Source organism: Mesorhizobium sp. LSHC412B00 (assembly GCF_000503035.1).
GTDB lineage: Bacteria > Pseudomonadota > Alphaproteobacteria > Rhizobiales > Rhizobiaceae > Mesorhizobium.
Genome location: NZ_AYWB01000015.1, coordinates 1 through 56,018, shown reverse-complemented (window position 1 = coordinate 56,018; position 56,018 = coordinate 1). Strand labels below are relative to the sequence as shown.

The following is a 56,018-nucleotide window of genomic DNA, read 5'->3' as shown; positions in this document are numbered from 1 at the left end:
GCTGGCCGCCGGCGGTCTGGGCGATCGCTTCGCGCAATGCCGGCTCGATCAGGTCGAAGGCGGCGGCGCTGACGCCAACCATGGCGACAGGCGCCGGGTCGATCAGCGCAAACAGGCTGCCGAGGCCGAAGCCGAGCGCCTCACCGGCCTTGCGATAGGCTTCGCGCTCCGGGCCATCGGTTTCGCGGGCGCGCGCGGCGAGTGCGCGCATATCAGCGTCGCCGATATCGACCGGCTCGGCATCTTCGCTCATCATTTTGGCGCTGCGCCAGATGGCGTAGTTTCCGGCATAGGCCTCGACGCAGCCGCGCCGCCCGCAGCGGCAGAGCGCGCCGCCCGGACGGTGGATCATGTGGCCGAACTCGCCGCCCGAGGAATGGGTGCCGGTGAACAGTTCGCCTTTCAGCACCAGCCCCATGCCGATGCCGTGCGACAAGAGGATCGCGATGAAATTGTCGCGGTAGCGCTCGGGCTGGCGCCATTGCAGGGCCACCGCCATCATATTGCAGTCGTTCTCCATGGTGGCAGGAATGCCGAATTCCGCTTCCAACATGTCGGCGAAGGCAATGTCGGTCAGTGGCGTGATTGGCGACCACAGCATGGCCCGCGCCTGCGAATCGGTGATGCCCTGGATGCCCATGGCAATGCGGGCGATGCTCTGGACATCGAGGTCCGGGTCCGCGAGACGCCGCCCGACGATTGCTACGCATTCGCCGATCAGCTCGTCGCGCGGCATGGTCAGCGTGTCGAGCCGGCGCTGTTCTTCCGCGACCACCTGGCCGGCATAGTCGATGACGGTGACGGAGAGGAAGTTCAGCGACAGCACCACGGTCATGACCGCCGCCGCTTCCGGGTTGAGGCCAAGGCCGACCTGCGGCCGGCCGCGTTTCAGCGAGCCGGTCTCGCCAGGCTTGCCTTCAATCAGGATGCCTTCTTGAATTAGATCAGACGAGATTGCCGATATCGTCGAATGGCTGAGGCCGGTGGTCGCCGCAATCTCGGTCCGCGACGGCTGGCCGGCCCGGCGCACGGCCGAAATCACCATCGCACGGTTGCGACGGCGCAGATCGTCGTGGCGGATCCCAACCGACATTTGTTTTCCTCCCGGCCTCCTCGCGCCTCATGATAGTGAAGGCGTTCGACGGCACCAGCCAAATATTGGCAGACGCCGGCAGCCCTGTCATTGTTTATTGCGGAGCTCGAAAAAATTCGGCAACGCTATCAGAATCCATCATAATCGATGTTGACAGTGCCTTATCATTGAACCAGTATTTTTTCGAGGCTCGAAAAAATGGAGCCTCTTTGTGCAGGCCTTCGGGCCGGTTTTGTCGCGCCGTGGGCGGCGCAGGGAGGGTTATAATGAACAGATTTGCAGCCGCCATGCTGGCGGGTGTCGCCATGTCGCTGGCGCTGATGTCGGTCGCGCAGGCGAAGGACAAGGTCATCGGCGTGTCGTGGTCGAACTTCCAGGAAGAGCGCTGGAAGACCGACGAGGCGGCGATGAAAACGGCGATCGAAGCCGCCGGCGACAAGTACATTTCGGCCGACGCGCAGTCCAATCCCGGCAAGCAGCTGACCGACGTCGAAAGCCTGATCTCGCAGGGCGCCAACTCGCTGATCATCCTGGCGCAGGACGCCTCGGCCATCGGCCCGGCGGTGCAGAAGGCGCTGGACGAAGGCATTCCGGTCGTCGGCTATGACCGCCTGATCGAGAACAAGGACGTTTTTTACCTGACCTTCGACAACAAGGAAGTCGGCCGCATGCAGGCCCGCGAAGTGTTCAAGGCGAAGCCCGAAGGCAACTATGTCTTCATAAAGGGCTCTGGCTCGGATCCGAATGCCGATTTCCTGTTCTCGGGCTCGATGGAAGTGCTCAAGGAAGCCATCGACTCGGGCAAGATCAAGAATGTCGGCGAGGCCTATACCGATGGCTGGCTGCCGGCCAACGCCCAGAAGAACATGGAACAGTTCCTGACCGCCAACGACAACAAAGTCGATGCCGTGGTTGCGGCCAATGACGGCACCGCCGGCGGCGTTGTCGCCGCGCTGACGGCGCAGGGCCTTGCCGGAACGGTTCCGGTCTCGGGCCAGGACGGCGACCATGCCGCCCTGAACCGCATCGCGCTCGGCACGCAGACGGTGTCGGTGTGGAAAGACGCGCGCGAACTCGGCAAGAACGCCGCCGAGATCGCCTCGCAGCTTGCCGATGGCAAGAAGACGGGCGACATTGCCGGCGCCAAGGACTTCACCACGCCTGACGGCAACACCGTCAAGTCGCTGTTCCTGACCCCCGTCGCGATCACCAAGGACAACCTCAACGTCGTCATCGACGCCGGCTGGATCAAGAAGGACGAAGTCTGCACAGGCGTCGCCGCAGGCAGCGTCGCGGCTTGCAACTGATCTCGACGACTTGAAGAAATGAGGCGCCGCGGCTGTCAAGCCGCGGCGTTTTCTCTACGAGAATTGTGTGTTTCCGCCATCGGCGGCAAACTTCTAGGCTGTGGTCCGGCATCCGCGCCAGACGGCAAGCCGCTGGAGGACATCATGACCGACACGACCTCAAATCCGCAGGCCGATACGGCACGAGCGTCTGAACTCGGCGCGGTCGCCCGGTTCCTGAAGGCGACCGAGCTCGACACGCGCATGCTCGGCATGGTCGGCGCGCTGCTGGTCATCTGGGTCGGCATACATATCCTGTCGGGCGGGCTTTTCCTGACGCCGCGCAATCTTTGGAACCTGTCGGTGCAGACGTCCTCGGTCGCGATCATGGCGACCGGCATGGTACTGGTCATCGTCATGCGCAACATCGACCTTTCGGTGGGCTCCGTCGAAGGCGTGATCGGCATGATCATGGGCGTGGCACAGGCCGAATTCCTGATTCGCGTCATCGGCTTCCAGCTTGGAAACCCCTGGCTCTGGGTCGTCGCGCTTGCCGCCGGCGTGGTGCTTGGTCTGCTGATCGGCGCGTTCCAGGGCTTCATCATCGCCTATATGCAGGTTCCGGCCTTCATCGTGACGCTTGGTGGCCTGCTGGTCTGGCGTGGCATGGCATGGCTCATCACCAGCGGGCGCACGGTCGCGCCACTCGACGCCACCTTCCAGCTGATGGGCGGCGGACCACGCGGCTCGATTGGCGCCGCTGCCAGCTGGATCGTCGGCATCGTCGCCTGCGCGGCGGTCGCCTTCGCGCTGCTCAACGGTCGCTCACAGCGCAAGCGCTTCAGCTTTCCACTGCGCCCCGTCTGGGCCGAGACCTTGCTTGGCGTGGTCACTTGCGCGGCCATCCTCGGCGCCGTGTGGATCGCCAATTCCTATCCATGGCCGATCGGCATCGTGCGCCAGTACGCACAGCAGAACGGCATCACCGTTCCCGAAGGCGGGCTGTTCATCGCGCATGGCATCGCCATACCGGTGCTAATGGCGGTGATTGTCGGCATCATCATGACGTTCATCACCAAGCGCACGCGTTTCGGCCGCTATGTCTTCGCCATCGGGGGCAATCCGGAGGCAGCGGAACTCGCCGGCATCAACACGCGCTGGGTGACCATGAAGGTGTTCATGATCATGGGTGTGCTGGCTGCAATCAGCGCGGCGATCTCGTCGGCCCGTCTCAATGCGTCAACCAATGCGCTGGGCACACTGGACGAGCTTTTGGTGATCGCGGCCGCTGTCATCGGCGGCACGTCGCTCGCGGGCGGCGCCGGAACGGTGATGGGCGCCATGCTCGGCGCGCTACTGATGCAGTCGCTGCAATCCGGCATGGTGCTGCTCGGCATCGACTCGCCGCTGCAGAGCATTGTCGTTGGCGCTGTCCTGGTCATCGCCGTCTGGCTCGACACCGTCTACCGCAAGCGCGTCTAGGGAGGAACGATTATGGAAAAAACTGCTCCCACCGGTACGCCACTGATCGACATGCGCAACATCTCGATCGCGTTCGGTGGCATTCGCGCCGTCGACGATGCGTCCATCGATCTTTTCCCGGGCGAAGTGGTGGCGCTGCTTGGCCACAACGGCGCCGGTAAGTCGACGCTGATCAAGATCCTGTCGGGCGCCTACAAGCGCGATGCCGGCCAGATCTTGGTCAACGGCCAGGAGGCCTCGATCTCCAATCCGCGCGACGCCAAGAAATACGGCATCGAAACGATCTACCAGACGCTTGCGCTGGCCGACAATGTCGACGCTGCCGCCAACCTCTTCCTCGGCCGCGAACTGATGACCGCGTGGGGGACACTCGACGATGTCGCCATGGAGGCCGAGGCGCGCAAGGTGATGGGCCGGCTCAATCCGCGCTTCCAGCGCTTCAAGGAGCCCGTGATCAAGCTATCGGGCGGCCAGCGCCAGTCGGTGGCGATCGCACGCGCCATCCTGTTCAACGCCCGCATCCTGATCATGGACGAACCGACGGCCGCGCTTGGGCCGCAGGAGACGGCGCAGGTCGGCGAACTGGTAAAGCAGCTCAAGGCCGACGGCATCGGCATTTTCCTGATCAGCCACGACATTCACGACGTGTTCGAGCTTGCCGACCGGGTCTGCGTAATGAAGAACGGCCAGGTCGTCGGCACCGCGCTCACCACCGATGTGACGCAGGACGAAGTGCTCGGCATGATCATCCTGGGAAAGTGCCCGCCCGGCGCCATTCCCGGTCCGGGTGCGCTGAAGATCGCGGCCTGAGACCACGCTATCGTCAGCTGTCATGTTCACTGATGCTCGAGATCGATAAGCCGGCTAAATATGCATGATATGCCAGCTGTCATTATGGCTTGGCCGCGCCATTGTCTTGCCGCGGCGACTTGCCCATAAAGGTCCCGAACCGTCCATGGGCCTGCGTTGAAGAAGTTTTTCCCGATCCTTGCCTTCATTGCCGTTGCACTGATCAGCCTGACGATGGCGGGCTTCGCCTATTTCGCGACCCAGGAAGCGGCGCGCATCAAGTTCGAGGCGACGGCCGACGACGCGCTCAACCGCATCGAAAGCCGTATCGATCTGCATCTGTCACTGCTGCGCTCGACGCAGGCGCTGTTCGACGCCCGCAATGGCGAGATTTCAGGTAGCGAATTCAAGGCCTTCTTCAGCGCCCTCGATGTCGATAACAATTTCGCCGGCCTGCGCGGCATCGGCTATCTCAGGCTGGCCAAGACCGGTGACGAAGCGGCGGTCGAGCGCGACATGTTGCGCGACCGCGGCGCCGCCCACACGGTCTATCCGGACACGACACAGCCATGGCGCACGCCCGTCGTGCTGTTCGAGCCGCTCGACCCTGCCAACGAATCCACCATCGGCTACGACATGTTCACCGAGCCGGTGCGGCGCGAGGCGATCGAAAAAGCGATGGCCGATGACGCACAGCACGCAAGCGGTCTGGTCCAGCTCGGCCAGGACACTGGCGCGGCGCAGACCTTTACCGGTTTCCTGGTCTTCGTCAGGCTCAATGTCGAAACCGCGCCGGATGGTATCAATGCGTCCAGATCATCGACATCAGGCCTTCTCTACGCGGCCTTCCGCGCCCGCGACCTGTTCCAGACCGCGCTCAGCCGCACGCCTTTGCTGCCGGTCAACACCGCGGTCTATGACGGCACGGCCGACGCCGACAATCTTCTGTTCCAGTCGGAAACGCCGCCGGTTGCGAGCTTTGGCGACAGGCTGTTGGTGACGCGCAAGATCATCGTCGCCGGTCGGCCGTGGACGGTGCTGTTCCGGCCGACAAGTGCATTTTCGCAACCGTCCTCGCGCGCCATTCCGGTCATGCTCGGGCTGTTCGGCCTGCTTCTGGCCGGGGCCATCGCGTTGGTGGCGCGCTACCAGGAGCGCGCCTACGACGCCAAGTCGCTGCTGCATGAAACGACGGAAAAAAGCCTGCTCGAAAAGGATTTGATGCTGCAGGAGATGAAGCATCGGATCAAGAATTCGATCACGCGGGTGCTGGCGATTGCGCGCCAGACGGCAGCGCAAGCAACCGACGTGAAGGAGTTCTCAACTTCCTTCTCAGCCCGCCTGCAGGCAATGGCGGCTTCCCAGGATATGCTGACGCGTTCGCGCTGGCAGAAGGCCGATCTTGGCGACCTGCTGCGCATCGAGCTCGGCCAGGTGTTCGGCAAGGAGCTTCCGGAAGGGATATTGTCAGGGCCTCAGGTGCTGCTCGACGAGAGGACGACGCAGGCGCTTGGCCTGACCTTTCACGAACTGGCGACGAATGCGCTGAAATATGGCGAGGCCGGCAATTCCGTGGGTGCGCTCAAGGTCGACTGGTCGTTCGAGGGGCGCGGGTCCGAGCGGATGCTGGTTCTGAACTGGCGCGAGGCCGGGCAGAAGGAACTCGAAGCGCCGGCGAAGACCGGCTTCGGCACCAAGCTGATCGACCTCAATGTCACGCGCGAATTGCGCGGCACGATTGCCCGAGATTTTCGCATCGATGGGCTTACGGTGGAAATCAGGATCCCGCAGCCTGATGCAGTCAAACAAACGGAGACCGGCTGACCGGTCTCCGTCGCGATTGTCTGACGCTTTTGAAGCGGATCAGCAGCGAGCGGTGTAGAGCCGGCCGCGATTGTCGCGATACTGGCAATAGCCGTTGCGCAGGTTGCGCACCAGCAGGCCGGAACCGGCGCCAACGGCTGCGCCGATCAGCGCACCCTTGCCGCCGCCGATCAGTCCGCCGGCCAAAGCACCGACACCGGCGCCGACACCGACATCCTGCTCGGTCGTGCTGCAGCCGCTGACGGCGACCACCGCAACCATGGCAATAATCAATTTCCGCATAGAATCTCTCCTCACTTTGTCCTCACTTTAGTAAGCTCCAGCCGCTATTTAGCACGAAACAGCAGCCTTTGCCCGCTCGATCTTATTGTTGGCTAAGAGAGTCTTTTTCGCGGCGCGTGGCGTTCGACGCGACCACGACACTGGAAATCTGCAAAGACGCGTCGAGGGTGCCGTCCGGGCGCACGTTCCAGACGATCTGGTCGTAATCATCCTCCAGCGCGGGGTCGACCGTAAGACATTTGGCAACGACGTGCTCGGCCTGACCCTGCACGTCGCCGGCAGCGAATGGACGTTCTGCCGTGCATGCTTCGGCGGTTTCGAAAACACTGACCGGCACCGGCAGTTCACGACATTCGGTCATGTTGTTCGAACAGCCAATTACCAAAAGCAAAGCGGCGATGTGTTCCACGGCGATACGTCCTCTCGCCATAAGAACGGTCCACAGCCGTCAAAGTTCCTGTGCCGAAAGGGGCGTTAATAATTGGTCGGCTACGAGCTGGACAGCTTCTGAGCCAGGCTGCTTGGGAGCAGCGTGAACCTGAGCATCTGGCTCAGGCCAATTGCGACGCCACGATCAGCACAACAGCGGCGACGAGCGCGACAGCGGCGACGCGAAGCAAGGGATGCCAGGCGTGCTGCAAAGGCGAGGCTGAAGCGTCAGGATCCTGAAAGCCGCTCATGGACACCCGGGCGGCCTGCTCCAGCCTGTTCATATCGGCAACCGTCATGATCATTCCTCCCATACTCGCGTTGCAGGCTGCGGCCGAAACATCGGTTGAATCGGTCAAGATCCAGCAATCTCTGGGAACCACAGCATCGGATTTTATGGTGAACAGCCGGTTAAGGAATCCCGCCGCTCATTCGGTTTCGAAATTGCCGTGCGGAACGACGAGGCGATATTCGAGGCGGTCACTGGTGATCTCCAGCGTCGCCGTGCCGTTCAGCGATGCCGGCACGACACGTTCGAGGGCAACGCTGCCGAAGCGTTTCTCGGTGCGCCTGTTATCATTGGCGACAATGGCCTCGACCCAGGTCAGCGACAAAGCCGGCTTGTCTGCGGCCTCTGCGACGTTCGACAGATCGGCGGTTACCTCGACAAAGCCGTCCGGCCGCGCCAGGGCGCCGTAGCTGAATGAATTGACGGCGAGTTCGTGCATTGCCAGTCCAATATGAATGGCCGCGTTGGGATTGAGGTAGGGGTTGACGCCATTGAAGCGCAGGCTCTGCGCGGGATCGGCGCCGTAGCGAACGACCTGGCCGCGGATAAGCTCGCGAAGTGCTGCACCCCGCCAGTTCGACGACGTTACCAGATCCTGGGAGGAAGCCAGTGACTGCAGGCGGCCGCGAAAGCGCTTCAGGAAATCGTCGGGTGTCTCGGAATAGCGGCCGGTCTGGGTGGCAATACTCTGGATGATGGCCAACAGGTTCTTGGAGCGGTGGCTGACTTCGCGCAACAGCGTCTTCAGCGTCTGTTCGCGGCGTTTCTGCTCGGTGGTTTCCACCATCGTGGTGACGACGCCCTGCACGTCGCCGCGATGGCCCCGATCGGCATCGACCCATACCTGGAACCAGCGCATGCCATCACCGGTGGGAACACTCAGTTCAAGGCGTTCCGGATTGCCGGAAGCGATCACATTGCTTTTGGCGGCGGCGATTTGCTCAGCTTGCGCCGGTGGCAACGCGCCGTTGCTGTCGGCTGTGTCGGAAACCCACGGCGCACGCATGTTGCGGGCCCATACAGTCTTCAATTCACGATCCTGATAGAGGACGGAAATGCCGGCATTGTGCAGAGCGTGAAGCAAGGCCCGGCCAAGCTGCATTCCGCTTTCAGCCGGGTGCAGTGCGATCACCTCGTCGCCCTGTCCGCTCTCGCCTCCGCCAATGGAACGCATCAATCACCTGTCCACCTGATCAGGACCGAACGATTCACTTGGACTCAGTTCCTGAGTAGGTCCCCAGAAAAGGTCCGCCGGACGATGTCCCGTTGGAGGACATCGCCCGGCGGTGGCTGGAAACCGTTTGAGGGGTGCGGCTTCCAGTGTTCTTCGCCCGCTCCTACGATGCCCGTCTGAACAGGCCGGCCAGAAGCGAGATGACGAGGAAGGCGAGAAAGATGAAGAACAATATTTGCGCGATACCGGCCGAGGTACCGGCGATGCCGCCGAAACCAAGCGCGCCGGCGATGATCGCCACGACGAGAAATACGAGCGCCCAGTAGAGCATGATCTGTCTCCTTCCGATACTGGATCAAGAACGTGAGTGATTGCTGTTTGTTCCACCATTTGCCGAAAAAGAAGGTCTTTGGAAGAGGCCCGGACGCGAATTGATTCGCGCGCGTGAGCGCGATACGGCGCGACGGGCAGCCGCCGATCGCCGGGTTAGGCGATCGCCAGTGCCGCCAACGCTGCGAGGCGGCGAAAAGTTGGAGATTGAAGGCCCTACTTCACGCGGCGGCCTTGGCCTGCCGGTCGAAGAACAGCGCTTGGCTGATCAGCGCCTTGACCATGTCGGGATTGAACGGCTTGGTGACGAGGAAGGCCGGTTCAGGCCGCTCGCCGGTCAGCAGACGTTCGGGGAAGGCGGTGATGAAGATTACCGGCACCGAAGTCGACGACAGGATTTCGTTGACCGCATCGATACCCGAGCTGCCATCGGCAAGCTGAATGTCGGCCAGCACCATCTTCGGCCTTGTCTTGCCGAACATCGCCACCGCCTCGGTATGGGTGCGCGCGGTTCCGACCACGTGGTGGCCGAGGCTCTCGACCATTTCCTCGATGTCCATGGCGATCAGCGGCTCGTCCTCGATGATCAGCACATCGGTCGCCACCTGGCGAGAGATCTCGTTGCTCGCCTGGGCAAGCAGTTCGGAGAATTCCTTGGCGTCGACATCGAGAATTTCAGCTGCCTCGTCTTCACCGAAGCCTTCGACCGCGACCAGCAGGAAAGCCTGGCGTGGCCGTGGCGCAATGGCGTTCAGATTGGCGGCGGCGCGCTGCTCCCATGCCGATTGCGCCTGCTCCTGCGGAACGCGGATGGCAATGGAGGTGAACAGTTTGGCGAATACCTTGTAGAGCGCGATGCGGTCGCTTGACGCTTGCGGGAAGATGTCGACGTCGGCGATGATGGCTTCGAGCATCGCGGCGACCAGCGCATCGCCACTCTCCTGCGATCCGGATACGGCGCGTGAAAAGCGGCGCAGGAACGGCAGGTGCGGAGCGATGGTTGCGGAAAGGCTCATGGTAGACGTCTCCCTCAGATGACGTGATTGCATAGATTGCAGGTCAAGCTGATTGCAAGCCCCAACACCCAAACGCGGGTTTTGCGAAAAAGTTCCGACACTTGTGGAACGAAACTGCACGGGCGACGTTTGTGGTGCGATGGGCAACCAGACGAGGGGGCCGCTTTGCGTTGTGTAATGGGGCGGCTCGGGGCGCTGGATTTAAGGGCGAAATGAAGGACATGAATAAAGAAACGCTGGCTGGCGCCGCTGACAGGCGCCGGGCCAATTCCGGCGACCCGCTCGGGGCGAATTCGGAAATTGGCCGTAAACTCAAACAGTATTATGACGAGCTGGTCTCGGACAATGTGCCGGATCGCTTTGCCCAGTTGCTCAGCCAACTGGAAAAGGCCGAACCCGCACAGAAGAAGGACTGAGGCATGGCAGCTGTCTCACAAGGGTTCAAGACCGACCTGCTCGGCTCGATCCCGAGCCTGCGGGCTTTTGCCGTGTCGCTGACGCAGAATGCCGACAAGGCCGACGATCTGGTGCAGGAGACGCTGGTCAAGGCTTGGGACAAGCATGAGAGCTTTCAGCCCGGCACCAATCTCAAGGCATGGCTGTTCACCATCCTGCGCAACGAGTTCTATTCCCAGATGCGCAAGCGCGGCCGCGAGGTGCAGGACAGCGACGGCATCATGACGGCCAGGCTTGCCGTTCATCCGGCTCAGCACGGCCAGCTTGACCTCAAGGATTTCCGCGGCGCGCTCGAGCAACTCCCCGAGGACCAGCGCGAAGCCATCATCCTCATCGGCGCTTCAGGCTTTTCCTATGAAGAGGCCGCCGAAATCTGCGGCTGTGCGGTCGGAACGATCAAGAGCCGGGTCAGCCGGGCCCGCACGCGGTTGCAGGAGATCCTCAAAATCTCCGGCGAAGACGAATACGGGCCGGACGCGATCTCGTCCCAGGTGACGGGTTCAAACGCTGCCTGACGGCGGAGGCCCCGTTTGCGGGCCTGGGCTCTCTACACATACGCATCGAAGATATCTCAGACTGGCGCGCGGCCGCAGGCCGCCGCCAGAGCCTCGACGAGATCGGTCCCCGAATAGGGCTTGGTGACCAGGCGGATGCCGGGAAAAGACCCTTTGATCTCATCGGGGTCCGAATAGCCGGAGGCAAAGACAAACGGCAGGCCCGATTGGCGCAGCCGCGCGGCGAAATCGAGTGTGGACGTTCCGCCCAGCATGAGGTCCACGATAGCGGCGTCGAACTCGCCAACGACCTTCTGCTCATCGATCTCGGCCAGAGCGCGGGCAATCACTACGTCGTTCGCGCCATGGTCGCGGCAAAGCTGCTCGACATCCATGGCGATCAGGAATTCATCCTCCAAGACAAGAATTCGCAATCCCTCAAGCAATGGCGGCACTTGGCAATCTCTCCTCAATTCTTGCAGCATCGGGTACCGTGACTCCAGTCAACCGCATCGTGGACCTTGGGGGATCGGTCAGGCCTTAATCCGAAAAGTTCGCCCACCGGCTCTACTCCACAAGCGAGCTTCGAATTCGCCTCAGTGGAGTGTAGCGAGTCATGATCGCTATTTGCCATCCTGTCATTTAAAAAAGACATGCCATCGGCAGCGGAACCGCGGCCTTGCAAAGGCGTAGCACTCAGTCTCTGGCAAGAGACTTTCGAAAGAGGGATCGAAATGTCTGGCCAGAATGGTCGTTCGTTTTCCAGCCGTCAGTACCCATGCGAGATCTGCCCGCTTCGGCCATTGCCGGTGTTCCGGGAATTCGAGAAGCAGGAGCTTGCCTATGTCAGCATGTTCAAGAAGGGCGAACTGGCCGTCGACAAGGGCGCCACAGTGCTGGTCGAAGGCAGCCAAAGTGCTCATCTCTACACCGTGCTTTCGGGCTGGGCCTTCCGCTACAAACTATTGTCGGACGGCAGGCGCCAGATCCTGAACTACTCCATGCCCGGCGATCTTATCGGGCTGCAGGGCAGCCTGATGGGCGAAATGCAGCACTCGGTCGAGGCGCTGTCGCCCATGCTGTTGTGCGTCTTCGAGCGTGAAAACCTGCACGAGCTCTACCGCAACCATCCGGGCCTTGCTTACGACATTACCTGGCTGGCGTCGCGCGAGGAGCGCATGCTGGACGAGAACCTGCTCAGCGTCGGTCGGCGCACGGCGGTCGAGCGCACCGCCTATCTCATTGCCTTCATCGCCAGCCGCGCGGCGGCAGTCGGGCTCAACGGCAAGGCGCCGGTGCAAATCCCGATTACCCAGCAGCATGTCGCCGATACGCTCGGCCTGTCGCTGGTCCACACCAACAAGACGATCCGCAAGCTCATCGATCGCAAGCTGATCGCTTGGCGCGACGGCGGTTGCGAAGTGATCGACGGGGAGGGGCTGAAGGATCTCGCGCGCTGGGAGGGCCTAAGCGAAGGCCGTCGGCCGCTGATCTGACAGGCAGGCCTCCATCTGGGGCTGGACTCGCACTTGCAAACACCCTTTCATGGATACGGTCTCCGATTTCGGAACCATGATGTGTGTCGGGCGTTTGAAGCCAAGCAAACGCAAGGAGTTTAGAATGGCAACTGCCGCAGGAAAAACCGCCAACGAAAGTCAGACGAACGCCGACCTCGAGGCCGACATTCGGCAGTTGAAGGCGGATATCGAAAAATTGACCAAGCAATTGGCCAAGACCGGCGAACATGGTTACGGCACGGCGCGGCGCGCTGCTGCCGAAGGCGTCGACCAGTTGCGCGCGCAGGGCGAAGCCGTCTTCGACAGCCTGCGTGGCAACGCCAAGGATCTTGAGGCCCAGATCACGGCCAATGTGCGCGAGAAGCCGGTAACTTCACTGGCGATCGCGGCCGGCGTCGGCTTCCTGTTTGCGCTTCTTGCCCGGCGCTAGTTTCGACAGAGATGGGCATGCTGGCACCGCTTATCTCGGCCTTGGCCTCGGGTGAAGCCATTGCCGCCATGCGCCGCGCGCGCACGGCGGCAATCGTCTATGGGCTCGCCGCCGTGGCTGCCCTGTGCGGCCTCGGGTTTCTCCTGGGGGCGGCCTACATCTGGGCGGCTGACCGTTACGGCTCGATGGCCGCCTGTCTCGGCTTCGCGGCCGGTTTCCTGGTAACGGCCGGGCTTATCGTGCTCATTCATCAACTTGCGGCCGGAACGCGTGCGCGCCGACGTGCGCGAAGGCGCAATGCCGACCTGAAGGCGCTCGGTATCACCGCGGCGCTTGCCGTGCTGCCGGCCTTGCTCAAGGGGAAAGGCGGGAAGGGCGTCATTCTCGGCCCGATGATCGCGCTCGCGGCCTATGCCATCTACCGCGAGAACGTCAAACCGGATCCGGGCGATCCAGACAGCGAAGCCGACTAAAGCGCGTCGCGCTGATACGCTGTTCCCGGGAAAACCGCTTCGCACTTCTGAAATTGCTTTAAGCCGGCAGATCTTCAAGCGGCATCGATATTTCGGCGAACACGCCTTCGCTGCGGAATTCGTGGGTCACTTCGCTCGATAAAACCTTGGCGAGGCTGCGGCGGATCAGGATAGAGCCGAAGCCCTGGCGTTCCGGCGGGTCGACTTTCGGCCCGCCGCTTTCGCTCCAGGTCAGCACAAGGCGGCGCGCGCCTTTCTTGCCCGCCGCCTTCCAGTCGACATCGACCTTCCCCGAGCCAACCGACAGCGATCCGTATTGCAGCGCGTTGCTGGCCAGTTCGTGCATGATCAGGCCGAGCCCCACCGCCTGGTCGGGCGAAAGCAGCAGCTCCGGACCGGAGATCACGATGCGCGGCCGTTCTGCCGAATCGAACGGCTTCACCTCGATCTGCATCAGTTCGCGAATACCGATGCCGCGCCATTCGCGATCCGACAGCAGGTTATGGGCAGCGCCCAGCGCCTGCAGCCTGGCGCCGAAGGCTTCCAGGAATTCGCTTGGGCGGCGAGCGTGGCGAACGGTCTGTGTGGCCAGCGCCTGCACGGTCGCCAGCGTGTTCTTGACCCGATGGTTGAGCTCGCGCAGCAGCAGCCTTTGCCGGTCCTCGCCGAGCTTGCGTTCCGAGATGTCGTAGTTGACGCCAAAGATAAGCGTCGGCTTGCCTTCGCCGTCGCGCTCGATGACGCGGCCGCGGGTGACTATCCAGCGCGGCGGATCGAAGCCTTTGACCCGGTATTCGCCGAAATAGTCGTCGCTGCCGGTCAGGGCATCGCGAAAGCGCGTCTCGGTCTGGTAGACGTCGCGCGGGTCGATGGCGGCCAAAATGTCGCGCGCCCGCAGCCGGTTCGAACGCGGCAGGTTGAACAGCTCCGACAAACGCACGTCGCATTCGATCATGTCGGTGCGGATATCCCAGGCCCAACTGGCGAGCGAGGCGGCATCGAGCGCTATGGCTCGGCGCTTTTCCTCCTGCGCCAAAGCAGCCGTGGCAATGGCGCCGCTGCGGGTGGCGTCCTTGAGGGTAAACAGGCTGGCGGCGAGGCTGGCCAGCGATTTCAAATGATCGAGCGCGGCAGCGGACGGAAATTCATGCGGCTCCCGGTCGAGTACGCACACCGTACCGACGCGCGCGCCGGCGACCACCATCGGCGCGCCGACATAAAAGCGGACATGGTGTTCGCCGGTGACCAGCGGGTTGCGGGAGAAGCGAGGGTCGATGCTGGCATCCGGCACCACCATGGGCTCGTCGCCGGCGGCAATGGTATGGGCGCAGAACGATATGTCGGTCGCGGTTTCGGTCTCGTTGAAGCCGACACAGGATTTGAACCACTGTCGTTCGGTGTCGAGCAGCGTGACGAGCGCGATCGGCGCCCGCATCACGGCGGCGGCAAGGCCGGTGATGCGATCGAAGTCGGGATCGGAGTCGGTGTCGATCGCGTCAAGCCCGTGCAGTACGGCAAGCCGCTCCGGCGCCGCCACGGCGCGGCGGACCTCAACCGGCAAACCAGCCTGTTTCGCCACCTTGCTATCCACCAAGCCCCCTCGCTTGCAGGCCCCACCCGCGGTGGCGCGCATCTTGCGCGGCCGTCGCGCGCCGGAACTTTTGTAGCAAGCAATCGTTACCCCACCATGTTTCGCCGGCGATGGTTTCATCGACCATGCCGGTTGCACGACAGGAACGCCGCCAATGACCAAGATCGCCCCTGAAAACAAAGCCCGTCAGGGGCGCTGGGGTTGGCACGGCCTGCGCATATTGGTCGCCGCGTTGCTCCTGGCTTTTATTGCTTGGGGAGCGGCCGAGATTTATGGCCAAAAGATAGATCCAGATACCCCTGAAAGCCAAGGGCAGCCCACCGGCCAGACCGCGCCGGCCAACCAGAGCTCGCCAGCCGGCGAGGGGCAGTCGGGCGGCTAGGGTTTTCCGCGTCATTCGTAATCGCATCAGGCGGCCTTCGCCTGGGCGGCTTGCGCCGGAACCAGGACGTTCAGTGCGCCAGGGTGGATCTGGATTGTCGTTTCGCGCTCCAGCTTGACCAGTTCGCCGTCGATGACGGCGCCGAATTTCTTGCTCCCGGTATGGATCTTCACGATTGCCTTGTCGGCCTGATGAGTTTCGACATGATCGCTGTCGCGCCACCTGCCCCGAGCCATGTCGAAGAGCGCCCTGACCAGCTCGCCACGCTGCCGCGCCACGGTGACATAGATGCCGAGCACGCCGCCGGCAGGATTGTCGGCATAAGGCAGATGGCCTTCGCCAAACAGATTGTTGGAAATGCCGATGCCGCTGATGCGGGTCACGATCTCGGCTTCGCCGACCGTCAATGTCACCTTCATGGCGGGAGGATTGTTGATCGTCGTCCAAGCGGCCTTGGCCGAAGCGCGAATCTTTCCCAAGCGCGAGGCGAATTCCATATTGTCGCGCAGCTTCACCATCCTGGCGTGCAGGCCGATCGAGAACTGATGCACGAACGGCCGGCCATTCGCGCTTGCGATATCGACCGCCATGATCTCGCCGTCGGCAAAGGACTTCAGCGCGCCATCGATGGTCTGCGGAATTCCAAGGCCGCGGGCGAACAGGTTCATTGTTCCTGCAGGCAGGACGGCCAGCGCCTTCTTGCCATTCATCAGCCGCCCCGCGGCGGCCGAAATGGTGCCGTCGCCGCCACCGGCCAGCACGACGTCGATGTCGCGCCGCGCGGCGACCTTGTCGAGCGCCGCGACAATCTCCTTGCCGGCGACGATGTCGATCTCGATGGAGTGACCAGCCGCCTCGAGCGTCTGGCGCATCCGGTCGGTTAGCGCTGAAAGATCGGTGGTCCGCAAGGTGCCGCCGTCCCGGTTCAGCACCGCTGCAAATCGCATGCCCCACTCCGTATTCTTTTTAGCGGCCGGAATGCCAGCCGCAGGCTGAAACGGGCAAGCTTGGGAAAGGTTCCATCGGCCGGGTGGGAATGTCGGGCGATTCCGCGGACTTGCCCAGGGTATTTCGATGCTCCCGTTTTTTCGGAACAAGCGCCTTGTCACAACGTTGTGATCCCATTGGAGGCGCCGCCTTCGGTCTCCCGGCAAGTGGTTTGCCGATTGCGGCGCACATGAGATCACGCAAGAGGAGACTTAATCATGATCCGCACACTGTTCGCGACGACCGCACTGGCAACGCTGATCGCTACCGGTGCGTTTGCGCAGTCAACGACGACCCCGGCGACGACCCCAGCGCCGGCTGAAGCCCCTGCCACCATCGCGCCGGCGCCGCAACAGGCCGACGGCGCGCTGATGACCAATATCATCGGCGAGTCGGTGTACAATGGCACTGGCGACGATGCCCAGAAGATCGGTGACGTCAGCGACGTCGTCCTCGATGAAAACGGCCAGGCGAAATCCGCCATTATCGGCGTTGGCGGCTTCCTCGGCATAGGCAGCAAGAACGTCGCCTTTGACTACGGCAAGTTGCAATGGGTCGAGAGGAATGGTGACCGCTGGCTCGTCGCCGAGACAACGAAAGAAGCGTTGACGGCGCTGCCCGACTTCGACCGCAAGCCTTACGATCCGGCCTCGGCGCCTGCTTCCACGGCGCAGAACGACCCGCAGAAGCCGGTTGATCTCAACGCCGCGCCGTCAGAACCGGCGGTGAAACGCGCTGACGGCAATCTCGCAACCAACATCATCGGCGAGAATGTCTACAATGGCACTGGCGACGATGCCCAGAATATCGGCGACGTCAACGACATCGTGCTGACCAAGGATGGCAAGGCGCAGTCGCTGGTGATCGGCGTCGGCGGCTTCCTCGGCATGGGTGAAAAGAATGTCACCTATGATTTCGCCAAGGCGCGGTGGGCCGAAAAGAACGGCGATCGCTGGCTGGTGGCGCAGACGACCAAGGAGGAACTGCAGGCGCAGCCTGATTTCGACCGGAAGCCCTATGATCCGGCGCCCGTGACGACAACCTCCGACGCGACGCAGCCGACTGCTCCGGCTGCCCCGACGGCCGTTGCACCGGCTGACAATGCTCAGCCAGCGGACAAGACCGCGGAAGCTCCGGCCGGGACAAAGGCTACCGATCCGACGCAAACGGCAGCGATCGACAAGTCCACATTGACCGAAATGCCGGTCGGTAACATCAGAGGCGACGACCTGAAGGGCACCACCGTCTATGGCGCCAACGACGCCAAGGTCGGCGAGATCGGCGACGTCGTGCTCACGCCCGACAGCAAGCCGGATGCCGTCATCATCGATGTCGGCGGCTTTCTAGGCATCGGCGCCAAGGAGGTCGCGGTCGGCATGGACAAGCTCAAATTCATGACCGACAAGGACGGCAACAAATATCTCTACACCAACTTCACCAAGGAGCAGCTGCAGGCGCAGGCCGCCTATGACAAGGGCAGCTATGCTGAGAAGCGCGACCAGCAGCGGATGATGGTACAGTAAGGGAATAGGCAGTAGGGATTAGGCAGTAGGCGAAAAACCAAGCGACTAGGCATCAGGCCGCCGGAAACATTCTGCTGCCTGCTGCCTCCTACTGCCTGCCCACATACCCCACCACCCCCTGGCCCGTCAGCTCTGCAAGCGCCAGCGACTGGTCGAGATGCTCGGCGCGCCAGGCAAGCAGCCGCTCGGCAAATTCAAGCCGCACGCTGAGATAGGCCGGGTCGGCGGCAACGTTGGCCAGTTCGCCCGGATCCTTCTCCATGTCGAAGAGCAGCGGCGGCAGGCCGCCGCCGAAATGCACGTATTTGAATTTTTCCGTACGGATGACGGCGAGGTTGCACTGGCGCGAGCCGATGCCGAAATGCCGTTCGGCCTCACCGCTGGCAATCGAGCGGAAGTCGAACTCCCAATGCGCCGCGTCGCGCCAATCCTTAGGCGGTTCATCTTGCAGGAACGGTTTTAGCGAGCGGCCGTCGAGATGCAGCTGGGCGTCGGCGTCAAGCAGATCGAGCAAAGTCGGAAAGATGTCGACTGCCTCGGTGAAGTGGTTGACGATCGAGCCGGCTGCATTGCCGCGTCGTGGGTCGCGCACGATCAATGGGATGTGATAGCTGCCGTCGAAGAAGCCGCCTTTGCCCAGCATGAAATGGTCTCCCATCATCTCGGCGTGGTCCGAAGTCAGCACGATGATGGTGTCATCCCATCCATTCGCCGCCTTGATCGCTTGCCAGATGCGGCCAAGCTGCGCGTCGACCTCCGAGATCATGCCGTAATAGATCGCGCGGATGGCCCGGATGTTGTCCTCGCCCCAGTCGCGCACGTGGCCGTCGGTGCCCGGGCGGAAGCTTTTCCGCTTCTGGCGGCCAAGATCATATGCCAGATAGGGATGGCTCTCAGCTTCCACCTGCCAACTTTCCTGGCGGCGGAAGGCGGGACCATCGGCTGGATCATACATAGTGTTGTAGGGCTGCGGCACGACAAAGGGCGGATGCGGGCTGATGAAGGAGACATGCGCGAACCATGGCGCATCCTGTTCGTCCAGCCAGCGAATGAATTTGCCGGCAAGAAAAGCGGTCGGCGTCTCGTCCCTGGAATAAACAGGCGGCGCATTGGTCACGGCGCCGCTCGCTTCCCCGCCCACGGGACGGTGAATGCCGGGAGAGCCTGCGCTGGTGTCGACGCCACGTGCCTTCAGCCATGACAGCCATGGTTTCTGATGCTCAGGCAGGAGCTGGCGCACGCTGAAGCCGGGCAGCACGCCCTCATAGCTTTTCAGCCGGGGATCGCCCGGCGCCATCGTGCGCGGATCGGGCGAGACGTCGGTGTAGCCGAACAAAGTCGGATCATAGCCGAGGGCGCGGGCCGAAAGCGCCATGTTGCCGTGGCGGGCGTCGAGCGGCGTGCCGTTGCGGCAGACGCGATTGTTCATCTGGTAAAGGCCGGTGTAGAGGCACGCGCGGGCCGGCGAGCAGGGCGCCGCGCCGCCGTAATGCCGCTTGAAAAGGACGCCTTCGGCGGCGAGCGCATCGGCATTCGGCGTCTTCACCACGGCATGGCCGGCAGCCGACAGGCAATCGCCCCGCCATTGGTCGCAGGAGATGAATAGGACGTTCGGTCGTCTGCTTTTCGCGGCCAATGCTCTATCCTGTCACGTCGGGAAGACGTTCAATGAACCGGAATTTGGCTGCGGCGCAAGCCTGTCGGTCTTGCTTAAATGGTGAACGAAAATTTCCTGCTGTTCACTATTGGGATACAGTCCATTCTGAGATTGCCGCCTTTGCCATTGCCGGGCGGCCCCTCATATAGGCGTGGACAGCGGCAAGGGCCGCAAACCGAAGGGAAGGAGCAAGACAATGCTCGACCAGATCAAGGGCCTGCATCACGTGACGTCCATGGCCGGCGATGCGCGCCAGAACAATGATTTCTTCACGCACAAGCTCGGCCTGCGCCGGGTCAAGAAAACCGTCAACTTCGACGCGCCAGATGTCTATCACCTCTATTATGGCGACGAGCACGGTACGCCCGGCTCGGTGATGACCTATTTTCCGTTCCCGGACATTGCCAGGGGCCGCCACGGCGTCGGCGAGGTCGGTACCACGGCCTATTCGGTGCCGGCCGGCACGCTCGGCTATTGGGAAAAGCGCTTCGCCGATGAAGGCGTTGCGGGTGTCTCCCGCGAAGAGACGTTCGGCGAGAAGCGGCTGGCCTTCGCCGGTCCCGACGGCGACGGTTTCGCGCTGGTCGAAGACAAAGCGGACAGCCGCGCGCCGTGGTTGAAAGGCGGCATTCCCGCTGATGAGGCGATACGCGGCTTCCACTCGGTCTCGCTCAGATTGAAGGATGGTGGCGCCACGGAAGAGCTGTTGAAGTTCATGGGCTATGAGCAAGTGGACAAGTCCGGCAGTGTCAGCCGGCTCGCCATCAAGAACGGCAACGGCGCTGATGTCGTCGATATCGAATCGCTTCCTACCGCGGGCTTTGCCAATCTCGGCGCCGGCTCGGTCCACCATGTCGCCTTCGCGGTGGAGAACCGCGCCCAGCAGCTCGAAGTGCGCAAGGCGCTGATCGATACGGGTTATGGCGTGACGCCGGTGATCGACCGCGACTATTTCTGGGCGATCTACTTCCGAACGCCGGGCGGCGTGCTGTTCGAAATCGCCACCAATGAGCCGGGCTTCGACCGCGACGAGGACACCGCCCATCTCGGCGAAGCCCTGAAACTGCCGACGCAGCACCAGCATCTGCGGCCCTATCTTGAAGAGCATCTGCAGAAGCTGGAAGGCTGAGACGATGAGCAAGGAAGCTTACATCCATAAGGCGCTGCCGGGTTCGCCCGGCGGCCCGCTGCTCTTCGTCTTTCACGGCACCGGCGCGGACGAGAGCCAGCTGCTGTCGCTCGGGCGCGACCTCGCGCCACAGGCGACGATCGTATCGCCGCGCGGCGATGTTTCCGAGCATGGTGCGGCGCGTTTCTTCCGCCGCACCGGCGAGGGCGTCTACGACATGGACGACCTCGCGCGGGCGACCGCCAAGATGGCCGGTTTCATCAAGGCGCAGGTGGCAGCGGCAAGGCCATCTTCGGTCTTGGGTCTCGGCTATTCCAACGGCGCCAACATCCTGGCGTCCGTAATGTTCGCCGCGCCCGAGCTGTTCGATGCGGCGGTGCTGATGCACCCGCTGATCCCGTTCGAACCGCAGGTGCAGGGCAGCCTTGCCGGACGCCGCATCCTGGTCACCGCCGGCAAGCGCGACCCGATCTGCCCGCCCAACCTGACATCCCGGCTGGAGGCCTATTTGCGCGCCGATGGCGCCGATGTCACAGTGGAGTGGCACGATGGCGGCCACGAAATTCGACCAAACGAGATCGAAGCGGCGAGGCGGCTTTTTGCCGATGCGCCGGTTGAAGGAGCAAGCGATGCCTGACGAATTGCCTGAGATCGAACTCGAGGACCGCGGCTCGAAGGGACGTTATGTGCTGCGCGGACCCGGCGGCGCCGAGGCGGAAATGACCTTCACCAAGGTCGGCGAGCACCAGATCATCATCGATCACACCGAAGTGCCGGACGTGTTTCGCGGCCAGGGCGCCGGCCTTCGGCTTGTCACACGCGCCGTCGAGGACGCGCGGGCAGTGGGCAAGAAGATCATCCCGCTCTGCCCCTTCGCCAACGCCCAGTTCCGCCGCCATCCGGAATGGGCGGATGTGCTGAAGCAATAGACCTTTTTCCCTTCTCCCCTTGTGGGGTGAGTTGCCGGTCGCCGAAGGCGAATTCATCGTGCCGGTGGCACGATGAAAGGCCGGCGAACGCCGGGACGCTGCGAAGCAGCGGGGACCCGGCAGGTGGTCGGAGTCGCTCAGCCACAAGAGCGAACGCCTCTCTGGCATTTGCGCAGTTCGGCCTTCTTGCCTAAGTACACAGTTCGCTGCGGTTCGTCCGCTCCTGCCAACTGACCGAATGGCTTCCTGATGACCGAATCCGATCTCGTCCCCGTCTTCGACGGCCACAACGACACGCTGCTGCGACTGTACCAGTCGAAAGACACCGACGTCGAAAAGCTGTTCATCGAGGGGACGCAGGGCGGTCATATAGATCTGCCGCGCGCCAAGAAGGGCGGCTTTGCCGGCGGCATGTTCGCGATCTTCCCGCCGCCGGTCGAGAAGAGCAAACGCTCTGCGGTGCCGCCGGCGCCGAGCGACAATGAGCCATTGCCGCCGGAACTGCCACGCGCTGATGCGCTCAATTCCACCATCGGCATGGCCTCGATCCTGTTTCGGCTGGAGCGAGCGGGGGCGCTGACCGTCTGCCGCAGTGCCGGTGACATTCGCGAGGCGATGGCGAAAGGTTCGATCGCGGCGGTGTTTCACATCGAAGGCGTCGAGGCGATCGATCCCGAACTTACCTTGCTCGACGTGCTCTACGAAGCCGGCCTGCGCTCGCTCGGCATTGTCTGGAGCCGACCCAACGCCTTCGGCCATGGCGTCCCGTTCCGCTTTCCGTCGTCGCCCGATACCGGACCGGGGCTGACCGATGCCGGCAAGGCGCTGGTCAAGGCCTGCAATCAGCTCAAGATCATGGTCGACCTGTCACATCTCAACGAAAAGGGCTTTCGCGATGTCGCCGCGCTCAGCGATGCGCCGCTGGTCGCCACTCATTCCAACGTGCATGCGCTGTGCACCCATTCGCGCAACCTGACGGACTGGCAGCTCGGCGCTATCCGCGAGACCGGCGGCATGGTCGGGCTCAACTTCGCCACCGGCTTCCTGCGCGAAGACGGACGGATGAACTCGGACACCAGCCTCGACATCATGGTGCGCCATGTCGACTCGCTGCTGCAGGCGCTGGGCGAGGACGGCGTCGGTCTCGGCTCCGATTTCGACGGCGCCATGATCCCGGCGGTCATCGGCGACGTTGCCGGTCTGCCGAAGCTGATAGATGCGCTGGCCGCGCGCGGTTTCGGACGCGCGTTGATCGAGAAGATCGCCTATCGCAACTGGCTGAGCGTTCTCGAAAGAACCATAGGCTGAGGCTTAAGCGCCCATGCGCTTCAGCCAATCCTGGCCGCCGCGATCCCTGATCATCGGCAGCGGGTTCTCCCAGTCCAGCCGCGCGCAGATGCGGTAGACTTCGAGCGTCTCGGCGCTCATTTCGCCGCGCTTGTAGAAGTACATGGCGGCGGCATAGCGGGCGCGACCCGACCATTTTTCGCCGAGCGGCGTGTTGACCAGCTGCCACTGTTCGGCGGCTTCCGCCTCATCATCCGGTTCGTTGGCCATGATCAGAAATCCGCCGGCGGATTGGCGGTGCGGCGGTCGAGCTTGATGAAGGGACGGGCCACCACCTTGGCCCGCTTCATCAGCTTCTGGTACTGCAACTCGCGCATTGCGTAGATCTCGACCCAGAGGTCTTCGACCATCCTATCACCATAGGGACGCGTCAGCGAGGCGATGGCGATATGGCGCTTGGCCATCGGCGACCACATGGCGGCGCTGACCAGCCCGACCTCCTGATGCTTCTTGTGATAGACGATGGCGTGTTCGGCCGGGATGTTGCCTTCGATCTCCAGCCCGACCAGCACATGGCGCAGCTTGCGTTTGGCGCGCGCTTCGAGCATGGCGCGGCGGCCATTGAAATGGCCTTTTCCCAGGTCGACCATAAAGCCGAGACCGATCTCGTCCGGCATGCGCAGACGGTCGGCGCGAATGGCATGGTCTGCGGTGGTGAAGTCGGCATTGGCGACGATCAGGCCGGCTTCCAGCCGGGCGCGGTTGAGGGCGGCGTAGCCGATGGCGCGGATGCCGCGCAGTTCGCCTGCCGTCATCAGGCGGTCCCAGAGGCTAAGCGCTTTTTCGGCCGGCACGAACAGTTCGTAGCCGAGATCGCCGGTGAAGCCGGTGCGTGAGACGGTGACGGTGCTACCGTCATGCGGGAACTCGGCGAGATCGAACACTTTGAGTTTTTCAACGCCGGCAAAGCCGGCCTCGTGCAGCACGGCGAAGGAGGTTGGGCCTTGCAGAGCGAGACCAGCGACGCTTTCAGTCTCTTCTTCGACGGTCACTTCGAAACCGATGGCGCTGTCGAGCAGCAAGGGCAGGTGCCGTTCCTGCGAACACAGGCGGAAGCGCGTCGGCGACAGCCGGAACAGCGTGCCGTCATCGAGGACAAAACCTTCGTCGTCGCACCATGCGGTGTAGTGGACGCGGCCCGGTTTCAGCTTGGTGACATCGCGCAGCGTGACGCGATCGAGGAAGGCTTCGGCATCCGGCCCCTCGATGCGGTATTTGGTCATCGGCGAGATGTCGAACAAAGCCGCCTGGCTGCGGATGGCGAAATATTCGAGTTCCTCGTCCCACAGCGAATGCGGCGCGCGATAGCCGGCCCAATTGTACCAGTCCTGAGTTTTGGCCAGCGCATCGATGCGCGGCTGGAACGGCGTGCCGAGACGCAGTGTGCGGAAATGCGACTGCGCTGTGGTGCGGGCGGCGTTGTTGATCGGACTCGTCATGACGGCATTCCTTCGCCGTAGAGTGCGGCGTTGACTGGCTGAAACATCCGATCATCCCTTCATCGCGATGGTGCGCCGCGCCGCATTCAAACCGGGAGCACCCGAAACGCCGCCGCCTGGATGCGAACCGGCGCCGGCCAGGAACAGCCCCTCGATCGGCGTGTCGTAGCCCGACCAGCCGGAGACCGGCCGCGACATCAACATCTGGTCGGCCTGCAATTCGCCGTGGTGCCAATGGCCCCCCGGCATGCGGTAGTTGGCTTCGATATCGGCTGGCGTCAAAAGCTCGGCATGCAGCACGGACTTGCCGATACCGGGGGCGTAGGCTTCGAGTTGCGCCATAACAGCTCTGAGGAATTTCGGCTTGCCGGCGTCCCAACCCTCTTTCAGCGCATAAGGCGCGTATTGCACGACAGCCGACAGTACACAGGCGCCGCTTGGCGCGAGCGACGGGTCGGAGAGCGACGGCAGTGTGATCTCCATCACCGGTTCGGCTGAGAACTCGCCATATTTCGACGGGTTGAAGGCGCGCTCGACATGGTCGGGCGAGGGCGCGATAACCAGACGGCCCTTGTGATTATCGGCGTCGACGCCGGAAAATTGCGGTGGCCGATCGAGCGCCAGATGGAGCTTCGCCGCGTCGCCCCTCATGCGGATGTTCTTTACCTTGCGCACGAAACCCGTGTCGATCTCGCGCGGGCCGACGAGATCGAGCATTGTGGTCGCCGGGTTGATGGCGGAAACGATCGTTCTGGCGTGAAGCACCTCGCCGCCGTCGAGCGTCACGCCGAGGGCGCGGCCTTTCTCGACGACTATCCTGGCCGCGGGCGCTGCCGTGCGGACGGTGACGCCGGCTTTCTCCGCCGCCGCGCGGATCGTGGCGACGACTGCACCCATCCCACCTTTCGGCAGCATCTGCGCGCCGGTTTTGCCGCCGGTCTCGCCGGCCAGCCGATAGTAGAGGCCGAGCAGGGAGGTCGGCGAACGCGGGCCGAGGTGGCTACCAAGCGTGGCGTCGAAGGCAAGCAGGCCCTTCAGCCTGATATCGGCAAGCTGCTCGTCGAGCAGGTCGGCGACGTTCATCAGGAGAACGCGCAGGAAGTCGCGCATGTCTTCCTTGCCGAGCTTTTTCAGCGCCACGGCCGTCTGGCCGAGCGCTGCGGTTTCAAGCAGCGACATGCCACCGAGATCGGGCGGGCGCCGCGACAGGAACGGTTTCAGGATGCCGGCATAGCGCATGAGTTGCGCGCGCAATTCCTTCCAGGCGGACTGCTCGGACGGAGTGGAGCCGGTCAGCACTTCGCCATAGGCGCCATGCAGGACAAGCGGCGGGCCGTCCCTCGCCAAGGCGACCGACGGAATGAAGTCTGCGCGGGTGACCTGCAGCCCGTGTTTCTCCAGCTCCAATGTCTTCACCACGTCGGGGTGCAGGCGGTTCAGCACATGCGCGATCGAGGAGACCCGAAAACCCGGCGCAAACTCTTCGGTGCGCGCCGCGCCGCCGACATCGCCGGCCGCTTCCAGCACCAGCACCTTGCGGCCGGCTTTCGCCAGAGTGGCGGCAGCGACAAGGCCGTTATGGCCGCCGCCTATGATGATGGCATCAAATGACGTCATGGGCCGGGCTCATATGGGAGGTCGATTTGGCGAGGTCGCGCAGGATCTCGGCTGCCGCATTGCGGCCGGGTGCGCCCATGACGCCGCCGCCGGGATGTGTCGAGGAGCCGCACATATAGAGCCCGCCGACCGGCGAGCGGTATTGTGCGTAGCCCGGCACCGGGCGGTTGAACAGCAGCTGGTCGAAGGTCAGCTCGCCCTGGAAAATGTTGCCTTCGGTGAGGCCGACCTCGGCTTCGATCTCGCGCGGCGTGCGCACCTCCATATGGACGATGCGGTCGCGGAAGCCTGGCGAGTATTCGGCGATCTGCGCAACTACGCTTTCGGCGAAACCGTCGCGGTCGGCATCGGTCCAGTCGCGGCCGTTCACCTTGGGCGGTGCGTACTGCACGAAGCAGCTCATGAAATGCTTGCCCGGCGGCGCCATGGTCGGGTCGAGCGTCGTTGGGATGACCATGTCGAGGAATGGGTCGGCCGACCAGCGACCGGCCTTCCAGTCGTCATAGGCGCGCTCCATGCGCTCCATGGAATCGGTGAAATGCATGTCGCCGCGATAAACGGGTGAATCCTTCGGCAGTGCCGGGAATTCCGGCAGAGAATCCAGCGCGATGTTGACCTTGCCGGAGGAGCCGCGGATCTTGAAGTTCCTGACCCGCCGCAGGAAAATGTCGGGCAGTTCCTTCTCCTCGACCAGTTTCAGGAATGTGCGTTTGACGTCGGCGTTGGAGACGACGAGCTTGCCGTAGACCTCCTCGCCGCCGGCCAGCACCACGCCCTTGGCCTTGCCTCGGCTCACCAGCACATGGTCGACCTCGGCGCCGGTGCGGATAGCGCCGCCGGACGCCTTGAATGAAGCGGCGAGCGCCTTGGTGACGGCGCCCATGCCGCCGCGCGCATAGCCCCAGGCGCCGACCGAGCCGTCGACCTCACCCATATAATGGTGCAGCAGCACGTAGGCTGTGCCGGGCGACATCGGCCCGAGCGCGGTACCGATAATGCCGGACAAAGCGAAGTTCGCCTTGATGACATCGGTCTCAAAATATTCGTCGAGGAATTCCGAGATCGACATGGTCCAGAAGCGCAGCGTCAGCGCCATTTCTTCTGATGACAGGCCGACGAATTTCTTGCCGAGATAGAGAAGCTCTCCGAGGTCGCGCGGCTTGAGACTGGCCGGGTCCGGTGCGGTGCGCATCAGCAGCGGCTGGATGAAACGGCACTGCCGCGTCACGTCGCGCGAATAGCGGTCATAGGCCTCCGCGTCGCGCCTGGAGAAGCGGGCGAATTCGCGCCGGTGCGCATCGTGGTCACGGTAGTTGGCGAGGTAGTCGCCGTCGCGGGTGAACACGGCGCCGCCTTCATAGGAAATAACCTGCAAGCCGAAACGCGGCAGTTCGAGGTCGCGCATGATCTCGGGGCGAAACAGCGAGCAGACATAGGAGCAGTTGGAGTAGAGGAAGCCCGGCGTCAGCTCGCGGCTGGTGGCGGCGCCGCCGACCCAGTCGTTCTTTTCCACCACCAGCACGTCGAGCCCGGCGCGTTGCAAATAGCAGGCGTTGACCAGGCCGTTGTGCCCGCCGCCGATGACGATCGCATCCCAAGCTTTCATTCGCGCCCAGCCTTCATGGTGCTCGACCCTTCATTTTCGCGTGATTTGTCGCCGAATGCGCGGAATTTGGCACGGCAGCGGCTATTCTGTCCAGCCATTCTGAATGAATGTTCAACAAATAATATTGCGTTTTCCTGTTAATACGCTACGCTTTGCCGGCATTCGAACCTGCGCAATTCGGCTGACGGGACTTAAGGTCTGATGATCGAAACGGCAGATGGCGAGCCGGAATATGACGACGCCGCGATCCGCTTCCTCGAGGCGCTGTGGGGCGAGGGCTATCTGTCGCCGGGCGGACCAGACGAGGTCGACCGGGTGGTCGAAGGGCTGTCGCTCAGGGGCAAGACGATCCTCGACATCGGCTGCGGCTCCGGCGGCATCGCGCTGCATCTGGTGGAGCGCCACGGTGCTGCTCATGCCACCGGCTTCGACATCGAGCGGCCGGTGATCGAGGCGGCCAGAAAGCATGCCGCTGCACGAGGGCTTTCAGACCGCGCCAGCTTCGTCCAGGCGCCGCCGGGGCCGCTGCCTTTTGCCGACGCTTCGTTCGATGTCGTCTTCTCCAAGGATGCGCTGGTGCACGTGTCCGACAAGGACGCGCTGTTTGCGGAAATCTTCCGCGTGCTGAAGCCGGGCGGCGTCCTTGCCGCCTCCGACTGGCTGATCGGCCATGACGGCGAGCCGTCATCTGAGATGAAGGCCTATGTCGCGGCCGAAGGCCTGTCCTTCGCCATGGCCTCGCCGGCACGCTATGCGCAAGCGATGCGCAGCGCCGGCTTTGCCGATGTCACTGTGAAGGACCGCAATTCTTGGTACCGCGAGGTCGCACGCGGCGAGCTGGAAAGGCTGAAAGGCCCGCTCTACGAGACGGCGGCAGTCGCGGTCGGAGCGGCCTATATCGACAAGAACATCAAGACCTGGGAAGCCATGCAGAAGGTGCTTGACAGTGGCGAGCACCGTCCCACTCATCTTCGCGGGTGGAAGCCGGCTGTGGTGGGATAGCCGGCAATGTGGAGCATGACGGCACCGATGAAAGCTGCAGCGCGCGAAGAGCGATCCTCCGACACGTCTGGAAAAACCGAGCCGGAAAAACGCGGCCGCAAGGCGTCGAAGGAGGTCAGGCAACAGCAGCTGATCGAAGCGACCATCGATTCGCTGGCCAAGCGCGGTTATTCGGAAACGACGATGGCCGATGTCGCTGACGGCGCCGGCCTGTCGCGCGGCATCGTCAACTTCCATTTCGAGAGCAAGGAGAAGCTGCTCGTCGCCACCCTGGCCTATATGGCCGACGAATATGCGGCGCATTGGCGCGTCGCGCTGACCAAGGCCGGCGAGGATCCAGCCCGGCAGCTGCGGGCGCTGGTCGCCGCCGATTTCGACCGTTCGATCTGCAACAAGCGCAAGCTCGCGGCGTGGTGCGCGTTCTGGGGCGAGGCCAAGTCGCGGCCGACCTACCAGGCGCTGTGCGGCGCGCGCGACGCGGCCTACCAGAAGATCTTCATCGACCTCTGTGCCACGCTCAAGCAGGGCGGTGGTTATGGCTATGAGCCGCAGGTCATGGCGCTGGCGCTCAGCGCCATGCTGGAGGGCTTGTGGCTGCGGCTGATGATGGGGACCGAGGACGTCACCCGTGAGAGCGCGCTACAGGCGGCAAACGAATTCCTGTCGGCCGCCTTTCCGAAGCACTACGGATAACCAGAAGCCGGCCAGTCGAGTCGGCAATGCAATGACAAAGAGGATGGAACAGCATGAAAAGAATAACCCGACGCCTGACACTGACATTGGCGCTGACGGCGACGCTGGCGGCTTCGGCCGCCGCGCTTGCGGTCGCCGCCGACAAGGACCTGATCGTGTTCGACTGGTCCGGCTATGAGGACCCGAGCTTCCACCCCAGATATGTCGAGAAGAACGGCGACTCGCCGACCTTCGCCTTCTTCGGCGACGAGGACGAAGCCTTCGAGAAAGTGCGCTCCGGTTTCAAGGCCGATCTTGGCCATCCCTGCTCGCAGAGCGTGACAAAGTGGCGTGAGGCGGGGCTGCTGCAGCCGCTCGACACCTCGAAGATCACCGGCTGGAAGGATCTCAATCCCGGCATCATGGCGATGAAGGATCTGGCCACCACGTCGGACGGCAAGGCCTGGTTCATGCCGTGGGACTGGGGCAACACCCAGCTCACCTACAACTCCGACAAGATCGACGCGAAGGATGTGCAGTCGCTGAAGGCCTTCGCCGATCCCAAGTTCAAGGGGCGGGTCTCAATCGGCGACAATGTCGACGACGCCTATGCGCTGGCCAACCTTGCCATCGGGCTCAAGGACTGGACCAAGATGACGGACAACCAGTTCAAGCAGGCTTCCGACTTCCTGCGTCAGGTGCACAAGAATGTCCGCTCCTACTGGACCGATACCACCGACGTCGTGCAGTTGCTGAGCGGCGGCGAGGTCGATCTCGCCTGGGCATGGAACGATGCCACGGTACAATCCGTCGCTGCCGGTGTGCCGATCAAGTCCAAGAAGGATACGGACGAAGGCATCTCGACCTGGGTCTGCGGCTACGTGCTGTTCAAGGACGCACCCGGCAATGTCGACAAGGCCTATGACTACCTCAACGCGATCAACGATCCCGAGACCGCCAAGGTGCTGGTCAAGGACTGGGGTTATGGCCAGGCCAACGCCAAGGGCATGGCCGGCGTCGACCCGGCGATCCTGAAAGAAAAGGGCTATGACGACGTGCAGAAATTCGTCGACAAGACCCTGTTCCAATCGCCCGTGCCGTCGTCGCTCAAGCTCAAGATGATCGCCGAATTCGAGAAGATCAAGGCAGGCTACTAAAGCTCTGTCCGGCCTCCTCCGTCTGCCTGTCAGTGCGCCGGGCAGACGGTCTCGCCAAGGCCGCTGAAATTCCGTAACGTCGCCCGGCCGCTTTTCGCGATGAGGAGTTTCGCGCCATGAATTCCATGCTTCGCCGCCTCGCCCTTGCCGCTGCTCTTACAGTCGGCGCCGGCGCCGTGCTTGCTTATGCCGAAGGCGGCGGCGACCTCGTCGTGTTCGACTGGTCAGGCTATGAAGATCCGTTGCTGCACCCCGACTACACCGCCAAATACGGCGCCGAGCCGACCTTTGCTTTCTTCGGCGACGAGGAGGAAGCGTTCCAGAAGATGCGCGCCGGCTTCAAGGCCGACATCGCCCACCCCTGCTCGCAAAGCGTGACCAAGTGGCGCGCGGCCGGCATTCTGCAACCGCTCGACACCTCGCGGATCGCCGGCTGGAAGGATCTCAATCCCGGCATCATGGCGATGAAGGATCTCGCCGTCACCGCCGACGGCAAGGCCTGGTTCATGCCGTTCGACTGGGGCAACACTTCGCTGCTCTACCGCACCGACAAGGTCACGGCGGAGGAAGCGCAGTCGCTGAAGATTTTCGCCGATCCCAAATTCAAGGGCCGCGTCACCATCGGCGACAATGTCGATGACGCCTATGCGCTGGCCAGCCTGGTCATCGGCCTCAAGGACTGGACCAAGATGACCGACAAGCAGTTCCAGGAGGCGTCCGCCTTCCTGCGTGACGTCCACAAGAACATCCGCTTTTACTGGACCGACGACACCGACCTCAACCAGGCCTTTACCGGCAATGAGGTCGACCTCGTCTGGGGCTGGAATGAGACCTTCGTGACGCTCAAGGGCCAAGGCATGCCGATCGCCATGAACCGCGACACCAGGGAAGGCATATCCACCTGGGTGTGCGGCTATGTGCTGATGAAGGATGCGCCGGGCAAGCTCGATCAGGCCTATGATTTCCTCAGTGCGGTCAACGCGCATGCCGTGTCCGATTACTTGGTCAAGACCTTCGGCTACGGCCACGGTAATAGCGCCGGGATGGCCGCGATCGACCATCAGGTGCTGAGCGACCGTGGCTTCGACAATCTCGACAAGTTCTTGGACAAGACGCTGTTCCAGCAGCCGGTGCCGCCTGAGCTCAAGCAGCGCATGGTCACGGAATTCGAGAAGATCAAGGCCGGCTATTGAGCGACAGGACTGAAAGAACCGATGTCGTCATCGTCGGCGCCGGTTTCACCGGCCTGTCGGCTGCGCTTGAGCTGAGAAAGGCCGGCATCGATGTCGTGCTGCTCGAAGCACGCGACCGGGTCGGCGGCAGGGTCGAGGCTATTCGCAACGGGCTTGGCGAGCGCATCGACAGCGGCGGACAGTTTTTCTGCGAAGACATGCCGGAGGTCACGGCGCTGGCCGCGTCCCGTGGCAAGGCCTTCGTCGAAACCTATGTGAATGGCGATTTCATCACCCATCCATCGCTGTCGGTCGAAGAGGCCGAACGGACCTATCATGGCGCGATGGCGATCCGCGAGCGGATGAATGCGATCGAGCCGGACGATCCCTCGATCGCCGGCATGAGCGCTGCCGCCTGGCTCGAACGCCAGCCTGATCCCACTGACGCGAAGACGGCTTTCCGCTCGATGATCGAAGGCCTGTGGTGCCTTGCGATGGACAAGGTGCCGCTGTGGTACCTCATCGACAATGACCGCCGCATCACCAACGAGGTGCCCGAGCTGCAATATTCACTGCTCGAAACCATGCAGTCGCTGGCCGAGGACATGGCGGGAGATCTCGGCGACAGGGTTTGGCTGAACGAGCCGGTTACGCGCATCGAGCACGGGCCGCAACGGGTTCGTGCCGTCTCGGCGAGCAGCTCCATCGAAGCGCGAAAAGTGCTGGTCGCGCTGCCGCCGGCGACGGCCGCGAAGCTGGATTTCGCGCCCGCTCTGCCGCCGGCGCTCGCAAAGGCGCTCGGCGTCTGGGAAAGCGGTGCGGTGATCAAGATCCTGGTGCGCTATCCCACGCCGTTCTGGCGCGAGCGCGACCTGTGCGGCATGGTGATGTGGCGCGACCTGCCGGGCCTGTTCGCCTGTGACGCCAGCAAGGATGCGCAACATGCCGCGCTGGTCGTCTTCGTCGGCGGACCGCTGGCCTTGCATTGGCGTCCGCTCGCGGACGCGGCGCTGCGTGCGGAGGTCACGGCAAGGCTCGTTGATGCCCTTGGCCCGGAGGCGGCCGGCATTATCGATTTCAGCCAGCGCGACTGGATCGATGACCGCTGGAGCGGCGGCGCCTACAGCGACCTAATTGTCGATGTGACGGCACGGGATGCCGAGCGCACGATCCGTGCCGGCGCTGCCCCGGTTCATTTAGCATCGTCGGAACTGTCGCCGTCATTCCCGGGCTATGTCGAAGGCGCCATCGTGATGGGGCGGATCGCAGCCAAACAGATCGCGACGGAACTTAAAATTCTTAGTGGAGCATGATCTTATTCCGAAAACCGGTTCCCACTTTTCGGGATCATGCTCAGTCCGCCATCGCCACCAGGGCCTCGGGATCGTAGCCGAGGCGGATCGAAGTGCCGACGGGGATATCGTCGGCGCCGAAATCGTTGGTCTCGGTGACCGACAGTGGCTTTTCCAATCCGGGTATCTCGACGATGAGGTGGGTGATCTCGCCAAAATAGTGGCGTTCGACCAGCTTGCCGGCCACTTCGAATTTCGCCGTCGCATTGTCCCACAGCACGCGCAATCGCTCCGGCCTGATGCCCAGCGTGGCGCCGCCGCCATTGCGCACGAAGGCCTTCGGCTTGTCGGCCCGGACTCGGCCGAAGCCCAGCGTGTCGACGACCAGCGAGGCGGCATTCTCCTCGACGATCTGCGCTTTTACAAAATTCATGCCGCCGAGGAAGTCGGCGACCTGACGGTTGACCGGCCGCTGGTAGATTTCCTTGGGCGAGGCGACCTGGGCGATCTTGCCGCCGAACATTACGGCGATGCGGTCGGACATAGCGAGCGCCTCATACTGGTCATGGGTGACCAGCACGAAGGTGATGCCGACCGCCTGCTGCAGGCGGCGCAGTTCGACCTGCATCTGCTCGCGCAATTTCTTGTCGAGAGCCGACAGCGGCTCGTCGAGCAGCAGCACCTTGGGCCGCATCACCAAGGCGCGGGCGAGCGCCACGCGCTGGCGCTGGCCGCCGGAAAGCTCGGTGGCGAGGCGTTTGCCGAGGCCGGTGAGCGACACCTGCGCCAGCGCTTCCTCGACGCGGCGCTTTTCTTCCGTTCCTCCCAGCCTGAGCCGTTTCAGCCCATAGGCGACATTCTGCTCGACATTGAGATGCGGGAAGATGGCATAACTCTGGAATACCATGTTGGTCGGCCGGCGGTTGGCGGGGATGCCTTCCATCGACTGGCCGCCGACCGAGATCGAGCCGCTGGTCGGGTTGTCGAAACCGGCAATCATGCGCAGCAGCGTGGTCTTGCCGCAGCCGGAAGGGCCGAGCAGCGAAAAGAATTCGCCCTCCTTGATGGTCAGCGAGGCGTCGTCGAGCGCCTTGAACGCCCCATAGCTGCGGGTAACGCTGCGGATTTCGATCATTGCTCGGTCGGTTTGGGGTCGATCAGATTGGGCCCGCTCGGACTTATCTTGCTTGGATGGCTCATCCTGAGGCCGTTCGGCCCGGGACTGCTCAGGCATAGAGGCCTCCCTCGCTCTGGGTGCGTCTGGCCGCATGACGGCGCAGGATCTCGGCAACGGTCATCAAAACGAAAGAGGCAACCAGCAGCAGCGTGCCCAGCGCCAACACACCCGGCAGCTTGGCGGCAAAGCGCAACTGGCCCCAGATATAGATCGGCAGCGTCGTCTCGGTGCCGGTCAGGAAGAAAGCGATGACGAACTCGTCGAGCGAGATGGTGAAGCAGACCAGGAGGCTGGAAATGATCGCCGGCGCCACCATCGGCAGCGTCACCCGCCGGAAGGTGCCGAAGGCACTCTCGCCGAGATCGGCGGAGGCTTCTTCGAGGCTGCGGTCGAAGCCCTCGAAACCGGCGGTCAGCACCGTCATCGAATAGGGAATGCAGATCAGGACATGGCCGAGCACGACGGTGAACAGCGACAGGCTCAGGCCTAACTGCAGCATGACCAGCAGCATGGAGATGGCGAGGATGATTTCCGGCAGCACCAGCGGCGCCATGATCAGGCCATTGATTGTGCGGCGGCCGGGATAGCGGTAGCGGGTGATCGAGCGGGCGGCGAGGATGCCGAGCAGCGTCGACAGCACCGATGCCGAGATACCGACGATCAGGCTGTTCCAGGCGGCGTCAAGCAGCGCCGGCGTCTTCGGCAGGTCTTGGTACCATTTCAGCGTATAGCCGGTGAGAGGAAATTTTGGCGTCGGCGCGGTGTTGATCGAGAAGATCGGCAGGAAGATCACCGGCAGATAGAGAAAGACGACGTAGAGGAGGGCGTAGGCGGACAGCCAGCCGCCGGGGAAAAGGCGCCGCCTCGCCGTCATTGCGCCAGCCTCTGCAGCGCGCGGATGGTGAGCACGGTGGCGCCCGCCATCAGCGTCACGACCAGCATGGTGGTCACGGACAGTGCCGCGCCGAGTGGCCAGTTGGAGGCCTTGTGAAACTGCGACTCGATGGCATTGGCGATCATCACGCCATCCTTGCCGCCGACCAGCCTTGCGGTGACGTAGTCGCCGACGGTGGGGATCATGACGATGAGAGCGGCCGAGATGACGCCCGGCGCCGACAGCGGCAGCGTCACGCGCAGGAAGGAGCGCAGCGGGCCGTCGCCAAGATCGGTGGCAGCCTCGACCAAGGTGCGGTCGACCTTCTCGAGCGAAACGAAGATCGGCAGGATGGCAAAGGCCGCCCAGGCGTGTGTGAGCGTGATGATGACGGCGCTGGAATTGTAGAGTAGCGCGGTCGATGGTTCGTCGATGATGCCGAGGCCCATCAGGCCGGAATTCAGCACGCCATTATGGCCGAGGATGACTTTCCATGACATCACGCGCAGGAGATAGCTGGTCCAGAACGGGATGGTGATCAGGAACAGCCACAGGCTCTTGTGGCGACCGCCATGGAACGAGATGAAATAGGCGATCGGATAGGCGAGGATGACGGTGAAAAAGCTCACCGTCAGCGAAATGTAGAGCGAGCGCCAGAGCAGATCGCGGTAGATCGGCTCGGTCAGCGCGATGCGATAATTCTCCAGCGTGAATGTATGGTCGATGGTGAGGTAGTTCTGCGTCCAGAAGGAGTGGGCGAAGACCACCAGGATCGGCACCAGCAGCAGGATCAAAGCGTAGACCAAGGTCGGGCTGATCAGGGCAAGGCCCTGGACGGACTCGGACTGCAGAAGGGCGTTTCGCCTTGCTCGCGTCATGCGCCGCGTGGGCACCCCTTCGGCAGCTACCGTCATTGCAGCGACCCGGGCGTGATCTCGGTTGCTGGCTCGAACTGTTCCGCCATGATGCTCCCATCGACCGGGCCGGCTGCCTGTTCCCAATTTTTGCGGAGCGCGCTTTGCTGGTTGCGCTCAAGCTTGCCGGCTTTCTTTCATCATGAGCGCATCCGTGCATTGAAATCAAGCGCTATTTCTGTAATATTGATTGAACGGACATTCAAAATGAAGTGAAGAAAGCCGGCTTTCCTGCCCTTGGCGCTTCGCTTTCTGTCCGGTGAAATTACGCTCAGACGATGCGAGGCAATGATGGCGGCTGCAAGAGACCTAAGAGCGATGGAAATGGCTGACGGTGGCGATGCGGTCGAGCTGGCCAAGCGCCATCTCATCCAGCCCTGGCCTTATGCCGGCTCGGTCGGCAATGAAGCGCGTGCGCTGATCGGCGAGGGCGATGGCATCTACATCACCGATGTAACAGGCAAGCGACTGATCGACGGGCCGGCCGGCATGTGGTGCATCAATGTCGGCCACCGCCGCGAGGAGCTGGCCAGGGTGATGTACGACCAGGCGATGATGCTGTCCTACAACACGCCCTGGTATACGATGAATGCGCCGTCGGCCGAGCTCGCCAAGCGCCTCGCCGATCATGCGCCGGGCGATCTCAGCCATACCTTCTTCACCACCGGCGGATCGTCGGCTGTCGAGACGGCACTGCGCTTCATGCAGTTCTACAACAATGTGCGCGGGCGGCCGGAAAAGAAGCTGATCCTCAGCCGCGGCGGCGCCTATCACGGCTCGACCTATCTGTCGGCCTCGCTCAACGGCCGGCCGCGCGACCGCGACTGGATGGACGGCGCCGACGATCTGGTCGTCAAACTGTCCTCGCCAGACCCGTTCCGGCGGCCGAAAGGCATTGACATCGCCGCCTTCTGCGATTTCCTGGTCGATCAGTTTCGCGATGCGGTCGCCCGCGTCGGCGCAGAGAAGATCGGTGCTTTCGTCGGCGAACCGGTGCAGGCATCCGGCGGCGTCGTCGTGCCGCCGGATGGCTATCTCAAGCGCATTCGCGAAATCTGCAGGGACAACGATATCCTCTATATCTCCGATGAGGTGGTGACCGGCTTCGGGCGGCTCGGCCATGTCTTTGCCTCCGGCGATGGCTTCGGCATCGACCCCGACATGATCACCTTCGCCAAGGGCGTTACATCAGGCTATTTCCCGCTTGGCGGCGTCATCATCTCGGAGCGGCTGCTTCAGGAAATGCGCCGTTCCAACCATCCCGATGCGATGTTCGGCCATGGCCTGACCTATACCAGTCATCCCATCGGCTGCGCGGTGGCGCTGAAGAACCTCGATATCCTGGAAGACAGCGTGCTGGCCCACACGCGCGATGTCGCGCCCTATTTCCAGGCGCAGTTGAAGACGCTGGAGGAACTGCCGCTGGTTGGCGAAGTCCGCGGCATGGGCCTGATGGGCTGCGTCGAGTGCGTAGCCGACCGCGAAAGCAAGGATCCGCTGCAGCTCGACAAGGATGTCGGCAAGCGCATCGACGCGCATTGCCACGAACTCGGCCTCCTGGTCCGGCCGCTGATCAACATGTGCGTGATGTCGCCGCCGCTGATCATCACGCGAGAGCAGATCGACGACATGGTGGCGATCCTGCGCGAAGGCATTTCGCGGACCATGGACGATCTGCGCAAAGAGGGCGTGTGGCAGGGGTGACTGGCAGTTCCGCCCCTACACCTGCGAGCGCATAGCCTCATTGAGGTTCCACATGTCCTTCTCCTCCGGCGCCGTCTCCAGGCCCAGCACCGGGATCTGCTTGCGCAGATGGTCGTGGTGGGTGCGCACACCGTATTCGAGGTCGGAGAGATAAAAACCCTCGAAGGCCTCCGAGATCATGGACTCGTTTGACCAGACGGAAAGCTGCACGTCCTCGTTCATGGTATCGCGGTCGATGCGGTAGGCGAGATAGCGGGCGGCCGCCTGTTCCCGGGTCTCGTCGGGGTAGCGGTAGATGGCGCCGCGCAGCAGCGTCTCGCCGGTCGACAGCGGGAACTCCTGATAGAACTGCACCGATTCCGGCATGATCGACAGCGCGTTGTTGGGGAAGATGCCGTAATAGATCCAGGCCCTGCGCAGATGCTCCGGCAGGTGTGAGGCATCGGGCGTGAGCTTGATGTATTCGCGCACGCTCCAGCGCCGGCCGGCATGCGGATTGTAGGTGGCAAACGAGCGCGACACGCCGTTGATGAACGGCTCGTCGAAATAGGTCGAGCCGTAGAGATCCTGCAGCGCCGGATGCGCCATGGCGACGTGGTAGCCTTCATTGTCGACGTCGCGCACCGACTTCCAGTTGACCGGCGTTTTCTGTGTCCAGATGCCCCAGGACGGCACCATCTCGGCCACGTTGTAGTGTGCCATCTCGGCCTCGATCGGCTTCAACAGTTCGGCCACCGAAGGCTGCGGGCCGCCCTTGCGAAAGCGGACAAAGATGAAGCCCATCCATATCTCAAGGTCGAGCGGCATCAGGCCGAATTCGGTCTTGTCGAGCTCGGGGAAGGAGCGCGGCCGGGCGGCGCCGCGCAGCGTGCCGTCGAGATTGTAGACCCAGCCATGGAACGGGCAGACCAGCGCGTTCTTGCAGGTGCCCTGGCTGTCGGCGACGACGCGGCTGCCGCGATGCCGGCACATGTTGTTGAAGGCGCGCACGACGCCGTCCTTGCCGCGCACGATGAGCGCCCGCTCGCCGACCACGTCCATAGTCAGATAGTCGCCGGCATTCGGCACGTCGCAGACATGGCCGGCGATCTGCCAATGGTTGCGGAAGACGTATTCCTTCTCAAGTTCGAGAAGCGCGTCGGAGTGATAACTCCAGCCCGGCAGACCCCGCCGGTCCCAATCATTGGGGATCGCCACGTCACGGAGATGCGGGTTCATAAAAAAGCTCTTCTTTTATTGAATACTCATTCAATAAAACCATATTTTACATTGAAATGCAATGGCTTGTAGAAATCACAACTTTTCAAGTCGGCACAACAGGACCAGCTGAAAGCCAGAAAATCCCGGAATATCCGGGCGTTAACCGGGGGCGTGAAATAGCTGTCCGGCATGCGGATTTGGCCGTGCCGAGCTTGCAAACACGGCCCGCTCCGAGACGAAAATACCTGGCGTCCGCAAATTCGATCCGCAGTGTGAGCTTGTTCATAGTGCGGCCGACAGGAAGCGGGCTTGGTGCGTTCGCGGCCCGCCTGTCGTCAACATTTGATTGCCCGGATGAAACAGCTTCGCAAACGCATCTTGCCGTCGGCACATGACCGGATCTGTCCGGATATGCCCGAATTTCTTGTTTCAAACCTGTTACGCGGGCAAGCCAAGCGCATCATTCGCCCGTTACCAGGCGCGCTTAGGTTCGTTTCATAAGAAAACGAAGGGGAGCAGCAATGCATACGAAAGTCGAGATCACTAGCAACGATCGACGCGCCAAACTGGCACTGCGTCAGCGCGCCAGCGACCATCCGGTTGCGATGTTCTCCATGCTGGGCGCCTGCGCTCTGGCCGTCATGTTCCTGACACCGGCTTCCGGTCCGGCTTTTGCTTCGCTCAACCCGCCGGCCAATGTTGTCCAGGGCGCGCCGACCACCATCAAGACCGCCCGGCTGCCGGAGCCGGAAATCGATTTTGCCTGCCAGGGTCAGGCCTGGGGCGCCGAGAGCGCGGAGTGCCTGCGCGTCATCGCCGCCCAGTCCGGCGTGCACAAGGCGCGTTCCGTCCGCATGATCGCCAACGCAGCGCCGCTGACCACGACACCCAACGTTTTCTGAACCTCCCGAGCGCTTCCTCCCGCGCTCGTTCTTGGCTCCCGCCGCTTCCCTCGGTCGGGAGCCTCTTTTTTAGGGCCTATCGATATTCGGGTGAGGCCGGCCTGCGCATGGAGGTTCCCTGCGCTTCCGGTGCTCGCGTACTTCAAGTACGCTCCGCTCCGGTTCTCGGGAACCACCATTCTCGACTCGGCCTGACCCGAATCTCGATAGACCCTACATGGGTGCTTCCGAAAACTTAGCCGGCGGCGGCGACCTGGTCGGCTATTGCCGAGAGTACGCCGCGGACGTCCAGCGTCGAGAACGGCTTTTCCAGGATTTGCGGGCGCTGCGGCGCCGGCAAGGCTTCGATCTCGGCCTTGGCGCCGATCAGGTCGCCGGTGACCAGCACGAAGCGTTTGGCCAGCGCCAGGTTGTCGGCGAGCAATTCGCGGTAGATGGCAATGCCGCTGGTGCCGGGCATGCGCAAGTCGGAAAAGACGATGTCTGGCGGCATGTGGCCGGTCAAGGTCGCCGCCGCCGACGTCCAGGCCGGCACGACCCGCGACTTGATACCCATCAGTTCCAGGATGTCGGAGAGGGAGCCGGCGACGTCGGGTTCGTCGTCGATGATCAGCGCATGGCGCAAGCCGCTGGAACGAGCCGGGCTGTCGCCGGCTGCTGCCGCGCCGCCGGTGATTACCGGCAGCTGGACGACGAAGCGCGCGCCACGCGGCAGCACCTCCTCGAACCAGATATTGCCGTTGTGGCGCTCGACGATCGATTTCGAGATCGACAGGCCGATGCCGGTGCCGACGCCGACCGGCTTGGTGGTGAAATAGGATTCGAAGATGCGGCTGCGGATCGCCTCGGGAATGCCCGGTCCGTTGTCCTCGACCGAAAACCCGGGGTTGCCGCGATCGCTGCGGAATGTCCGCACCTTGATCAGGCGGTCGCCGCCGATACCGGCCAGAGCGTGTTGGCTGTTGATCAGGAAATTGGCGGCCACCTGCGTGACGTGGTCGGCATCGGCCATCGCCAGCAGCGGGCCGGGCGCGAAATCGGTGTCGATGATGATGCCGCTCGAGCGTGCGCCATAGGCGGTTACTTCGAGTGCGGCGCGGATCACCTGGTTGAGATCGGTCTCGGCCTGCGCCGCCGGATGCAGGCGCACCATCGACAGGAAGCTTTTGACGATGCGGCCGCAGCGCTCGGCAGCGGCGCGCACTTTCTCGGCGCGAACCTTGGTCTGCGGGTCGGTGGCGAATTCATGCAGCAGCGTCGACTGCGCAACGACCACGGCGAGCGGGTTGTTGAGCTCGTGCGAAACACCGGCCAGCAGTGAACCCATCGCCGCCATCTTCTCGTTCTGGTGCAGTTTTTCGCGCTGGCGGTTGATCTCTTCTTCGGCGCGCAGCTTATCGCGCAGATCGCGGATCGAACCGAAGATGAGCTGACGGTCAGCCACCCGCATCTCGGTCGCCGTCAATTCGATGGGAAACACCTCGCCGGCCGCATTCTGTGTCACGGTCTCAAGCCGTTGGCCAACCATCGGCGCGCCGCGGCCAGACATGTATTCGGCGCCCGAGACATAGCCCTTGCGGTAATATTCCGGCACCACGGTATCGAGCAGGTCCTTGCCGAGGATGTCGCTGCGCTGATAGCCGAACATCTTTTCGGCGGCCGGATTGAATTCGATGATCGAGCCGGTCTCGTCGATGACGATGATGGCGTCGAGCGACGCCTGCAGCATGGTGCGGCGGATGACTTCGCTGGCATGGGCGTCGGACGGCGAGTGCTCGATGGCGTCGCCGATGGCGAGCGCGATGATGTGCATCGTCGCCTCTTCCTCTTCGGTCCATTCGCGCTCGTTTAGGCAGTCATTGACCGCGAACGTGCCCCACAGATGACCGTGCGCGAACACCGATACCGACAGGAACGACTTGATGTGCTGCTTTTCGAAATCGGCCCTGAGGAACCCGTCGAGATCGCGCGTATGGCCGGCGAAGATCTTGCCTTGCCGCTCGTCCTCTCCAATCCGCTCCAGCAGCGGATCGGTATCGACGATCGACTGCATGATCACCGTCGGCGAAGCCAGTTCGCCGCCGAAGCGAGGATCGATCCAGTAGGCGGCGACCGATTGGGCGAAGCCCTGGCCGGGCAATTCGCGCAGCCTGAACAGGATGCCGCGCTGGCAATTCATGGCGCTGCAGAGCGTTTCGAGGATGGTTTCCATCTCGCGCTGCCAGTCGCCGGCATCGCGCAACCGGCGGACGACGCGCACAGCCGCCATCGCGGCGCTCTGGCGAGCGCCTTGCGGGTCCATACGTGGTGCTGGTTCAGCGGTCATGTCAGCCATCAGTAAAGGGCCGTCGAATTAGGCAGCTATGGAGCATTTCACGAAAAAGGTGAAACGCTCCATGTTTCAATGCAATCCCGAACGGAAATCGCTACGCACTGTTCCTGGAATTGCTAGAGCGTTTCACCGTTTCACGGAAACGGAGAAGCCTCTATCTCTTTGTTTTTACGCAATTCCGGGCGGAAAACCGCGTACACTTTTCCTGTAATTGCTCTAGTGCCCGTCACCGGTCGGCAGCGAGAAGATATAGCCTTCGCCGCGCACTGTGCGCAAAAATTTCGGATTGGCCGGATCGGTTTCGATCTTCTTGCGCAGCCGCATGATGCGAATGTCGACGGCGCGCGACGATTCAGGATCCTCAACAAAACCAATCGCCTCGGAGATCGCCGATCGCGTCAACAGCCGGTTGGCGCGGGTCAGGAAAACCTCCAGCACATCGAACTCGCTCTTGGCCATGTCGATGACGGCGCCGTTGGCGCCGGTGACAAGCCTGCCGTCGAGGTCGGCCTGGAACGGGCCGAAGGTCAGGCGGCGGCCGCCATCGGCTTGTGTCTTCGCCGCCTGGGGCGGGCTCGGCTGCGGAACGCGGCGCAGCACGCTGCGCACACGAGCCAGCACCTCACGCAACTCGTAGGGCTTGACGATGTAGTCGTCGGCGCCAAGCTCCAGCCCGACAATGCGGTCGAGTGCGGTGCCGGCAGCCGTGGCATAGATGATGCCGACCGGTATTTTCGAGCGCAGCCAGCGGCCGAGCGACAGTCCGTCCTCGCCCGGCATGGCGATGTCGAGAATGGCCAAATGAAACGATTCCGTCTCCAGCAAGGCGCGCGCCTCGGCCGCGCTTCCGGCCTGGGTCACATCGTAGCCGTTGGCGCCGAGATACTCGGCGACCGCGTCCCGGAGATCGGGCTCGTCCTCGACGATGACAATCCGTGCCCGCACTATGGCCTCGCTCCCGCTTTCAGCGGAAAGTAGATTGGGTATAAACATGATGTCCAGCACTCATATCCGGTTGCGGGGGAACGGGAAGAAAAACATGGCTGCACGATCCGTCATCGCGCTGGTTTCCGTCGCCGATGTGGTGGCCGGCGATCTTGCCGATCATCTCGACCGGCGCGGCCATGACGTGCGCGAGGCGCGGCAGCCCTGGGAAGCTGAATCCCTGCTTTCGGCCGGAGGCATCGATATCGTCATCGTCGGCGACAGCCTCAGCCAGGCGGAAGGGCGGGACCTGCTCAGGCGTTATGGCGGCGGCCAGAGCGCGGACGGGAAGGCGGGGCCGGATTTCATCCTGATCTGCCGGCCGGCCGATCTGGTCGACAAGGTGCTGGCGCTCGAGCTTGGCGCCGCAGATGTCGTCGAAAGTCCGCTCAATGTCAGGGAGCTTGCCGCGCGCATCGGCGGCCTGCTGACGCGGCGCGGCAGGTCCGCCCAGGAACTGATCGTGCTGGAAAATGCCACCGTCGATTTGCGGTCGGCCATCGTCATGCACCGTTCGGGTACGGAAGAACAGCTGTCGCCGGGCCAGGTGGCGCTGCTCAGGCTGTTTCTGGCCAGCCCGCGCAAGGTGCTGACGCGCGACGACATCATTGCGGCGGCGCCCGCCGAAAATGCCGATGCCTTCGACCGCTCGATCGATTCGCGCATCGTGCGGCTGCGCCGCAAGCTCGACACCGAAACCATCACAACTATACGCGGCGCAGGCTACCGGTTCGACCCGCCGACGCAGCGCGCCGACTGAGGGTTGGGAGGCTGGATTGTTCCTCGGCTCGCCCAAAAAAGCTGCGCAATCTTGGGCGCCATGCATAGGCGTCAGCGCACCACCAGAAGCGATGGTCCCGACGGCAATTCGCTGGCGACTACGATTTCGCTGGCGGCATGCGCGCGGTCCTTCAGGAGAACCGTGGCGAGACCGGCAAAGCCGAGCAGGCCTTGTGCATAGAGCAGTACCGAAAGCACGGAGGCTGCAGATTTCGTCTTCATCGGTTGTCCCCAAAATCAGAACCGCGGGTGCTTCAGGATAAACCCGAAGTGCCCGCGTCGCCCACGGAGCCCCCCGTTGCGACGCGGGCCTTCGGTCCTCTCGGCAGCAAGTTGCCGGAGGGGCCGCGCATCCACTTCAACCCGAGGCCGACCCGCCAGAGGGCCCTGAGACGGTTGATGCGCAGACTGGAGACAATCCAGACCAAGGCTATGAACAGCGCGGCATGCAGCGTCGAAATCTCACCCGAATTCATCACCGCCAGTTTCGTCATCGGGGTGCCGGCTACTGTGCCGATGCCGCCGACGACAAATGCGGCGATGCTTATCCTGAAGAGCCAGGACAGGGTTGTCGATTTGATGCTCATTTTTCGTTGGCGCCGGCTGTTCTCGTTGGGATGACTTTGCCGTGAGCCTGTAACCAGATCATGCCGCCCAGGCCGCGCTTTGTTGCAAGTCGGTTTCGAGCGATGCCAATCTTCTTTCATATAAGGACATCAGCACTTTCGTTTGGGGGGCGGTGCGTGATCGGGAGTGCGCAGCGAAGACGGGAGCACGCTCCTTGTCCACCTTGCTTGTTAACCAGAGGAAACAGATTCGAAACACAAACGAGCCTCAGCGAAGTCAGTCTGAAACATGGCGCAGGGATAAGGCGGCCACCGAATTGACGCCGGCAGGACCGGCAAAGAGGAGCCATCATGTACAAAGCCATTTCCGCCAAACTCATCAACGTCACCGCCGCAGCCGCCGGCGCCGCGCTTCTGCTTGGCGCCGCCAACAGCACCGCCCATGCCGCGGCAAACCAGATCGTCGCGCGTGTTTCGCTGTCGCAGCAGACCATGGAAGTGCTGGTCGATGGCCGGCCGAGTTTCGCCTGGAAGGTCTCGACCGGCGACAGTGCGCATGTCACGCCGACCGGCTCGTTCAAGCCGACCCGCATGTACGAGATGTGGCATTCGAAGAAATACGACAACGCGCCGATGCCGCACTCGGTCTTCTTCAGCGGCGGCTACGCCGTGCATGCGACCAACGCCATCAAGCGGCTGGGACGGCCGGCGTCGCATGGCTGCGTGCGGCTGCATCCCGACAATGCCGCCGACTTCTACCAGTTGGTCGAAACCTTCGGCCCGACCAACACCAGCATCGTCATCGTCAAGTAGCAGACTGCGTTTGGAGCGATGGTGCAGCGCAGCCGGACAGGTCATGCCGCACCGCAAGTTCCCGCCTTGGAGCTCCATCGGGGCTTCGCGGTAAATCAATCCAGTCAAAAAAGAGGCCGGAAATTTCCGGCCTCTTTTCGTTTGTTCGCTGACGCCGTTCGCGCTCAGTCCGCGTGCACCGGCATCAGCTTCGGGTCTGGCTTTTCGGCGTGGTGCGGCAGGTCCTTGCTGGCGATGAAGGTGTAGAACATCGGCACCACGAACAGGGTGAACATGGTTCCGACCAGGATGCCGGTGAAGATTACGAGGCCCATCGAATAGCGCGCCGCCGCACCAGCACCACTGGACACGATCAGCGGCACGACGCCGAGCGCCATCGCCGCTGTCGTCATCAGGATCGGCCGCAAGCGCACCTTGGCCGAGGCGACGATCGCATCGCGCCGCCTCATGCCATGCAACTCGCGCTGCTGGTTGGCGAACTCGACCAGAAGAATGCCGTGCTTGGTGATCAGACCTATCAGTGTGATCAGGCCGACCTGCGTGTAGATATTGAGCGTTCCAAGCCCCAGATTGAGCGGCACGATGGCGCCAAAGATCGACAGTGGCACCGCCATCATGATGATCAGCGGGTCGCGGAAGCTTTCGAACTGCGCCGCCAGCACCAGATAGATGACGATTACGGCGGCTGCGAACGCGATAAGGATCGTGTTGCCTTGCTCCTTCTCCTGCCGGGACTGGCCGGAATAATCGATGAAGAAGGTATCGGGCAGGCTCTCCTTGGCAAGGTTCTCCAGGGTCTGCAGCCCGTCGCCCGTGGTGACGCCGGGAAGCGGCAGCGCTGATATCGTCGCCGAGTTCAGCTGGTTGAACTGCTCGATCGCGGCCGGCGCGGCGTTGGTCGAAATCTTCACTACCGCTGAAAGCGGCACCATTTCGCCGGTCACGCTACGCACGAAATATTCGCCGAGCTTCTCGGGATTGTCGCGGAATTCCTTCGGCACCTGCGGGATGATGTCGTAGCTGTTGGAATCGCGGTCGAACTGAGCCACTTCGGCGCCGCCGACCAGCAGCGTCAGCGTCTGGCCGATGTCGGCGATCGGCAGGTTGAGAGCCGCCGCGCGGTCGCGGTCGATGGTCACCGTCACCTGCGGAGCGTCAAAGGACATCGAGTTTTGCACGACGATGAAGCGGCCGGAGGCCTGCGCCTTGTTCTTAATCTGCTCGGCCGCCTCGTAGACCTCGGCGGAACCACCGGTCGAGCGCACCACCATGGAGATCGGCAGGCCGCCGCCGGAGCCCGGCAGCGTCGGCGGCGCGAAGACGAAGGCCTCGACGCCGGCCACCTTGCCGAGGCGTCCCTGGATATCGGCTTGAAGCTCCTTTGAGTTGCGCTGGCGCTCGGCCCAATCCTTGAAGGCGAAGCCGACAAAGGCGCCGTTGGTGGCGCCGCCAAAGGCAACGGCGGAGAATTGCGCCCTGGTTTCGGGAATGTCCTTCACCAAGCCGAGGATCTGGTTGACGTAGGTCTCGGTGTAGTCCGAGGTCGCGTAGCGCGGTGCCGTCACGATCGACAACAGGAAGCCCTGGTCCTCTTCCGGCGCCAGTTCGCTCGAGGTCTTGGTGAACATGAAGCCGGTGAGCGCAACCAGCGCCACGACCATCAGCAGCGTCACCGGTCGATTTCTCAAGGAGGCGGTTACCGCCCGCTCATAGACATGCTCGACACGGCTGAAGGTTCCGTCGACGACGCGCTGGAAGCGACTGTGCGATCCCGCCTTGAGCAGACGCGCCGCCATCATCGGCGTGATGGTGACGGCTATGAGGCCGGACAGCACCACCGAACCGGCGAGCGTCACCGCGAACTCGCGGAACAGCGCACCGGTCAGGCCGCCGGTGAAGGCCAGCGGCGCGAACACGGCGGCGAGCGTGATGGTCATGGCCACGATGGCGGAGAAAATCTCGCGCATGCCGTTGAAGGCCGCCTGCATCGGCGACATGTGGTCCTCCTCCATGTGGCGATGGATGTTCTCCACCACCACGATAGCGTCGTCGACGACAAGGCCGATGGCCAGCACCATGGCCAGCAGCGACAGAAGGTTGATCGAATAGCCGACCGCAAACAAAAGGAAGCAGACGCCGACCAGCGACAGCGGGATGGTCACGATCGGCATCATCACCGAGCGGAATGAGCCGAGGAACAACAGGATGACCACGACGACGATGGCGACGGCTTCGGCGATGGTCTTGAACACTTCATCGATCGAGGCGCTGATCTGTTCGGTGGAATCGTAGACGATTTCGATGGTCATGCCTTTCGGCAGCGTCTCTTGAATCAAAGGCACGATCTTGTGGATCGCCTCCGCCGTTGTCAGCGGGTTGGCGGCCGGCGTCGGGAAGATGGCGAGGAAGGTGCCGGGCTTGCCATTGAAGCTCACCCTCGTGTCGGTGCTCTCGGCGGCAAGCTCGACTCGCGCCACGTCGCGCAAGCGCACCACCTGGCCGTCCGTCGAGCGCAGCGGAAGCTCGGCAAAGGCCTCAGGCGTCTGCAGCGTCGAGCGAACCGTGATCGAGGAGACGACATATTCGTTCTCGGTGTTGCCGGGCGCCGACAGGAAGTTGGAGTTGTTGATCGCCGCCAGCACTTCGGCGGCGGTGACGCCACGCGCAGCAAGCTTGACCGGGTCGATCCAGACCCGCATCGAATATTCCTCGGCGCCGAAGATCTGCACGTCGGCGACACCTTCGACCGTCGACATGCGGGGCCGCACGACGCGCTCGATATATTCGGTGAGTTGCTCCTTGCTCATGTTCGGATTCTGCATCGAGATGTACATCATCGCGAACTCTTGGCCGGTGCCCTTGACGATGACCGGGTCCTTGGATGCATCCGGCAAGGTGCCGCGTACGCCCTGCACTTTCGACAGGACCTCGGTCAGCGCGACATCCGGATTGGAGCCGAGCTTCATCTGGACGACCACAGTGCTCGAAGACGGCCGGCTGGACGAGGTGACGTAGTCGATGTTCTCGGTCGAGGCGACGGCCCGCGCGATCGGGGCGGAGATGAAGCCCTGGATCAGGTCGGCGCTGGCGCCGGGATAGGCGGTGGTGATGGTGATCGCCGTCTCGTCAACCTTGGGATACTGCCGGATCGACAGGTTGAAGATGCCCTGGAAACCCAGGAGCAGGATCATACAGGCGAGGACGGTGGAGAGGACCGGCCGGCGAATGAAGATGTCGGAAAAGTTCATTGCTGAGCCTGCTGGTTCGCCGACTTGCTGGGGTCAATGGTGTTGTCGACAGCGACGGACATGCCGTTGAAGAGACGGTTTTGGCCGGCGGTGACGACCTCGTCTCCAGCCTTGATGCCCTCGACGATCTCGACCATGCCGTCGTTGCGGCGGCCGGGCTTCACGAACACCTGCGACAGCACGAGCGCCGGCTTTTCCGGTTCTGCCGCGGGCTTCGCCGGGTCGACAGCCGGCTTGTCCGCGGGCTTCGCCGCGGCGTCTTCGGCAGCCGGTTTCGCGTCTGCCGGCTTTGCATCTGCCGCCGGCTTTGCCGCGTCGGCCCCTGCAGCAGGCTTTTCCTCGGGTTTCGCGGCTGGGGCGCCTTCCGCCGGCTTCGCCGGAACGACGACGAAGACGAAGTCGCCATAGAGGCTCGACGTCAATGCCGTCTGCGGCAAGGACAGAATGTTTTTCTCCTGCGGCAGCTCGACGCGAACCTGGACGAACTGGCCGGGCGTCAGCTTGCCGTCAGGGTTGGCGACCTCGCCGCGGACGGACACCAGGCGGCTTGAAGCGTCGATCTTGGGATCGATGCCGCGAATGGAGCCGGCAAACGGCATGTCGGCGCCGCCGCCGGTGCCGCCGAGGCCGAGCCGCACCGCCTGGCCTATCTTGAGCAGCGGCAGCTGCTGTTCGGGTACCGAGAAATCGACCCGCATGGTGTCCAGATCCTGCAAGGTCACCACTGCGTTGCCGGGCGAGAGATATTGGCCGAGGTCGATCTTGGGGATGCCCACGGTGCCGGCGAACGGCGCCGTCAGCTGCTTCTGATCAAGCACGGCCTGCAGCTTGTTGACCTGCGCGGCGGAGGCCGATGCAGCGGCTTGAGCGGTGTCGAGCGTGGCATCCGTTCCGACGCCGCGCCGCTGCAGCTCCAGCGCGCGTTCGAGCGCCGTCTTGTCGGACACGGACTGCGCCTTGGCCGCGACCAGATCCGCGCGTTCGACGGCATCGTCGAGCTGCAGCAGGACCGAATCGACCGGCACCTTCTGGTTGGCATGGAAAAGGATGTCCTTGACGATGCCGCTGGTCTCGACGGTAAGGTCGACACCGCGCACGGCGCGTACCGTGCCGATCGCCTCGACCCCCGGCGTCCAGTCGGAAGGCTTGACGACAACCGTCGATACGGTCGTCGCCGGCGGCTTCATGGTGGCGAAATACTGTTTGATAGCGTTGTCGCGGAACAGGTTGAAGCCGACAACGCCGACGCACACCAGAGCGAGCAGAAGCAGAATTGCGGTGATAGAGATGAAGCGCTTCACGAACTGTCCCCTCGGCCGATGTCCGGCAAAATAGCCGAATAGCGGGACACTTATCGACGCCAGGTCCCGATTACAAATGACGGCGGACTTACTGTACCGTCTGGACGGTCTTGTCAATTCCGCCTAGGCTGGTGCGGGGGAAGGGATCGATGAAGACCCAAAGGGCAAATTCGCGCGACAAGATACTCGCCGCCGCCGCCGATGTCGCACGCGAGGCCGGTCCCGGCAGCCTGTCGCTTGACGCCGTCGCCAGCCGCGCCGGCGTGTCGAAAGGCGGCCTGTTATATAACTTTCCGACCAAGGCCAAACTGATGCAGGGCCTGGTGGAGAATTACCTGCGCGCGTTCGAGCTGGCGCTGGAATCGGGCCGTGTCGCCGGCGCCAGCGGCGAGAGCCTGCTCGCCACCTATATCCGGCTCTCGGCGGATGATTGCGAGGAGCCGAAGCCGACGGCTTCGTGGATATTCTCGGCGATCGCCGAGGATCCGGATTTCCTGACGCCGATAAAAGCCTTCAAGTCGCAGCTGCTGCAGCGGCTGAAGAGCGAGACGCCGGACCTCAAGACGCTGCTGGTCTGCTTTCTGGCCATCGAAGGGCTGCGCAGCATGAACCTCTTCGATTCCGACGTGCTGTCCGCCGACGAACGCCACTTGCTGGTATCGGCCCTGCTGGAGATTGCAGGATAGCTCAGGGCGTCGGATCGAAGAAGCGATACGGGCCGGGCGGAAAGGACGGTTGGTGAGCGGCATGGCATAGGCACGCATCACGACATCGGCGATTTCAAGCTACAGCCCCCTGATTCGTTGGATCGATGGTTCAGGAATGACTGCGCGAATGCGCGGCCGACTATGTTGCGCCGCACCATAACACTGCCGTGTCAGCCTTGAGACGGCGCTCGGCGAGGCCGGCAAAGCGCGTTTTAGGGCTGTGATGGCGCCGACATATGGTTATGGCATTGTCATGTTGCGGCGCACAAACTATGTGCCTTTGTAGTCCTCCTAACAGTCGCGAGATCTCCATGGGTTCCCTTTCTTCGAAGAATGCGCTCGTCACCGGATCGACCAGCGGCATTGGCCTGGCCATTGCCCGCGCCCTTGCCGCCGAGGGCGCCAACGTCACGATCAACGGCCTTGGCGAAGCCGCGGCGATCGAACAGGAGCGCGCCGGCATCGAGAAGGATTTTGGCGTCCAGTGCCGCTACTCCGGCGCCAACATGATGGACGGCGCAGCGGTGACCGCCATGGTGCGCGAAGCCGAGCAGGCCTTGGGCAGCCTCGACATTCTGGTCAACAATGCCGGGATACAGCATGTCGCGCCAATCGAGGAGTTTCCCGACGACAAGTGGGAAGCCATCATCCGCATCAATCTGCTTGCCGCCTTTTACGCGATCAAGGCCGTGGTGCCCGGCATGAAGGCGCGCAAATGGGGCCGCATCATCAACACCGCGTCGGCGCATGCACTGGTCGCCTCGCCGTTCAAGTCGGCTTACGTCTCGGCCAAGCACGGCATAGCGGGTCTGACCAAGACGGTAGCGCTGGAAGTCGCGCAGGACGGCATCACCGTAAACGCCATCGCGCCCGGCTATGTCTGGACGTCACTGGTCGAAAAGCAGATCCCCGACACGATGAAGGCGCGCGGCATGACCGAGGAACAGGTCAAGCGCGACGTGCTCCTGGCGGCACAGCCGACGAAGCAATTCGTCACCGTCGAGGAGCTCGCCGCGCTGACGCTGTTTCTGTGCTCGGACTCGGCCAGGCAGATTACCGGCACGACTTTGCCGATGGATGGCGGCTGGACGGCGCAGTAGGCGCGCTCCCCCGGCGCCGCTCTTTCCTTGACAAAGACGAAAGATCAATCCAGCATTGTGGCAAGGGGTTCCTTCGCGACGACCCCGTGAGGCGTCAGCCCAATGATCGCGTCCAAACTCTCACTCTGGAGGTGGACGCCATGCCGTCAACAACCGCAATCACCGTAGCGCAGCTTTCCCGCCTTGTCGGTCTGTCCGACGCGCCTGTTCTTGTCGATGTCCGCATCGACGAAGACTACGACGTCGATCCGCGGCTGCTTCCGGCCTCGTGCCGGCGCGACTTCAAGTCTGTTTCGAGCTGGGCGGCCGAGTTCACGGGGGCTCATGCTGTCGTCATCTGCCAGAAGGGGCTGAAGCTCTCGCAAGGCGTTGCCGCGTGGCTGCGCCATGAGGGCATTGCTGCCGAATCCCTTGAAGGCGGCTTCGAGGCGTGGCAGGCGGCCAAGGGACTTCTGGTCAAGGCCGACAAGATACCGCCCCGCGACGACAAGGGCCGCACGGTCTGGGTGACGCGTGCCCGCCCCAAGGTCGACCGCATCGCCTGTCCTTGGCTGATCCGCCGCTTCGTCGATCCCTCGGCGGTGTTCCTGTTTGTCGAGCCGTCTGAAGTGCTGGCGGCCGCCGATCGGTTTGGGGCGGTTGCCTTCGACATCGACGACGTGTTCTGGAGCCATCGCGGCGAGCGCTGCACCTTCGACACGATGATCGAAGAGTTCGGGTTGCGGTCCGAAGCGCTCGATCGCCTTGCGCTGATCGTGCGTGCAGCCGATACGGCGCGCCTCGATCTCGTACCGCAGGCGGCCGGGTTCCTCGCTGCATCGCTCGGGCTGTCGCGCATGTTCCGCGACGATCTCGAACAGCTTGATGCCGGCATGCTGCTCTACGATGCGTTCTTCAGATGGTGCCGCGATGCCACTGACGAAACCCACAATTGGCCCAGCGCGGGCAAAGCGCCATGAGCGCCCTCGCCGCGGACGACGATGCACAGGCTACCGAGGCTCCGATCGTCCCGACCTTCCGCCAAGCCGCGAAACTGTGGGCAAGGATCGGCCTGCTCTCCTTCGGCGGGCCGGCCGGACAGATCGCGCTGATGCACAAGGAATTGGTCGAGGATCGCCGCTGGATCGGCGAGCAGCGGTTCCTGCATGCGCTCAACTACTGCATGCTTCTGCCAGGCCCCGAGGCACAGCAGCTCGCCATCTATATCGGCTGGCTGCTGCACCGGACCGCCGGCGGCCTCGTTGCCGGCATCCTGTTCGTGCTGCCCGGTGCGTTTGTCATGCTGGGCCTCAGCATCTTCTACGTGCTTTACAATGATGCGCCCGTCATCGAGGCGCTGTTTTTCGGCATCAAGGCGGCGGTGCTGGCCGTCGTCGTCGAGGCGGTCCTCCGCATCGGCAAACGGGCGCTCAAGAACCGGGTGATGATGGCGATCGCGGTGGCCGCGTTCCTTGCCATCTATGTCATCAGGCTGCCGTTTCCGCTGATCATCCTGGTTGCAGGGCTGACCGGCTGGATCGGCAACCGCTTGGCACCGGCGCGTTTTTCCGGAGCCGCACGCGGCAAGGACAATTTGCCCGATGTCAGGGGCGCCGTCGACGTCATGTTCGAACGCGGCGACCTCGCTCACACCAAGCCGACGAAATGGCACGCGCCGCGCACCATCGCGATCTGGCTGCCGATCTGGCTCGGGCCGGTCGTACTGATCCTGGCGCTGACCGGCCCTGCCAGTGTTTGGGCACAGCTTGGCGACTTCTTCAGCCTGATGGCGGTGGTCACATTCGGCGGCGCCTACGCTGCGCTCTCCTATGTCGCGCAGGCAGCGGTGACCTCGTTCGGCTGGCTGGCGCCGGGTGAAATGGTCGATGGGCTTGGTCTGGCCGAGACGACGCCGGGACCATTGATCCTGGTGCTGCAGTTCGTCGGCTTCGTCGCCGCCTATCGTCACGCCGGTGCGATGGGACCGCTTGTGGCCGGATCGCTCGGCGCATTGCTGACGGTCTGGGTGACGTTCGTGCCGTGCTTCTTCTGGATCTTTCTGGGTGCCCCCTACATCGAGGCGCTGCGCGGCAACAAGGCGCTGTCGGCGGCGCTGAGTGCGATCACGGCGGCTGTGGTCGGCGTGGTGATGAACCTTGCGCTGTGGTTCGCACTGCATGTCGTCTTCGGCGCGGTGCACCGTTTTGGTCTTGGGATGGAGCTACCGGTGCTGTCGTCGCTGGATTGGCGCGCCGCGCTGCTGGCGGCGGCCGCCATGGTCGCCATGCTGAAACTGAGGATCGGCATGCTGCCGACATTGGCCGGCTCGGCGCTGGCCGGACTGGCGCTGCTGGCCTTGCCTGCGTAGCGTCCGAAGGCGCGACCAGCCATTATCACAGCCGGATTTTTGAGGTATGCCGGGCCGGCGCACAACGGTCGCGGGCGCTGGTAGGATCAGCGCTGGCCCCGGAGATACGCTTTACGTCGAACCCGATACCGCCAAGCTGAACCTGCTCGACGCGGAGAGCGGCGCGCTGGCGAACTGATTTGACGAGGTTGGCCGAGCTGTTCAAAGTCGATCCTGGATCGCACAACGGGATATGACATGGTGGATTCCGATCGGATCGACAAGCTGATCGCAGGGGTGCCCCCCGCCTTGGCGCTTCGTGCCGGGCTGGACCTTGGCATCTTCACCTGGCTCGGCGGCGATGCTGCGACTGCCGACAGCCTTGGGGCAGCGCTCAAAGTCGAGCCCGCTCGTCTGTCGCGGCTCCTCTACGCGCTCGCCAGCATCGGTCTCCTCGACGTCGAGGATGGTCAGTTTCGCAACGGAGCCGAAGCGTCGGAGTTTCTTGACGCGTCCAAGCCGACCTATCGCGGCGGCGATCATGTGCTGCTGCGCGAACTCTGGGGAGCCGACCTTTTGACCGCAGAGTCGCTGCGGCAGAATCGGCCGGCCGCGCTGCACGACTTTTCCGAAGCGGGGCCAGAATCCGCAGCGGCCTTCAGCCGCATGCTCGCACCGGGAGGGGTGATTTTCGGCCGAAATCTCGCCCGTGAACTGGACTTCTCGGCGGTCAGTTCGGTGATCGACATCGGCGGCGGCGCCGGGACCATTCTGGTCGGTCTTCGCGAGCGATGGCCGCATATTGCGGCGACTTTGATGGAACTCCCGACGGTCGCGGCGGTCGCACCAGCGATCCTGTCGGAATACGGTGCCGGCGATGTGGTTGTCGAAGAAGGCGACATAACGGTCGCGCCATCGACCGGCCGGCATGACTTGGCAATCCTGAAGGCTGTCGTCCAGGTCCTGCCGCCGGACCAGGCGCGCAGTTCGATCCTGAACGCGGCGCGTTGCCTCACCCAAGGAGGCGAGATCGCAATTGCGGGGTGGGGTGTCGTCGATGACGACCGTCTCGGCCCGCCTGAGGGTGTCTTTCTCAATCTCACCTTCCTGAACCTTTACCGCGCGGGCGAATCGTACACGGAAGGTCAGTATCGCGGGTGGATGGCCGGGGCTGGGTTCCGGGATATCTCCAGGTCGCAGCTGACCGACGGCACCACGTTGTTTCGTGGGCGCCTCACGGACTGATCGTGGCTGGAGTGGTTGGTTTCGGGCGTGTGTGGCCCTCAGAGCCAGCCCCGGACGGATTGCACAAAGTTCCTGAGGCGGCGTGAGCCGATCTTTCCCCTTACCGGCAGCGCGGTGTCCCCTGTCTTCTCGATAGCTTCTTCGCAGAGGGGGCATTTAAATGTCACTTGGTCGACAACAAAGTTCGGGATAGCGGCATATTTCGCATTCGTCGATTGGGGCGGAACCTCCGACAGGATGTTGCGCGGTCGCTGCAACTTGCGCCTAGCTAGCCCGTTCGACTACGTCGAATCGGAATGGAGTTTTTAGACATTCGTTTATCTATTCGTGGTTTCTAATACATATGGCATCCAACGCGTTCACCCGGATTTGGTTTGCTTTGAGCCGCCTAAGGCGCGCCACGAACGGNTGCCGTCATCGTTGCCTTCACCTTGCCGGTCGTGGTTGGCGGCGCCGGCCTCGGTGTGGAGACATCCTTCTGGTACTACAGCAGCCTCAAGCTGCAGGCCGTTGCCGATGCCGCGGCCTATGCCGGCGCGCTCGAGAAAGTCGCGGGTTCCGATAACCCGCCCATCATCGCCGCCGCCACGCAGTCCGCGACCTCGAACAATTTTGCCACGCCGGGCACGATCCAGGTCAACACGCCGCCATTGTCCGGCCCGAACACCGCAAAGAAGGCGGTGGAGGTCATCGTCAAGCAGAACCTCGATCGCTACTTCACGGCGATTTTCAACCAGGCGCCCGTTGCCGAACAGGCAAGGGCGGTGGCGCTGATCAATGACGCCTCCAAAGCTTGCGTGCTGGCGCTCAGTCCGTCGGCCTCCCAGGCTGCGCTCTTTTCCGGCAACACCACCGTCAACCTCACCGGCTGTTCGGTCATGTCGGACTCGATTGCCTCGGACGCCATAAAGACGCAGGGCTCGGCGGTGCTCAAGGCCGACTGCCTGATCACGGTCGGCGGCATGGTGCTGAACAATCC

General features: G+C 62.9%; 55 protein-coding genes (1 of these 55 running past the window's edge). 30 read left to right on the top strand and 25 right to left on the bottom strand.

The genetic code is table 11. The annotated features are described in order from the left end of the window. Window positions 1-1,093, bottom strand: partial view of an ROK family protein gene (locus X757_RS142125; protein WP_023683969.1) — the 5' portion only. The gene continues 143 nt to the left of window position 1, outside the view; 1,093 of the gene's 1,236 nt are visible here — the first part of the coding sequence; the start codon lies at window positions 1,091-1,093; its stop codon lies off the left edge, out of view. Window positions 1,094-1,359: 266 nt separating this feature from the next. On the opposite strand from X757_RS142125, the gene xylF reads away from it, so the two are divergent. The 4 genes from xylF (at window position 1,360) to X757_RS142145 (ending at window position 6,474) form a co-directional block, all read left to right on the top strand. After that, window positions 1,360-2,400, top strand: coding sequence for a D-xylose ABC transporter substrate-binding protein (xylF, locus tag X757_RS142130; RefSeq protein WP_023727290.1), 1,041 nt, complete (start codon window positions 1,360-1,362; stop codon window positions 2,398-2,400). 144 nt (window positions 2,401-2,544) lie between these two features. Then, entirely contained in the window at window positions 2,545-3,861 is a 1,317-nt protein-coding gene (locus X757_RS142135; protein ID WP_023683967.1) for a sugar ABC transporter permease, read from the top strand. 12 nt (window positions 3,862-3,873) lie between these two features. Continuing rightward, entirely contained in the window at window positions 3,874-4,671 is a 798-nt protein-coding gene (locus X757_RS142140; RefSeq protein WP_023683966.1) for an ATP-binding cassette domain-containing protein, read from the top strand. Between the two features lie 156 nt (window positions 4,672-4,827). Next, window positions 4,828-6,474, top strand: a complete 1,647-nt coding sequence (locus X757_RS142145) for a CHASE domain-containing protein (RefSeq protein WP_023670103.1) — start codon at window positions 4,828-4,830, stop codon at window positions 6,472-6,474. 39 nt (window positions 6,475-6,513) lie between these two features. On the opposite strand, the gene X757_RS142150 is transcribed toward X757_RS142145, so the two are convergent. The 6 genes from X757_RS142150 to X757_RS142175 all read right to left on the bottom strand — a co-directional run bounded on the left by X757_RS142150 (window position 6,514) and on the right by X757_RS142175 (window position 9,994). After that, window positions 6,514-6,756 (bottom strand): YMGG-like glycine zipper-containing protein, encoded by a 243-nt coding sequence (locus tag X757_RS142150; protein ID WP_023670102.1) that lies wholly within the window; start codon window positions 6,754-6,756, stop codon window positions 6,514-6,516. 82 nt (window positions 6,757-6,838) lie between these two features. Beyond that, complete coding sequence (locus X757_RS142155; RefSeq protein WP_023670101.1) at window positions 6,839-7,165, bottom strand: hypothetical protein; 327 nt, start codon at window positions 7,163-7,165, stop codon at window positions 6,839-6,841. A gap of 142 nt (window positions 7,166-7,307) precedes the next feature. Beyond that, on the bottom strand, window positions 7,308-7,484 hold the full coding sequence (locus X757_RS1000000168630) for a hypothetical protein (RefSeq protein ID WP_023670100.1): 177 nt from the start codon (window positions 7,482-7,484) through the stop codon (window positions 7,308-7,310). A gap of 129 nt (window positions 7,485-7,613) precedes the next feature. Next, complete coding sequence (locus tag X757_RS142165; protein ID WP_023670099.1) at window positions 7,614-8,648, bottom strand: sensor histidine kinase; 1,035 nt, start codon at window positions 8,646-8,648, stop codon at window positions 7,614-7,616. A gap of 163 nt (window positions 8,649-8,811) precedes the next feature. After that, window positions 8,812-8,979 carry a DUF1328 domain-containing protein gene (locus X757_RS1000000167045; RefSeq protein ID WP_023670098.1) on the bottom strand — a complete coding sequence of 56 codons (168 nt, stop codon included), beginning with the start codon at window positions 8,977-8,979 and terminating at the stop codon, window positions 8,812-8,814. A gap of 220 nt (window positions 8,980-9,199) precedes the next feature. Next, on the bottom strand, window positions 9,200-9,994 hold the full coding sequence (locus X757_RS142175) for a response regulator (protein WP_023670097.1): 795 nt from the start codon (window positions 9,992-9,994) through the stop codon (window positions 9,200-9,202). Between the two features lie 212 nt (window positions 9,995-10,206). Between X757_RS142175 and X757_RS142180 the strand changes: the two genes are divergently transcribed. Continuing rightward, window positions 10,207-10,410 carry a NepR family anti-sigma factor gene (locus tag X757_RS142180; RefSeq protein WP_023670096.1) on the top strand — a complete coding sequence of 68 codons (204 nt, stop codon included), beginning with the start codon at window positions 10,207-10,209 and terminating at the stop codon, window positions 10,408-10,410. A 3-nt stretch (window positions 10,411-10,413) separates the two neighbouring features. Continuing rightward, the gene (locus X757_RS142185) at window positions 10,414-10,965 is read left to right on the top strand and encodes a sigma-70 family RNA polymerase sigma factor (RefSeq protein WP_023670095.1); all 552 of its coding nucleotides are present in this window, start codon (window positions 10,414-10,416) and stop codon (window positions 10,963-10,965) included. 56 nt (window positions 10,966-11,021) lie between these two features. Here X757_RS142185 and X757_RS142190 read toward each other — a convergent pair whose 3' ends face one another. Further along, complete coding sequence (locus X757_RS142190) at window positions 11,022-11,399, bottom strand: response regulator (protein WP_023670094.1); 378 nt, start codon at window positions 11,397-11,399, stop codon at window positions 11,022-11,024. 279 nt (window positions 11,400-11,678) lie between these two features. Between X757_RS142190 and X757_RS142195 the strand changes: the two genes are divergently transcribed. From X757_RS142195 to X757_RS142205, 3 genes are all read left to right on the top strand, one after another. Then, complete coding sequence (locus tag X757_RS142195) at window positions 11,679-12,440, top strand: Crp/Fnr family transcriptional regulator (protein WP_023670093.1); 762 nt, start codon at window positions 11,679-11,681, stop codon at window positions 12,438-12,440. Between the two features lie 124 nt (window positions 12,441-12,564). Further along, on the top strand, window positions 12,565-12,891 hold the full coding sequence (locus X757_RS142200) for a YqjD family protein (RefSeq protein ID WP_023670092.1): 327 nt from the start codon (window positions 12,565-12,567) through the stop codon (window positions 12,889-12,891). 11 nt (window positions 12,892-12,902) lie between these two features. Further along, window positions 12,903-13,364, top strand: a complete 462-nt coding sequence (locus X757_RS142205; RefSeq protein ID WP_023706299.1) for a hypothetical protein — start codon at window positions 12,903-12,905, stop codon at window positions 13,362-13,364. 58 nt (window positions 13,365-13,422) lie between these two features. On the opposite strand, the gene X757_RS142210 is transcribed toward X757_RS142205, so the two are convergent. Then, window positions 13,423-14,997 (bottom strand): HWE histidine kinase domain-containing protein, encoded by a 1,575-nt coding sequence (locus tag X757_RS142210; RefSeq protein ID WP_084629641.1) that lies wholly within the window; start codon window positions 14,995-14,997, stop codon window positions 13,423-13,425. Window positions 14,998-15,109: 112 nt separating this feature from the next. Between X757_RS142210 and X757_RS142215 the strand changes: the two genes are divergently transcribed. Beyond that, entirely contained in the window at window positions 15,110-15,337 is a 228-nt protein-coding gene (locus tag X757_RS142215; protein WP_023670089.1) for a hypothetical protein, read from the top strand. Window positions 15,338-15,363: 26 nt separating this feature from the next. On the opposite strand, the gene X757_RS142220 is transcribed toward X757_RS142215, so the two are convergent. Beyond that, window positions 15,364-16,284 (bottom strand): diacylglycerol kinase family protein, encoded by a 921-nt coding sequence (locus tag X757_RS142220; protein WP_023670088.1) that lies wholly within the window; start codon window positions 16,282-16,284, stop codon window positions 15,364-15,366. Between the two features lie 258 nt (window positions 16,285-16,542). Here X757_RS142220 and X757_RS142225 point away from each other — a divergent pair, with 258 nt between their 5' ends. Next, window positions 16,543-17,847: a PRC-barrel domain-containing protein gene (locus X757_RS142225; protein ID WP_023670087.1), complete on the top strand. Its 1,305-nt coding sequence runs from the start codon at window positions 16,543-16,545 to the stop codon at window positions 17,845-17,847. Window positions 17,848-17,935: 88 nt separating this feature from the next. On the opposite strand, the gene X757_RS142230 is transcribed toward X757_RS142225, so the two are convergent. Next, window positions 17,936-19,483, bottom strand: coding sequence for an alkaline phosphatase family protein (locus X757_RS142230; RefSeq protein ID WP_023727288.1), 1,548 nt, complete (start codon window positions 19,481-19,483; stop codon window positions 17,936-17,938). Between the two features lie 217 nt (window positions 19,484-19,700). On the opposite strand from X757_RS142230, the gene X757_RS142235 reads away from it, so the two are divergent. From X757_RS142235 to X757_RS142250, 4 genes are all read left to right on the top strand, one after another. After that, window positions 19,701-20,633: a VOC family protein gene (locus X757_RS142235; RefSeq protein ID WP_023727287.1), complete on the top strand. Its 933-nt coding sequence runs from the start codon at window positions 19,701-19,703 to the stop codon at window positions 20,631-20,633. A 4-nt stretch (window positions 20,634-20,637) separates the two neighbouring features. Beyond that, complete coding sequence (locus X757_RS142240) at window positions 20,638-21,270, top strand: alpha/beta hydrolase (RefSeq protein WP_023727286.1); 633 nt, start codon at window positions 20,638-20,640, stop codon at window positions 21,268-21,270. Further along, the gene (locus tag X757_RS142245; protein WP_023683956.1) at window positions 21,263-21,562 is read left to right on the top strand and encodes a GNAT family N-acetyltransferase; all 300 of its coding nucleotides are present in this window, start codon (window positions 21,263-21,265) and stop codon (window positions 21,560-21,562) included. Before X757_RS142240 ends, X757_RS142245 begins: the two co-directional genes overlap by 8 nt. A gap of 249 nt (window positions 21,563-21,811) precedes the next feature. Beyond that, entirely contained in the window at window positions 21,812-22,870 is a 1,059-nt protein-coding gene (locus X757_RS142250; protein WP_023715013.1) for a dipeptidase, read from the top strand. Window positions 22,871-22,873: 3 nt separating this feature from the next. Here the strand turns inward: X757_RS142250 and X757_RS142255 are convergent, their stop codons facing one another. From X757_RS142255 to X757_RS142270, 4 genes are read right to left on the bottom strand one after another with little or no spacing between them, the layout of a single operon-like run. Continuing rightward, window positions 22,874-23,119: a hypothetical protein gene (locus tag X757_RS142255; RefSeq protein ID WP_023670081.1), complete on the bottom strand. Its 246-nt coding sequence runs from the start codon at window positions 23,117-23,119 to the stop codon at window positions 22,874-22,876. A gap of 2 nt (window positions 23,120-23,121) precedes the next feature. Further along, the gene (locus X757_RS142260; RefSeq protein ID WP_023727285.1) at window positions 23,122-24,348 is read right to left on the bottom strand and encodes an aminomethyltransferase family protein; all 1,227 of its coding nucleotides are present in this window, start codon (window positions 24,346-24,348) and stop codon (window positions 23,122-23,124) included. Window positions 24,349-24,399: 51 nt separating this feature from the next. Continuing rightward, on the bottom strand, window positions 24,400-25,965 hold the full coding sequence (locus tag X757_RS142265; protein ID WP_023727284.1) for an NAD(P)/FAD-dependent oxidoreductase: 1,566 nt from the start codon (window positions 25,963-25,965) through the stop codon (window positions 24,400-24,402). Next, window positions 25,952-27,571, bottom strand: coding sequence for an NAD(P)/FAD-dependent oxidoreductase (locus X757_RS142270; protein WP_023670078.1), 1,620 nt, complete (start codon window positions 27,569-27,571; stop codon window positions 25,952-25,954). Before X757_RS142270 ends, X757_RS142265 begins: the two co-directional genes overlap by 14 nt. 201 nt (window positions 27,572-27,772) lie before the next feature. Between X757_RS142270 and X757_RS142275 the strand changes: the two genes are divergently transcribed. The 5 genes from X757_RS142275 (at window position 27,773) to X757_RS142295 (ending at window position 32,887) form a co-directional block, all read left to right on the top strand. After that, window positions 27,773-28,573: a class I SAM-dependent methyltransferase gene (locus tag X757_RS142275; protein WP_023727283.1), complete on the top strand. Its 801-nt coding sequence runs from the start codon at window positions 27,773-27,775 to the stop codon at window positions 28,571-28,573. 27 nt (window positions 28,574-28,600) lie between these two features. Continuing rightward, on the top strand, window positions 28,601-29,266 hold the full coding sequence (betI, locus tag X757_RS142280; RefSeq protein WP_023727282.1) for a transcriptional regulator BetI: 666 nt from the start codon (window positions 28,601-28,603) through the stop codon (window positions 29,264-29,266). Window positions 29,267-29,319: 53 nt separating this feature from the next. After that, window positions 29,320-30,402, top strand: coding sequence for an ABC transporter substrate-binding protein (locus tag X757_RS142285; RefSeq protein ID WP_023727281.1), 1,083 nt, complete (start codon window positions 29,320-29,322; stop codon window positions 30,400-30,402). Between the two features lie 116 nt (window positions 30,403-30,518). Continuing rightward, window positions 30,519-31,595: an extracellular solute-binding protein gene (locus tag X757_RS142290; RefSeq protein WP_023727280.1), complete on the top strand. Its 1,077-nt coding sequence runs from the start codon at window positions 30,519-30,521 to the stop codon at window positions 31,593-31,595. Beyond that, on the top strand, window positions 31,592-32,887 hold the full coding sequence (locus X757_RS142295; RefSeq protein ID WP_023727279.1) for a flavin monoamine oxidase family protein: 1,296 nt from the start codon (window positions 31,592-31,594) through the stop codon (window positions 32,885-32,887). The genes X757_RS142290 and X757_RS142295 overlap by 4 nt, the downstream gene beginning before the upstream one ends. A gap of 40 nt (window positions 32,888-32,927) precedes the next feature. On the opposite strand, the gene X757_RS142300 is transcribed toward X757_RS142295, so the two are convergent. The 3 genes from X757_RS142300 to X757_RS142310 all read right to left on the bottom strand — a co-directional run bounded on the left by X757_RS142300 (window position 32,928) and on the right by X757_RS142310 (window position 35,831). Then, window positions 32,928-34,001, bottom strand: coding sequence for an ABC transporter ATP-binding protein (locus tag X757_RS142300; RefSeq protein WP_023727278.1), 1,074 nt, complete (start codon window positions 33,999-34,001; stop codon window positions 32,928-32,930). Between the two features lie 91 nt (window positions 34,002-34,092). Beyond that, complete coding sequence (locus X757_RS142305) at window positions 34,093-34,917, bottom strand: ABC transporter permease (RefSeq protein WP_023690125.1); 825 nt, start codon at window positions 34,915-34,917, stop codon at window positions 34,093-34,095. Next, window positions 34,914-35,831 carry an ABC transporter permease gene (locus tag X757_RS142310; protein WP_023727277.1) on the bottom strand — a complete coding sequence of 306 codons (918 nt, stop codon included), beginning with the start codon at window positions 35,829-35,831 and terminating at the stop codon, window positions 34,914-34,916. The genes X757_RS142305 and X757_RS142310 overlap by 4 nt, the downstream gene beginning before the upstream one ends. Window positions 35,832-36,122: 291 nt before the next feature. Between X757_RS142310 and X757_RS142315 the strand changes: the two genes are divergently transcribed. Continuing rightward, complete coding sequence (locus tag X757_RS142315; RefSeq protein ID WP_023701365.1) at window positions 36,123-37,535, top strand: aminotransferase; 1,413 nt, start codon at window positions 36,123-36,125, stop codon at window positions 37,533-37,535. Between the two features lie 15 nt (window positions 37,536-37,550). On the opposite strand, the gene X757_RS142320 is transcribed toward X757_RS142315, so the two are convergent. After that, window positions 37,551-38,753 carry an SRPBCC family protein gene (locus tag X757_RS142320; protein ID WP_023696407.1) on the bottom strand — a complete coding sequence of 401 codons (1,203 nt, stop codon included), beginning with the start codon at window positions 38,751-38,753 and terminating at the stop codon, window positions 37,551-37,553. 503 nt (window positions 38,754-39,256) lie between these two features. On the opposite strand from X757_RS142320, the gene X757_RS142325 reads away from it, so the two are divergent. Next, entirely contained in the window at window positions 39,257-39,637 is a 381-nt protein-coding gene (locus X757_RS142325) for a hypothetical protein (protein ID WP_023727276.1), read from the top strand. Window positions 39,638-39,872: 235 nt separating this feature from the next. On the opposite strand, the gene X757_RS142330 is transcribed toward X757_RS142325, so the two are convergent. Together X757_RS142330 and X757_RS142335 are read right to left on the bottom strand one after the other, a co-directional pair. Next, window positions 39,873-41,963, bottom strand: a complete 2,091-nt coding sequence (locus X757_RS142330; protein WP_023670065.1) for a hybrid sensor histidine kinase/response regulator — start codon at window positions 41,961-41,963, stop codon at window positions 39,873-39,875. A 222-nt stretch (window positions 41,964-42,185) separates the two neighbouring features. Continuing rightward, the gene (locus X757_RS142335) at window positions 42,186-42,914 is read right to left on the bottom strand and encodes a response regulator (protein WP_023670064.1); all 729 of its coding nucleotides are present in this window, start codon (window positions 42,912-42,914) and stop codon (window positions 42,186-42,188) included. A gap of 94 nt (window positions 42,915-43,008) precedes the next feature. Here X757_RS142335 and X757_RS142340 point away from each other — a divergent pair, with 94 nt between their 5' ends. Next, complete coding sequence (locus tag X757_RS142340) at window positions 43,009-43,713, top strand: response regulator transcription factor (RefSeq protein WP_023670063.1); 705 nt, start codon at window positions 43,009-43,011, stop codon at window positions 43,711-43,713. Between the two features lie 71 nt (window positions 43,714-43,784). Here X757_RS142340 and X757_RS1000000167040 read toward each other — a convergent pair whose 3' ends face one another. Together X757_RS1000000167040 and X757_RS142345 are read right to left on the bottom strand one after the other, a co-directional pair. After that, entirely contained in the window at window positions 43,785-43,955 is a 171-nt protein-coding gene (locus X757_RS1000000167040; protein ID WP_023670062.1) for a hypothetical protein, read from the bottom strand. Window positions 43,956-43,987: 32 nt separating this feature from the next. Then, window positions 43,988-44,320, bottom strand: coding sequence for a hypothetical protein (locus X757_RS142345; protein WP_023670061.1), 333 nt, complete (start codon window positions 44,318-44,320; stop codon window positions 43,988-43,990). 330 nt (window positions 44,321-44,650) lie between these two features. Here X757_RS142345 and X757_RS142350 point away from each other — a divergent pair, with 330 nt between their 5' ends. Next, complete coding sequence (locus X757_RS142350) at window positions 44,651-45,112, top strand: L,D-transpeptidase (protein ID WP_023727275.1); 462 nt, start codon at window positions 44,651-44,653, stop codon at window positions 45,110-45,112. A gap of 164 nt (window positions 45,113-45,276) precedes the next feature. On the opposite strand, the gene X757_RS142355 is transcribed toward X757_RS142350, so the two are convergent. Together X757_RS142355 and X757_RS142360 are read right to left on the bottom strand one after the other, a co-directional pair. Beyond that, the gene (locus X757_RS142355; RefSeq protein ID WP_023696405.1) at window positions 45,277-48,360 is read right to left on the bottom strand and encodes an efflux RND transporter permease subunit; all 3,084 of its coding nucleotides are present in this window, start codon (window positions 48,358-48,360) and stop codon (window positions 45,277-45,279) included. Then, window positions 48,357-49,661 (bottom strand): efflux RND transporter periplasmic adaptor subunit, encoded by a 1,305-nt coding sequence (locus tag X757_RS142360; RefSeq protein WP_023683944.1) that lies wholly within the window; start codon window positions 49,659-49,661, stop codon window positions 48,357-48,359. The genes X757_RS142355 and X757_RS142360 overlap by 4 nt, the downstream gene beginning before the upstream one ends. Before the next feature lie 149 nt (window positions 49,662-49,810). Here X757_RS142360 and X757_RS142365 point away from each other — a divergent pair, with 149 nt between their 5' ends. The 6 genes from X757_RS142365 to X757_RS142390 form a co-directional block, all read left to right on the top strand. Beyond that, window positions 49,811-50,347 carry a TetR/AcrR family transcriptional regulator gene (locus X757_RS142365; protein WP_023683943.1) on the top strand — a complete coding sequence of 179 codons (537 nt, stop codon included), beginning with the start codon at window positions 49,811-49,813 and terminating at the stop codon, window positions 50,345-50,347. 332 nt (window positions 50,348-50,679) lie between these two features. After that, window positions 50,680-51,468: a 3-hydroxybutyrate dehydrogenase gene (locus X757_RS142370; protein WP_023683942.1), complete on the top strand. Its 789-nt coding sequence runs from the start codon at window positions 50,680-50,682 to the stop codon at window positions 51,466-51,468. Between the two features lie 140 nt (window positions 51,469-51,608). Beyond that, window positions 51,609-52,427, top strand: coding sequence for a sulfurtransferase/chromate resistance protein (locus X757_RS142375; protein ID WP_023683941.1), 819 nt, complete (start codon window positions 51,609-51,611; stop codon window positions 52,425-52,427). After that, window positions 52,424-53,815 carry a chromate efflux transporter gene (gene chrA, locus X757_RS142380; RefSeq protein WP_023727274.1) on the top strand — a complete coding sequence of 464 codons (1,392 nt, stop codon included), beginning with the start codon at window positions 52,424-52,426 and terminating at the stop codon, window positions 53,813-53,815. The genes X757_RS142375 and chrA overlap by 4 nt, the downstream gene beginning before the upstream one ends. Window positions 53,816-54,052: 237 nt before the next feature. Next, window positions 54,053-55,039 carry a methyltransferase gene (locus tag X757_RS142385; protein ID WP_023727273.1) on the top strand — a complete coding sequence of 329 codons (987 nt, stop codon included), beginning with the start codon at window positions 54,053-54,055 and terminating at the stop codon, window positions 55,037-55,039. A gap of 440 nt (window positions 55,040-55,479) precedes the next feature. Continuing rightward, window positions 55,480-56,018 (top strand): pilus assembly protein TadG-related protein (locus tag X757_RS142390; protein ID WP_373432854.1); only part of this gene is annotated, 539 nt, incomplete at its 3' end.

Coding starts and splice junctions, on each gene's coding strand:
- xylF (WP_023727290.1), top strand. CDS start 1,360: ATGAACAGATTTGCAGCCGCCATGCTGGCGGGTGTCGCCATGTCGCTG.
- X757_RS142135 (WP_023683967.1), top strand. CDS start 2,545: ATGACCGACACGACCTCAAATCCGCAGGCCGATACGGCACGAGCGTCT.
- X757_RS142140 (WP_023683966.1), top strand. CDS start 3,874: ATGGAAAAAACTGCTCCCACCGGTACGCCACTGATCGACATGCGCAAC.
- X757_RS142150 (WP_023670102.1), bottom strand. CDS start 6,756: ATGCGGAAATTGATTATTGCCATGGTTGCGGTGGTCGCCGTCAGCGGC.
- X757_RS1000000168630 (WP_023670100.1), bottom strand. CDS start 7,484: ATGACGGTTGCCGATATGAACAGGCTGGAGCAGGCCGCCCGGGTGTCC.
- X757_RS142165 (WP_023670099.1), bottom strand. CDS start 8,648: ATGCGTTCCATTGGCGGAGGCGAGAGCGGACAGGGCGACGAGGTGATC.
- X757_RS1000000167045 (WP_023670098.1), bottom strand. CDS start 8,979: ATGCTCTACTGGGCGCTCGTATTTCTCGTCGTGGCGATCATCGCCGGC.
- X757_RS142175 (WP_023670097.1), bottom strand. CDS start 9,994: ATGAGCCTTTCCGCAACCATCGCTCCGCACCTGCCGTTCCTGCGCCGC.
- X757_RS142180 (WP_023670096.1), top strand. CDS start 10,207: ATGAAGGACATGAATAAAGAAACGCTGGCTGGCGCCGCTGACAGGCGC.
- X757_RS142185 (WP_023670095.1), top strand. CDS start 10,414: ATGGCAGCTGTCTCACAAGGGTTCAAGACCGACCTGCTCGGCTCGATC.
- X757_RS142195 (WP_023670093.1), top strand. CDS start 11,679: ATGTCTGGCCAGAATGGTCGTTCGTTTTCCAGCCGTCAGTACCCATGC.
- X757_RS142200 (WP_023670092.1), top strand. CDS start 12,565: ATGGCAACTGCCGCAGGAAAAACCGCCAACGAAAGTCAGACGAACGCC.
- X757_RS142205 (WP_023706299.1), top strand. CDS start 12,903: ATGGGCATGCTGGCACCGCTTATCTCGGCCTTGGCCTCGGGTGAAGCC.
- X757_RS142210 (WP_084629641.1), bottom strand. CDS start 14,997: ATGCGCGCCACCGCGGGTGGGGCCTGCAAGCGAGGGGGCTTGGTGGAT.
- X757_RS142215 (WP_023670089.1), top strand. CDS start 15,110: ATGACCAAGATCGCCCCTGAAAACAAAGCCCGTCAGGGGCGCTGGGGT.
- X757_RS142220 (WP_023670088.1), bottom strand. CDS start 16,284: ATGCGATTTGCAGCGGTGCTGAACCGGGACGGCGGCACCTTGCGGACC.
- X757_RS142225 (WP_023670087.1), top strand. CDS start 16,543: ATGATCCGCACACTGTTCGCGACGACCGCACTGGCAACGCTGATCGCT.
- X757_RS142235 (WP_023727287.1), top strand. CDS start 19,701: ATGCTCGACCAGATCAAGGGCCTGCATCACGTGACGTCCATGGCCGGC.
- X757_RS142240 (WP_023727286.1), top strand. CDS start 20,638: ATGAGCAAGGAAGCTTACATCCATAAGGCGCTGCCGGGTTCGCCCGGC.
- X757_RS142245 (WP_023683956.1), top strand. CDS start 21,263: ATGCCTGACGAATTGCCTGAGATCGAACTCGAGGACCGCGGCTCGAAG.
- X757_RS142250 (WP_023715013.1), top strand. CDS start 21,812: ATGACCGAATCCGATCTCGTCCCCGTCTTCGACGGCCACAACGACACG.
- X757_RS142255 (WP_023670081.1), bottom strand. CDS start 23,119: ATGGCCAACGAACCGGATGATGAGGCGGAAGCCGCCGAACAGTGGCAG.
- X757_RS142260 (WP_023727285.1), bottom strand. CDS start 24,348: ATGACGAGTCCGATCAACAACGCCGCCCGCACCACAGCGCAGTCGCAT.
- X757_RS142265 (WP_023727284.1), bottom strand. CDS start 25,965: ATGACGTCATTTGATGCCATCATCATAGGCGGCGGCCATAACGGCCTT.
- X757_RS142270 (WP_023670078.1), bottom strand. CDS start 27,571: ATGAAAGCTTGGGATGCGATCGTCATCGGCGGCGGGCACAACGGCCTG.
- X757_RS142275 (WP_023727283.1), top strand. CDS start 27,773: ATGATCGAAACGGCAGATGGCGAGCCGGAATATGACGACGCCGCGATC.
- betI (WP_023727282.1), top strand. CDS start 28,601: ATGAAAGCTGCAGCGCGCGAAGAGCGATCCTCCGACACGTCTGGAAAA.
- X757_RS142285 (WP_023727281.1), top strand. CDS start 29,320: ATGAAAAGAATAACCCGACGCCTGACACTGACATTGGCGCTGACGGCG.
- X757_RS142290 (WP_023727280.1), top strand. CDS start 30,519: ATGAATTCCATGCTTCGCCGCCTCGCCCTTGCCGCTGCTCTTACAGTC.
- X757_RS142300 (WP_023727278.1), bottom strand. CDS start 34,001: ATGATCGAAATCCGCAGCGTTACCCGCAGCTATGGGGCGTTCAAGGCG.
- X757_RS142305 (WP_023690125.1), bottom strand. CDS start 34,917: ATGACGGCGAGGCGGCGCCTTTTCCCCGGCGGCTGGCTGTCCGCCTAC.
- X757_RS142310 (WP_023727277.1), bottom strand. CDS start 35,831: ATGACGGTAGCTGCCGAAGGGGTGCCCACGCGGCGCATGACGCGAGCA.
- X757_RS142315 (WP_023701365.1), top strand. CDS start 36,123: ATGGCGGCTGCAAGAGACCTAAGAGCGATGGAAATGGCTGACGGTGGC.
- X757_RS142320 (WP_023696407.1), bottom strand. CDS start 38,753: ATGAACCCGCATCTCCGTGACGTGGCGATCCCCAATGATTGGGACCGG.
- X757_RS142325 (WP_023727276.1), top strand. CDS start 39,257: ATGCATACGAAAGTCGAGATCACTAGCAACGATCGACGCGCCAAACTG.
- X757_RS142330 (WP_023670065.1), bottom strand. CDS start 41,963: ATGACCGCTGAACCAGCACCACGTATGGACCCGCAAGGCGCTCGCCAG.
- X757_RS142340 (WP_023670063.1), top strand. CDS start 43,009: ATGGCTGCACGATCCGTCATCGCGCTGGTTTCCGTCGCCGATGTGGTG.
- X757_RS1000000167040 (WP_023670062.1), bottom strand. CDS start 43,955: ATGAAGACGAAATCTGCAGCCTCCGTGCTTTCGGTACTGCTCTATGCA.
- X757_RS142345 (WP_023670061.1), bottom strand. CDS start 44,320: ATGAGCATCAAATCGACAACCCTGTCCTGGCTCTTCAGGATAAGCATC.
- X757_RS142350 (WP_023727275.1), top strand. CDS start 44,651: ATGTACAAAGCCATTTCCGCCAAACTCATCAACGTCACCGCCGCAGCC.
- X757_RS142355 (WP_023696405.1), bottom strand. CDS start 48,360: ATGAACTTTTCCGACATCTTCATTCGCCGGCCGGTCCTCTCCACCGTC.
- X757_RS142365 (WP_023683943.1), top strand. CDS start 49,811: ATGAAGACCCAAAGGGCAAATTCGCGCGACAAGATACTCGCCGCCGCC.
- X757_RS142370 (WP_023683942.1), top strand. CDS start 50,680: ATGGGTTCCCTTTCTTCGAAGAATGCGCTCGTCACCGGATCGACCAGC.
- X757_RS142375 (WP_023683941.1), top strand. CDS start 51,609: ATGCCGTCAACAACCGCAATCACCGTAGCGCAGCTTTCCCGCCTTGTC.
- chrA (WP_023727274.1), top strand. CDS start 52,424: ATGAGCGCCCTCGCCGCGGACGACGATGCACAGGCTACCGAGGCTCCG.
- X757_RS142385 (WP_023727273.1), top strand. CDS start 54,053: ATGGTGGATTCCGATCGGATCGACAAGCTGATCGCAGGGGTGCCCCCC.